The following is a 57,671-nucleotide window of genomic DNA, read 5'->3' as shown; positions in this document are numbered from 1 at the left end:
TACTTCCCACTTATTGTTCACGAAGCGATGATGATAGAACCGACCGAAACCGAAAGCAAAATGACTCTCGACAGGTTTGTGGAAATCCTGGAAAAAATTTACGAAGAAGCTCACAACAATCCAAAGCTTGTTAAGAAGGCTCCATACACAACGCCTGTTAGAAGGTTAGATGATGTCTCAGCAACGAAATTCCCAATATTCAGATATACAAGAAAGTAAGTCAAACAGTAAAACACACAGAACGTGCAAATTGGGTGGTGTTATTCAAATGCATCCTACAGAATGTATAGCACCGTCAAAAACATTGGAAATTGATGCACTGGCAAAAAAACTCTTATCTGAAGGGAAAGACGTAATTAACTTTACCGTTGGAGAGCCAGATTTTCCAACACCGAAAAATATCGTTGATAAAGCTATTGAAGCTTTACAAAAAGGGTTTACAAAATACACAGACAGTAACGGTATACCTCAACTACGGGAAGCGATATCGAAATACCTGAAAGAAAAGAAAGGCGTGTCGTATTCTCCCGATGAAATTGTTGTTAGCAATGGTGGTAAGCAGGCACTCTTCAACGCCTTTTCTGCTATACTTGAAGAAAATGATGAGGTCGTGATGTTTGCTCCATTATGGGTTAGTTACGTCCCGCAGGTGTTGCTAGCAAGAGGTAAACCTGTGATTGTCAGAACAAGATTCGAAAACGGTTTTGTCCCTACAAAGGAAGAAATTATCTCGCACATAACGGAAAGGACCAAAGCCATACTTGTGAATTCACCAAACAATCCAACGGGTGGTATATATGATAAAGAAACGCTCGAACTTATCGCTACGATAGCCAATGAGAGAAACATATTTGTTATTAGTGATGAAGTATATGATGATCTCGTTTACGAAGGAAAACACATTTCTATGTATGGGCTTGTGAAGGATGAACTACTTATATACGTCAACGCGTTCAGTAAATCCCATGCGATGACAGGTTGGCGTGTGGGGTACACGGCAACTAAGAACAAAGAGATAAAAAAGAGGATTTCCAAAATTCAGAGTCATGTTAGTTCGAATATAAATACTCCAGCACAATACGCGGCGATAGAGGCATGTAACACAGATAACGCTCCAATGATTGAGGAATTTAAAAAGCGAAGAGAGGTTATACTGAAATTTGCAAAAGATTACGGATTAAAATTTGTTGAACCAAAAGGTGCATTTTACCTTTTCTTCAAAGTCAATGGTAGCGATGAAGAATTCTGTAAGCAGCTACTTTCAGAAAAATTGGTTGCAACAGTTCCAGGTAGCGCGTTTGAGATGCCGGGGTTTGTGAGAATCAGTTTTGCTACATCAGTGGAAAAGATAGAAGAGGGTATGAGAAGATTGGGAGAATTTATTAAACAGCAAGAATAAAACAACATCAAGTAGCAAAGAACGTAAAGTAACAAAGCAAGACAGGATTAAAACGGGCTACGGTTAGCGTAGCCCATTTTTTACTTTTTGTTCACCTTTCTTAACCTGAGCCTAAGAATATTAATCTGTCAGTTCGTGCAAGAACCTGGGTTTTATGGTATAATACAAATGAAAAGAAGAACTAATCAGAAGGAGCTGGTAGAGTGCAAAAAGTCGTCAGATTGAAGAAAGAAAAAACCCTTTCTCAATACGAACTGATAAAACTTGCCAACTTGGGTGATGAAAAGGCAAAGTCAGAACTGGAAGAAAGATTAAAAGACACGGTGAAGAAGGATGAGAAAAAGAAAGATTCAAAGTAAGATAACAAAGCTAACCTGTGAAAAATTTAGTGCGAAAGTACAAGACAGTGTACTGTTTGAAAATGTGAATGTATCTCTCAACGTCGGTCAACTTGCAGTTTTGTATGGTCCTAGGGGTTCAGGTAAGTCTGCGTTCCTCAGAAGCTTTGCTATGCTGAACCAAGAGGTTTATCCAAACATTGAGTACACAGGGAATGTATATTTTGATGACCATAGCATTTTTAAAATGGATGAAAAAGAAGTTAGGCAGATAGTTACTTACTTGGATACAAACTTTCTCGAATCACTTGATTATCTGAATTTCAAAGAGCTCATAAGACTTGTTTTTGGTTCAAGTTATAAATTCAAAATAGAAGACCATGCTAGTGGGCTTGATAATTTTGGAGTGTTGAAGGCTCTTTATAAATTCGAAAAGACACCCCTTTCTTCTTTGTATGTGCTGGAAAAAATCGGACTGCTTCTTTTTGTTTCATCTCTTAGACAATCTTCAGTCCTTATACTCGATTGTTTGCTTGACCATCTTGATGACGAGCACGTAGAATCGGTTACAAGAATGCTTAAAGGACTTTCCGAATACAAGGTTATAATATTAGCAACAAGGACGCTGAAAAGGTTTATAGGTTTAGGTGATGTGCTAATTGTGATGAAAAGCGGACAGGTAAAGTTTTATGGTGATCCCAAAGAATACGTATTGGGGGTATAAATTATGGAGGTTTTGGCGGTATGTCTCAACCCAGCTTTAGACCGTGAATTTGTAATTGACAATTTTAAAATCGACAAACTGAATATTGTTCCGAATGAAAAAAATACGATGAGCCCCGGTGGAAAAGGAGTTAATGTTGCTGTTATCCTGTCTCATTACGGTGTTAGTTCTATCGCGACAGGTTTTCTCGGTGGTTACGTAGGGAATGTACTTCTTTCAGAACTCAGAAAAAAAAGCACACTTATAACCACAAGCTTTTTGAGAATAAACGATGAAACTCGAGAGAATATAGCTATCGCGGATACGATAAACCATACACTGACAGAGATAAACTCGGAAGGTCCAACTGTAAGTGAGGAAGACGTTAAAAAGTTTATAAAAAGATACGAAGTACTGGTGCAAAAGGTAAAGGTAGTTGTGATTTCAGGTAGCATTCCAAGAGGTGTTCCAAATAGTATCTACGGCGAGCTGACGAAGATAGCTAAGAAATACAATAAATTTGTTTTTTGGGAAGCGCGTGATGAGATCATAACCGATTCCATAAAAATTGCATTCCCAGATGTTCTGAAATATGACATGCGAAGGAGTGAAAAGGTACTTGGGAATATTTTGAGCACCGAGCAGGAATATATAAAGGCGGCGAAAGACTTTATTAAACAAGGAGCAAAACTGGTTATACTATCCTACAAAACGATACATGATTTTGTTGCGAATGAGGATGGTGTTTGGAAGTTCTCACCAAAGGTTCAGATAGACCACTCATATTTACTTGGTAGCGGAGACACGTTTGTTGCTGCGATGGTGTATGCGCATCTTCAAAATAAGTGTTGTCTTGATATGGCAAGGTATGGTTACGCGGCAGCTGTTGCAAAGACGAGTTATTTGGGTAAAGAACCGCCGTCAGTAGGGCAAATAGAAGAATTCTTAGCCCATATCACAACTGAGAGGGTGGAGTAACATGCAAAATCTCAAGGTCAAGGATTTCATGACCTACGATTTGACTTTCGTTTTCGAAAGTGACACCGTTGAAGAGGTTATAGAAATACTTAACAAAACGGGGCTATCAGGTGTTTGTGTTGTAGACACGGACTTGAAAGTTGTCGGATTTGTAAGCGAGGACGATATAATCAAGGCGTGTTTACCAAGCTACTTTAACTTGCTGCAGACAGCGGCATTCTTGCCAGACACGAATTTATTCATAACAAATTTGAAGAAGATAGCCAAGCATCCCATTGGTAAATACGCAACAAAGCCTGTATTCACAGTTAAACCTAATGATACTTTGCTTTACGTAGCAGACATGATAATGAGGAAAGGTTACAAGATGATTCCTGTTGTTGACGCGAACAACGTGCTGCTTGGTTATGTTACAAGGGTTTCAATTTTACAACGTGCTATTAATGCCGAAATACCTTATGAAGTTAGATAAAAGCAGTTAATTATGCAGGAGTGTGAAATGCTGATGAGAGTTTCCGTAATTACTCATGGTTGCAAGATTAATCAATACGAAAGTGAATTAATGATAGAAATGCTTGAAAATGCGGGTTATGTGGTACTTTATGGCGAAGACAGAGGAGCAGAGGTTTATATACTTAACAGTTGTGCTGTTACAAGCGAAGCAGAGAGAAAAGTTAGACAAACGGTAAGACATCTAAGAAAGCTTAATCCAGATGCTAAGATAATACTCACAGGTTGCTATGTTCAGGTCCCAAGAACGGTTGAAGAATACAAAAATTTGGGTGTTGACCTAGTACTAGGGAACCTTGAGAAAAAACGTATACTGAGCTTCATAAACGAAGTAGGGGGTTATTTCAACTCGCGTTACTGGGAAGAGGATGATATATCGTTCGAAATCGTTGAAAACTCCGTAACTGAGCGCTCCCGAGCCTTCGTAAAAGTAGAAGATGGTTGTAACAATGGATGTACATACTGCGTTATACGTTCGCTGAGAGGAACAAAGATTAGGAGCAAACCGATGGAAGTTGTCGTTAAGGAGATAGAAAAGCTTGTTAGCAAAAGACACAGGGAAATAGTGATAACAGGTTTAAACTTAGGAAAATACGGTGCAGATTTAGGTTTAAATCTTGCACAATTACTCAGAACGATTGCAAAGCTTGAAGGAGATTTCAGAATCAGGTTGAGCTCGATAAATCCTGAGGATTTGACAGACGAGTTGATAGAAGTCATTGCTCAAGAAGAGAGAATTTGTAATCATTTGCATATCCCTGCTCAAAGCGGAAGCACAAGTGTATTGCGAAGGATGGGTAGAAACTATACGGCGGATTATTTCATCTCTCGAGTTGTCAAACTCAGAGAATTTGATCCATTCTTCTCTATCACAACCGATATAATGGTTGGTTTTCCTGGAGAAACAGAAGAAGAATTCAAAGAAACTTTAGATTTTATTAAAACCGTAGAGTTCAGCAAAGTACATACCTTTAGATATTCACAAAGGCCAAATACACCTGCTGCACGTTTCGAAAACCAAATACCGGGAAATATCAAGAAAGAACGTGCAGAGATTCTTATAAAGCATGCAGATAATGTTGCATACGAGTATAGAAAGAAGCTCGTAGGTAAGACGACTGTCGTGTTGGTCGAAGGTGTCCAGAATGGAATTGCTTACGGATATGATGAATACTACTTACTTCACGAAAGTAGTTGTGGTGTTACTGGAGAATTTTCAAAAGTAAAAATATGTTCCGTTACGAATGAAGGTGTGGTGTCGAAAGTTGTTCAAAAGCACGCATCAAATGAATGAAATTCTCGAAGGATTAACACGGGGAATAGCTGTTTACGAAACTCTAAGGACTTACAACGGGAAACCGTTTGCGATTAATGAACACTACCGTAGACTCTGTAAGTCATTGGGATACTTAAGGATAGAACCACCTACTTATAAGGATTTTGAAAAGTTAATATATGACAATCTTTCGGAACGAATAAGAGTGGTATACATATACGATGGTAGATTAATCAGTTATGTCTTGCAGGAATCTACCGAGAATTTTGAGGTTGATTACGTTAAGGTCGATTTTACAACTGTTCGACGAGCGGATGCAAGTAGCATTCCTCCAGATTTGAAATCCATTGGAAGACCAGATATATACCTTGCAAGACTTACAAAAGGTGATAATTACGATGTGCTCTTACTTGGTAGTAAAGGTCAACTTTGTGAAGGAACATTCAGTAACGTCTTTTTGGTGAAGAACAACAAAATTGTAACGCCGTCATTAGATTCTGGTATTTTAGACGGAATTACACGTATGTACGTATTAAAATTTTTGAAAGAGAACGGATATAGCGTTGAGGAAAGGTACGTTGAACCATGCGAAATTTTCTACGCTGACGAAGTTTTCTTAACACACACAAGCAGAGGTATTGTCCCTGTTCATCAGGTTGGTACGTTAAAAACTCTTAGTACAAGCCTTTCTGAGAATCTTGCCAAACAATTTGAGGAGTATATAAAATGCTTACTCTGAAAAAAGCATTTGAAGATTTAGCAAAGAGCAACGAATTTTTCAGGAAGTTGCTTATTATGGCTTTGTTGGATGATGAAACCACGCAGATACTTGGCAGTGCAGTTTCAAAGCACTGCACTTTCAAAAACTTTGATTCAGGGATAGTAACGATTGCGTGTGACGATATAATGTGGGTAAACGAACTGAGGAAGATGAAACGTCAGGTCAAAAAAAGGATAGAACAGCACTTAGGTTTGACGGTCTCAGATGTAAAGATTGAAATAGAACGCAGGGGTTAAAAAGATTTTTTTAAGGATAGTGTTAACTTGTAGTGATGAAAGAGTGTAATTGTGAAAGAATGCGATTGATATTGCCATTGTGCGTTTTCCAAAGATTCTTCACTACACAAAATCCTTGAATATATTTCGCTAAGTTCTTCGTATTCTTCAGCCCTCGCTTGAGTCGGAAAAAGTCTTTCAACAATGAAAACTTAGATTCACATTGATTGTTTTTACCGAGCGGTACCACTACGTGATTGATATTTCTGAACAACAGCTTTACTGCACTTTCATATGCACCAAGTCCATCAGTAATAAGTTCAATGTTTTTAGGTTTTGAATTACCAAAGAACTTCTCGAGCAATACTTTGACTTGTCCCATATCACGATACTTTGAGACATGCCAACAAAGAATTAAGTTAGTTTCGTGATCAACTAATAGCCAAACATAGTACTTTTGTTCTTTGAACACAAGAACAGTTTCATCAGCATGAACTGAGAAAACATTTTCGATGGTAAATGTTGGGAAAAGTACAGAGAATAAAGTACACAATTTAATAACCCATTTGTATATGGTGACATGAGATACTTTGATATTAAGAGAATGAGCAAGAGAGCGATAAGACATATTGTGTTTCATATACAAAACAAAAGCCTTTAAGACGAAAAAGATAGGGAAGCGGAAATATTTAAATTTCTCAGGAATAAGGGTGACTGGTTCGGGGAGGTTAAAAGGTACTCTATCTTTGGTACGACAAGCTCTACAACGGAAGACAACGAAAGAGCGACGGACTTTGTAAATTTGCATAGATTTACCACAAGAAGTGCATTTGGGATAAGGGAAAGAGAAGTTTTTGCGTTTGTGAGAATGGGAGAGTTTGAAAAAATGATGGCAGAGTTTGCAAAGGAATTGTTGGTTACCGTATTTGTCATGACCGTTTTTGTATAAGCTGGTGGAACCGCATTTTGGACAAGAGAGCGTTGAGTTGTTCATATCGGGATACCTCCTTTGTCGAGAGTTGGTTGGGGGGTGTCCCCTCTTTATAAGGATAATGCGGTTTTTGGAAAGTTTCAATACTTTTAGTTAACATTATCTTTTTAAGCCGGAGGTGGCAAGTGTGAATAACATGGTAAACAAAGAAGAAATGACAAATCAATACACAGCACAAAACATAAAGGTTTTAAAAGGTCTTGAGCCCGTTCGCGAGAGACCCGGCATGTACATCGGGTCCACAGGAAAGACGGGTTTACACCATCTTGTGTATGAAATTGTTGATAACAGTATAGACGAAGCCATCCAGGGTTACTGTGACAAGGTAAGAGTTACAATAAAGGCTGATGGTTCTGTTGAAGTTGAAGACAACGGACGAGGAATACCTGTTGATATACATCCTGAAACAGGAACCAGTGCACTGGAAGTTGTGATGACTACACTCCATGCTGGTGGTAAATTCTCAAAAGAGAGCTACAAAGTAAGTGGAGGTTTACATGGCGTTGGTGCTTCTGTTGTGAACGCACTTTCAGAATGGATGGAAGTTGAGGTTCACAGAGATGGTAAAATCTACCGCCAACGCTACGCGCGAGGTCAAAAAGTAACGGAAGTAGAAGTTATTGGTGAAACTACGAAACGAGGAACAATAGTTCGATTCAAACCGGACAAAACCATATTCACGACCGTTGAATTTGATTCAGACACAATACTCACACGACTTAGGGATTTGGCATTCTTAAATCCAAATGTCACTATTGAATTTATTGATGAGAGAAACAATATTCAGAGAACCCTCCATTACTCCGGAGGATTGAAAGAATTTGTATCCTATTTAAATAGAGGTGAAAAAACTCTTCATGAAGTGGTTTTTATAGAAGGTAGTGTCCAGGATGTCCAGGTCCAAGTAGCTTTCCAGTATACTGATGGTGACACCGAGGAAATTATCTCATTCGTAAACAACATAAAGACTGTCGACGGTGGAACACATGTGACAGGCTTTAAAACGGCATTTACAAGGGTTGTAAACGAGCTTGGAAAGAAGAAAAATATGATAAAAGGTGAACCGTTTAGAGGCGAGGACCTGCGTGAAGGGATGACGGTGGTAATATCTGTTCTGATGATGGGAACACCGCAATTCGAAGGACAGACGAAATCGAAACTCGGTAACGAAGAGGTCCAAGAAGCCGTTGCAAAAGTTGTTAGAGACAAGTTAACAGATTACTTCGAAGTCAACGAGTCTGTGTTGAAGGTTATAATCCAAAAGGCACAGCAAACGCGTGAGGCAAGAGAGGCAGCAAAACGTGCAAGAGAAGCTGTAAAAAGGAAAAGTAGTCTTGGTGCATCGACATTACCAGGAAAGCTTGCAGACTGCATAACCAAAAACTTGGAAGAATCAGAACTTTTCATTGTTGAGGGTGACTCAGCAGGTGGAAGTGCTAAGCAGGCAAGGGATAGAAATTTCCAAGCAATCTTGCCATTGAGAGGAAAGATACTTAACGTTGAAAAAAGCAACGAACTAAAACTTCTTAAAAACGAACAGATTAGAGATATCATTACAGCTATTGGAACCGGAACTGGAGATAACTTCGACGAGTCGAAGTTGAGATATGGAAAGATAATAATAATGACCGATGCCGACGTTGATGGTGCACATATAAGAACACTGCTTTTGGCGCTCTTTTACAGGTACATGAGACCATTACTTGAGAACGGAAGAATATACGTTGCAATGCCACCACTTTACAAACTAACCGTCAGTGGAGAGAAGCCTGTTTACCTGTATTCCGATGAGGAGCTGAAAGCCAAACTTGCGAGCATAAACGGAAAACGGTATGAAATTCAAAGATACAAAGGTCTTGGGGAAATGAATCCAGAACAACTGTGGGAGACAACGATGAATCCAGAAACGAGAAAGATAATGAGAATAAGCATAGAAGATGCAGAAGAAGCGGACAATCTATTTGAAATCCTTATGGGTAAAGATGCAGAAGAACGTAGAGGATACATAATGAGACATGCAAGACAGCTGAGTTTAGTCGATTTGGATGTGTAATATGTTGCTCTGTGAAACCAAAAGAAGCGCACACATTGTGCGCTTTTTTATTTAATTGTTTAAGGATACTCGAAGTTTATTATGGAATAGTAAGTTGAGTTTAAGTACGGAACGAGAAAAACTGAAGTAAACGAGGTGACAAAGCAGTGACTTGTAAAAAGTTATTAGTAGCGATAATATTTTTCTTTTTATTCATTGTATCCACAAGTTATTCCTATTTTGTCTCATTCAAATCTTCCGTTACAACTTCCGGTGGACCAGTTACTATGCTCGAGCTTGTTGAAGCTTCGCAGACAGATGTTCCAAAAGAGGTGCTTGAAAAGATAATCGTTGCGTATGTGCCTGCTAATAGTTCGCTTTCTTTAAATAAGCGTTACCTTGTCAATTTAGTCAAAAAGCGCGTTGGTAACGTCGAGGCTCAAATAGATGATATCCCAATTGTAATTGAAGCTAAGCCACAAGAGAGCGCAAGTCAAAGTGCTTTCGGAGAGGTTTTAACTGTTGAAAATATGAGTTTAATAGTTTTAAATGAGCTTTCAAAACGATACCCTGAAGGGACGCAGTTCAGGTTGAAAAATCAAGTTGGACAAATCATCGACCATGATAATTATTCCATCTTTGTTCAAGTATCGAATAAGAGTTCTCCATACGTCAGAGTTACACTGAAGAAAGGAAGTAGAACGGTTGGATATGTTTCACTCATGTATGAAGCGATTCTTTTAAGGAAAGTTGCAGTTGCGAGTAGAAAGATAGAGAGGGGAGAGGTTATAGGGGCTACAGATGTGGTTTACAACGAAGTGAACGTACTGGCATTGAATAAAGTTCCTATTTTTGAAGAAGATTTGCCTTTGCTTGCAGATAAGGTCTTTACGAAAGGTGAAATACTCGATATGCGATACACAAAAGACGTTCCCATCGTTATAAAAGGTCAGGTGGTAAAAGCTTACAGCATCGTAGGAGGCGTCACAGTCTCTGTTCTCGCCCAAGCGTTGGAACACGGTTATGCTGGCAATGTGATATCTGTGAAGAATTTAGACAATGGAAGTATCATAAAAGGAACTGTTCAACAAGATGGAACTGTAATGGTGTTGGAGGTGAAGTAGAGATGAAGAAAGGGTTCTGGATATGCATTTCAAATAGGATTTTAGTAATATCACTTTTTGCGATATTTTTCTTAGCATCCAGTCTATACGCAACTTCTCTTTACACATCTTCGACCAACCCCCAGTTTAAAAATCTTATAGGAACATACAAACCTTCCAGGGTTGGAGATTACGTTACGATAATGGTCTACGAATCGCCGAGGATTTCAACGTCATCGCAAGTCAATTCTTTGACAAATGCCTTTCTAAACGCGATAAACACTGGAACAAAACTCGTAGGGCTTGATTTAAGCAAGTATCTACCAGCAAGTGGTTCAACTACGGATAAGCGCGACAACAAAAGCCAGGCAAATGCCGTTTTGGAGTTAACTGCTGTTGTAAAGCAAGTGGATGAACAGGGAAAGTTATTCCTCGAAGGACGCAAACAGATTAAAGTTGGGAATGACCTCAGGGAGATTATTATAACTGGTTGGGTCCATCCTGATGCAATAAAGCCTGGTAATATTGTTAATTCAACAGACCTTATTAATGCACAAATTTGGGAAAATGGCAAAATCGTTTTTCAAGATGACCCACAACAGAGCTCGTGGCTAGGATTACTCCTTTCTGCAATTGCAAACTTGTTTAGATTTTAGATTCAGTGTATCTGAGACTTGGTGGAGGCATAGGGTATGATGCGTATGGTGAGAAAGGCGATAGTTGTTATGCTTTTCTTAGTTTTAATTTCAACAATTTCGTTCTCAGCAACTGTTAGAATAAAGGATTTTGCTAAATTTCGTGGTGCCAGGGATAACCAGTTGTTTGGTATAGGGCTTGTTGTCGGTTTGAATGGGACGGGTGATAGTGGAACACTCAGTTCTTCGCTTTTGGCAAATATGATGAAGAACTTCGGAATAGCGGTCAATCCCAATGACCTGAAGAGTAGAAACGCGGCGCTTGTTATGGTTATTGCCGATATACCACCGTTTTACAAGCCTGGGATGAGGCTGGATGTTGTTGTAGCGAGTATAAACGATGCGAAGAGTTTGCGTAACGGTGTTCTTTTACAAACCCCACTTTACGGTGCCGATGGTAATATCTATGCGGTTGCGCAAGGACCAATATCTGTTGGTGGAGAGGATGCAAAAGGCTCTGCGAGCTTGCAAAAACGGTTCACAGTCGTTGGCTACATCCCAAACGGTGCACTTGTTGAAAGGGAAATACCCATGAATATAGTCGATGGAAATACCATAACGATATTGTTAGATAAACCGGACTTCACAACGGCTGCACGAACAGCCACAGCTATAAATACTACATTCAAAACAAACATTGCGAAAGCTATCGATGGGGCAAGTGTAAGGGTAACTGTTCCAAACGCTTTTGCCGACGACGTTATAGCTTTTCTAGCGTTACTTGAGGAGATTGAAGTTCCTGTAGATACTCCAGCACAGGTAGTAATAAACGAACGAACTGGAACTGTGGTGTTCGGTGGAGATGTGAAAATTGCTGATTTTGTGCTTTCGTATGGTAATTTTGTTATTGTTATATCTAACGGGCAGATTGGTGATAAGCAAGCTACGATTGGTAATCTCATAACGGCCTTAAAATCAGTTGGCGCAACACCCCAGGATATCATAGCGATTATCCAAGAGTTGCACAAAGCTGGCGTGATTTACGCGCAACTGAGAATTATGTAATTTATTGATAGTGTTAACTTGTAGTGATGAAAGAGTGTAATTGTGAAAGAATGCGATTGATATTGCCATTGTGCGTTTTCCAAAGATTCTTCACTACACAAAATCCTTGAATATATTTCGCTAAGTTCTTCGTATTCTTCAGCCCTCGCTTGAGTCGGAAAAAGTCTTTCAGTAATGAAAACTTAGATTCACACATGTTTTTACCGAGCGGTACCACTACGTGATTGATATTTCTGAACAACAGCTTTACTGCACTTTCATATGCACCAAGTCCATCAGTAATAAGTTCAATGTTTCTAGGTTTTGAATTACCAAAGAACTTCTCGAGCAATACTTTGACTTGTCCCATATCACGGTACTTTGAGACATGCCAACAAAGAATTAAGTTAGTTTCGTGATCAACTAATAGCCAAACATAGTACTTTTGTTCTTTGAACACAAGAACAGTTTCATCAGCATGAACTGAGAAAACATTTTCGATGGTAAATGTTGGGAAAAGTACAGAGAATAAAGTACACAATTTAATAACCCATTTATATATGGTGACATGAGATACTTTGATATTAAGAGAATGAGCAAGAGAGCGATAAGACATATTGTGTTTCATATACAAAACGAAAGCTTTTAAGATGAAGTAGATAGGAAAACGGAAATATTTAAATTTCTCAGGAATAAGGGTGACTGGTTCGGGGAGGTTAAAAGGTACTCTATCTTTGGTACGACAAGTTCTACAACGGAAGACGACGAAAGAGCGACGGACTTTGTAAATTTCCATAGATTTACCACAAGAAGGGCATTTGGGATAAGGGAAAGAGAAGTTTTTGCGTTTGTGAGAATGGGAGAGTTTGAAAGAATGATGGCAGAGTTTGCAAAGGAATTGTTGGTTACCGTATTTGTCATGACCGTTTTTGTATAAGCTGGTGGAACCGCATTTTGGACAAGAGAGCGTTGAGTTGTTCATATCGGGATACCTCCTTTGTCGAGAGTTGGTTGGGGGGTGTCCCCTCTTTATAAGGATAATGCGGTTTTTGGAAAGTTTCAATACTTTTAGTTAACATTATCAATTTATTCAAGAGGGGTTGAACATGGGTATAGAACTCAATAAGGTCAACAACAATGTGAATAGAATTATCAATTTGGGTAAACAAAAGCCTGAAAGTGGAAATAGTTTGAATACGAAAAAGAACCTCAGTATAGATACAAATTCGGAAGAATATCAAAAACAGCTCAGAAAAGTTTCTGAGGAGTTCGCAGCGTGGTATATATACGAAGTTTTCAAGAAGATGTACAATACAGTCCCAAAGAGTGGACTTATACAGGAGAGTTTTGGTGAAAGATGGTTTAGAGAGATGCTTTTGCAACAGTATGCGCTAAAGGCGGCAAGGACAGATTTAAAGGAACTGAGCGATATGATTTACAAAAGTCTTGGAGGGAAGGTAATCACGCAAGAAACTAAATCTGAAAACAACGTGGAGAAAAGGTTAGAAGCATTGCAATTATTGAATTCTCTGATTTCTAACAACCAGGAATCTGGAGAGTGATGGTGGAGCCAAAAGAACATATTCATCTACATTATCGATGAGCACATGTTGGCTACCTATTCGATTCAATACACTTCTGAGCATGAATGCTTTGGTTTGAAAAGAGAATCGTACTTCTTCACTTTCTCTTTGGATTGGTATCGAACCTTTGTATGCAATTGGACCGTGTTGAGAGACAACAACAATTTCCCCGTGTCTTGAGTATATTTCCACATCCGAAAACCTTCCTGCAATCAACGACCTTCTCAACAATCTTTGGAGTAAAGAAGACAATATTCTAATTTTTGGTTCAAATCTGCTACACAGGCTCCTAAGCACGTGAGGTGTTTCTTCGGGAATATCTGCACACATTGTGAACGTATCACCTGAGAAGATAACTACCTTATTCCTGATTGGGTTGAACGAAAACTGCACTTGGTTAGTCTCTTCGATTTCAAGAACTTTTATCAAATGCCTCGTGGATACGTATGGTATACGAATTGAAAAACTCACCACATCATTTTCAGAGACCATCTCAGAATTATCTGTATTCCTTTCAACGTCTAAGCGCGAGTAGGCAACAAGTCCGTAGTGCTGCGATATAACCTCGAGAGCGCTTCGAGAAAAATATAGGTCTACATAACTCCCTTCTTCGAGAAAAGATGATGCGAAATCTAACTCGGATAAAAGTTTTCTTTTCGAAAAAATAGCACCTTCTGGATGTTTTGGAACAAAGATTTTCTCTTCTCTATCTTTTTGAAACGGTGTAATCCTAAGTCTCATCATTTCATTCTGAGATTTTAAACTAAGCACACCATCTTGGAAATGCAAGATGATTTTTCCGCTGAGCTCTGATACAAAATGTTTTACAACATCAAGAGGAACTTCAAAAGGAGAGGTTATCTTGGAGTAGAATGGGACAACAGGAAAATATCCGCTGAGACAACCGTCCGATGCAATAACATACAACCTCTCATCTTCTGAGAGGAATACTAATTTTCTCATCGATGGTTCTAACGTGCCACAAACTTTGTCAGCTTTCTTGATTATGTCCTTCAATACTTCTGCCTCGACTTCAACGATATAATTCACACTTGTATCACCACTACTTAGGTTATGAACCGACGATAATTTCATTCATCTCAAATAAATTTGGAACAGGCTCAAGCATCAATCCATCGTCGATACCTTTTTTCAGTAGCTCCATCCCGGCCCTTGCTATCATGGCTGCGTTGTCCGAGCAAAATTCAAGAGGAGGTATATAAAACTCAATTTCAGAAGCGAATTCATTCAGTTTTTCCCTGAGTCTACTGTTTGCAGCAACACCACCCGCTAAGACTATTTTATCTACATTGTTGTCCTTTGCCGCTTTTGTTACTTTGTAAAGCAACACATCTATCATCGCTTCCTGGGCACTTGCGGCAAGGTCGTTGGTTGGTAGTTCGGAAATACCGCTTTTTTTGAGTTTTTCAATCTCATAGAGCACGGCAGTCTTAAGTCCAGAAAAGCTGAAATCGTAGTCCGCATCGTACATCTTTGGTCTTGGAAAGTGGAAAGCCTTAGGATTCCCTAATTTGGCGACTCTATCGATTTCGGGACCACCGGGATAACCCAAATTTAAAAGCCTTGCTATTTTATCAAAAGCTTCACCAACAGCATCATCAACACTTCTGCCTATGAGTCTTATGTTCCCTTCTCTTTCGACTTTCAGTATGAGTGTATGACCACCTGAAACCATCAGAACGATGTACGGAGGTTTCAGCTCAGAATATGCTAAATAATTTGCATAAACATGTCCAACTATGTGATTTACCCCAACAAGTTTTTTATTGTATCTCAATGCCAATCCCTTAGCGAAAGATACACCGACAAGTAAAGCACCTATGAGTCCAGGTCCTTTTGTGACGGCAATACCGTCTATTTGTGAAATATCCACCTGAGTTTCAGATAACAACTGATTAAAAAGAGCGGGGAGCTTTTTTAAATGCTCCCTCGCTGCTATTTCTGGCACAACTCCACCAAACTTTTTGTGCGTAAGTATTTGTGAATAAACAAGATTTGCTATAACTTTGTTGTCTTCAACCAAAGCAATTGATGTCTCGTCGCAGCTTGTCTCAATTCCGAGTACTATCATCTACAACACCTTCATCTTGTTTAAGCTTGAGATGCATTTGTTGAAATTTGGTTAAGCCGATTCTTTCATGTATATCTTAGGTCTTTCGCGCTTAGTGACACATTCTTCGGTCACGACAACCTTTTCAACGGCTTTCAAATCAGGAATATCGAACATGATATCTATCATAACCTCTTCAAATACACTCTTGAGAGCCCTTGCTCCTGTGCCACGTCTCAGAGCTTCTTTGGCTATGGCATACAATGCACTTTCCTCAACTTCCAGTTCGACGCCATCTATCTCAAAGAGTTTCTTGTATTGTTTAAGAACTGCGTTCTTCGGTTCTTTGAGTATCCTGACTAAGTCATCGACGGTCAAATCGTCAAGTGTACCGATTACTGGGAATCTTCCAACGAACTCTGGCATTAGACCATACTGGACCAAATCATCAGGGGTGACATGCCTCAAGATTTCACCAAGCCTCATCTGTTCTTTACTTTTCACAGGTGCGTTGAAACCAATCGCACTACCTTCTATTCTTCTTTTGATTATCTCATCCAATCCGTCGAACGCTCCACCAACAATGAAGAGGATGTTTGTTGTATCCACTTTGATAAACTCTTGGTATGGGTGTTTTCTTCCGCCCTGTGGTGGCACGTTAGCTATCGTTCCTTCAACGATTTTCAACAATCCTTTCTGGACACCTTCGCCACTTACGTCTCTTGTTATCGAAGGATTCGGAGACTTCCTTGCTATTTTGTCAATTTCATCGATATATATAATACCGTACTGCGCACGCTCAACATCAAAATTCGTGACTTCAAGTAATCTAAGAACTACGTTTTCAACATCCTCACCAACGTAACCTGCTTCTGTAAGGGGTGTGGCATCGGCTATAGCAAAAGGCACATCGAGAATTTTTGCAAGAATCCTTGCCATAAGTGTCTTACCACTACCCGTTGGACCGATAAGAATTATGTTTGACTTTTCAATCTCAACGTCTGCAGTGTCTCTACCAAAGAATACGCGTTTGTAGTGGTTATAAACCGCTACTGAAAGTATTCTCTTAACTCGCTCTTGACCGATAACGTATTTGTCAAGCTCACTTTTTATCTGTGATGGGGTTGGTAGTTCCTTTCTATCTCTTGAGCCAAAACTTGTTGGTTTTATCTTCTTATCACTCTGGAGGATATCGTGGAATAACTCGACACACTCACTGCAAATATAGACGTTCCCGGGTCCCGCGATAAGCTTTTCTACTTTGTCTGCTGCTCGTCCACAAAATGAACAAAACTTTTGTGCCATACTTTACCTCCCTGTGCTCCTGTTAGATTTTTCGGTTCGGTTTTAAAGAGTATTAACCGTTTTAATGTTCATGCTCTTTTTTATTATATACCAAAAAGTCTTTTTTACAAAGCAAATTAAGTTAAGAGTATATAAACTTTATGTTTTTTGACAAAAAGAGGGGACCTGACAATTTCATCCCCTCTTAATTTTTTATTGACAGTACGTTTTCTTTGTCAGAATATAAACATTTATTATTCTACGGTAACGCTCTTTGCCAAATTCCTGGGTTTATCTGGGTCATAACCGCGTTTGTCGGCTATGTAGTAAGCGAACAGTTGGATTACAGGTGCAAATATCAAAGGATAGAGGTCTTCATGGGCTTCTGGCACGTAAATGACATCATGTGCTATTTTCTTTATTTCTTCATCTCCTTGGGTCGCAACTGCGACTATTCTTGCATTTCTTGCTCTTGTTTCTTCGATATTACTTCGCATCTTTTCATAGAGGCTGTCTTTTGGCGCAAAGGCAAAGACTGGAAATTTCGGGTCCAAAAGAGCAATCGGGCCGTGTTTTAGCTCGCCAGCTGGATAACCGACCGCATTTATATAACTAATTTCTTTTAGTTTAAGTGCACCTTCAAGTGCTGTTGCTGTATTTATACCTCTGCCTATGTACATGAAGTGATGGTAGTTTTTATAATTATCTGCTACATCTTCTATTTCTTTGTTTGAGATTATTCCTTTAAGTGTTTTTGGTGATTCGACAATTTGTTTGACAATTTCGCTGTACTCCTGGTTCCAAAGGTCTCGCTTTTTAATTATGTACAAACCAAGCAAATAAAGTAATACAAGCTGGTTCACGTAAGTTTTCGATGCTGCAACTCCAATTTCCGGACCTGCGTTCATATACAAGGTCACATCGCTTTCTCTTGTAATTGTCGAACCTACAACATTTGAAATAGCGATAACCTTTCCTCCGGCCTTTTTTACAGCTCTAACACTCTCAAGTGTGTCGGCTGTTTCTCCGGATTGAGAAATGGCGATTGTTATAGTATCTTCAGTGATTTTAATAGGTCTGTACCTAAATTCGGAAGCCACATCTATCAGGACGTCAACATCTAAGTATTTTTCGGCAAAGTATTTGAAAACAAGCCCTGCGTGATAGCTTGTTCCACACGCAACAAGTAGTATCCTTTTTACTCTTTCCAGGTTGAATTCATCAAGTTCATGTAAGCTCGGAGTGTAGTTAGAATCTATTCTTCCGACAAGTGCACTTTCTATAGCTTCTGGAATCTCGTGTATTTCTTTTAACATGAAATGTTTAAATCCACCCTTTTCCGCTGCAGATTCATCCCAAGTGATGTGTGTATGTTTTCTAATGAGTGTGTTTCCTGAAAAGTCGGTGATTTTTATTTTATTACCTTCAATATAAACGACATCTCCATCTTCAAGGAATATAACATCGCGTGTGTATTTGATTATTGGGGTGACATCAGATGCTAAAACACAGTATTTGTCGTTGCAACCAACTACAAGTGGACTACCTTTTCTTGCCCCAACCATCACGTTGGGAATATCAGAATGGATAACAGCAATTGCAAAGGCGCCTTTTAGGATTTTTAAAGTGTCAAGGACAGCTTGGAATAAGTTACCTTTGAAGTTCTCTTCAATTAAGTGACTTATGACTTCTGTATCGGTTTCTGATTTAAATTTATGGCCTCTTTTGATAAGTTCCGTTTTTAGTTCTTGATAGTTTTCAATGATTCCATTATGAACTACTGCAATTTTTCCACTGCAATCTGTATGTGGGTGAGCGTTTGTGTCGTTGGGCGCACCGTGTGTTGCCCATCGAGTATGCGCTATACCGCTCTTTACTACTTTTTCTTCTTCAATGACATTTTTTAATGAGTCAACACGGCCAACGCTTTTTGTAACAAGCAGTTGACTGCCGTTAGTGGCTGCTATACCAGCAGAATCGTAGCCTCTGTATTCCAACTTTTTCAGACCTTCTATAAGTTCTGCCACTTTGAATTCATGACCAATGATGCCAACTATTCCACACATAAGTTTATTTCCACCTCGCTAATTGTGCTTCCAAGTTTTTAATTAACTGTTTTTCAACACCTTGAGTTGCAACTTTTAGTGCGTTTTTTATAGCAACTCTATCAGAATTACCGTGAGCTTTTACAACTATCCCATCGACTCCTAAGAAGAACGTTCCACCATAGGTTCTAGGATCCAACTTTTCTTTCAATTTTTTCAGTACTCTGGAGAAAATAAGTGCGCCTATGATACCATCTATGCTTTTCTTTGCTTCATCTTTTATTGTTTGAGAAATTAGTTTTGCAACACCCTCCATTGTTTTCATTGCAACGTTTCCTGTAAACCCGTCGGTGACTACAACATCAACGGTTCCAAGATTTATGTCGTTCCCCTCAACATTTCCGTGGAACATGGGACCTAATTTCTCTTTCAATATTTGATAAGCTAATTTATGCATATCTGTTCCCTTGTTCTCTTCCGTTCCGACGTTTAATAATCCAACTTTAGGTGAATTTTTGCCAAGTATTCTTGCGTATTCAACACCCATCGCTGCAAATTGAATCAAGTAATCTGGGCGCACTTCTGCATTTGCACCACCGTCTATCAAGACAGTAAACCCATTGAGAGAAGGAATAGGAACGGCTAACGCAGGACGGTCTATTCCTTCAATCCTCCCGACGACAAGGGTTGCACAAGCTAACAATGCTCCTGTGTTTCCTGCACTAACAAAAGCATCAACCTGGCGCTCTTTCAACATTTGAGCACCAACATACATTGAGCTTTCTTTTCTTCGTAGGGCTTCAGTGGGTTTTATGTCCATTGGTAAGTAGTCTTTGACTATTTTCAACGTGAAATAATCTGCCAGTTTATGATTTTTCAAGTCAGATATTGCATCTTCCGTTCCGATGAGCACTAAGTGAACGCTTTTCTTATAACTTTTAATCTCTTCCGCAAACATTAAAGCGCCGGCTTTTATTTCTTCCGGCGCTTTGTCTCCACCCATTACATCCAGTGCTACTCGTATCATTTTGCTACCTCAAACACCTGCTTCTTTCCGTAGTAACCACAGTTCAAGCAAACTCTGTGTGGTTGTTTTGGAGCTCCACAATTTGGACAAGTTGTTACCGCAACGCTGAAAGCTCTGTAAATCTTTGCCCTTTTGTGATGTGTTCTGCTTCTTGAACGCTTCTGTTTTGGTACAGCCATACTTATCCCTCCTGTGTATGCTTTATTTTCAGTAATTTTGCGAATCTTGGGTCTATCTGTTCTTCCTCCATAGCCTTACATGTGTGGTTTGATTCTTCGTTTAAATCCGCACCACAATATGGACATAGACCTTTACAATCTGGACTACAAACAAAAACATCAGGCGCACTACTAACTATCCCTTCTACGATACGTTCTTCAAGGTCAATTATATCACCAGTCAACAATATTTCGTTAGCCAAATCTTTCAGTTCTTCATTTTTTGAAAGTGGTTTCTTCTCAAAAGTATACACTGCTTCTATGATTCCGTCAATGTACATTTCTGAAAGTTTTAAACACCTGTCGCAAGGTCTTTCGACATATCCACGTGCATAGCCACCAAGTAATATTTTGTTGTCGGCATATGTAAGAACCATTTTTACTTTGAATCCGCCATGCAAAACCTTGTACGTTCCAGTGTGTAGTTCAACGAATTCTGGAGCGTATATCCCTTCAATAACTTTTCTGCGTTCTTTTATTAAGTCTTTCACATTGACTTTCCACATTGCAATCACCTCAGAACTTTGGTATTATAATTATAGTACCTTTTTTCGTTTTGTTAATACAAAAATCTTTACTTTAGTGTAAATTTTCGTCGATTATGTGATATAATCATTCTTTGGTGGTGAATCTATGGAGTGGTTTAGAAAATTTTTGGACTGGTTTTCCAAGATACCCCAAAAGTGGAAAGAAGCACCAAAATCTCAAAAATTAATAATTATTATGGTGGCCGTTTCTGTCATAATGGCTATCATTTTACTTGCTGTAATAAATGCTCCTAAATATGTCTTGTTACTCACCACAAAGACAGAAGAAGATGCTGGTCCTATCTTGCAGCAGCTAGAATCTTTGGGCATCCCCTATAAGGTCGAAGCTGGAAATAAGATATTGATACCTTCGAATTACAATGTTTACGAAGTGCGTATGCGATTAGCATCAGCTGGTGTGCTTGCGGGAACGTCTCGAGGGTTTGAAATTCTTGACCAAAACAATCTTGGTGCAACAAGTTTTGATAAACAAGTAAGATACCAGATAGCTCTTCAGGGAGAGCTGGAAAGAACTATCTCCACAATTCAAGGTGTAGACAGTGCAAGGGTGGTTTTAACTCTACCAAAGTACACCTATTATGTCCGTGGAGAAATGTCAGAACCAAGGGCTTCCGTAATGGTGGTTATGAAACCTGGACAGTCTTTAACGAAAGAACAAGTCAAAGGTATTGGTTCTTTGGTCCAGGGTGCCGTTGAAGGAATCAAACCTGAGAATATAAGGGTTATAGATCAAACCGGGCGCGATCTGACAAGTGTTTTGAATTTGGATACATCAACAGCTTTGGCTTCGACAAAGATGGAACTTAAGGTGAGCTTGGAAAATTACTATAAGCAAAAAATAAAGGTTCCCCTCGAGAATGTCTTTGGACCAGGACGTGTAGAAGTTATACCGGACATTAAGTTGAACTGGGAAAAGATAGAAAAGCAAATAACAACCTACACAGCACCGAACAAAAAGGAAGGACTGGTGAGGAGCAAAGAAACCGAGCAAGAATATTCGACTAGTCAACCAACTACTGGAGGTCCTGTGGGAACGGAATCAAATATTCCACCAACCACTTATGAATCAACATCCCCTACAACTCAAGGGTATTATCAAAAAAGCCATGAAATAGTCAACTACGAACTGAACCAAATTGTTGAGAATATTGTGAAAAACTCCGAGGGCGAGATAGAGAACATAACACTGTCTGTTATAATCGATTCTTCCTCTACCGTTCTTGAGAGGACATCAAAAGACCAAGTTGAAAAACTTATCAGTTCGATAATTCAAAAAAGCATAGACGCAAATACTCCAGAAGGCTCAGTAACTTACGCTGTTGCGTTCCTACCATTCAGTAGAGAATTTGAACAAGAATTCTACAAGCAGGTGCAAGCAACTACGGAACTGCAAAAGTTACGAACCAGATTGGTTCTTTTGTTGCTGGCGTCTGTGCTGATATTCTTTGCAACCTACCTTGGATTAATACAGTTCAAGAAAGTGAAAGCGAGAAAGTTAATGGAACAAAGATACAGGGCTTTACAGGAAGAGGCTCAAAGAACACTGGAAGCAATTACAGAAGAGGAAATGCCAGCTGGTGCGGAGGAAGAAGCGCTTTTGGAACAACTCAAATCTTATTTGCAACAAGTTGCGGATACCTCCCCTGAAGATGTGGCTACAGTTTTAAAAGTTTGGATATCTGAGAAAGGATGAGATTATGGCTGGAAAGCTGACAGGAAGGCGTAAAGCAGCCATATTGTTGGTCACTATGGGTCCTGAGAAGGCGGCAAGAGTATTGAAAAACCTTGAAGAATCAGAGGTAGAGATGCTGACAATAGAGATTGCGAATCTTGGTAAGGTTACAAACGAAGAACGCAAGGCAGTCCTTGAAGAATTCCAGAATTTGACGAAGGCAAGAGAAATGATAATATCCGGAGGTATCGAATATGCCAAGGAAATGCTTATAAAAGCTTTCGGACCAGAAAAGGCAATGCAGATTATTGAAAGACTTGTTTCGAACCTATCTGTGAAGCCATTTGAGTTTATGCGTAATGCAGATGTTGTGCAAATTGTTAACTTCCTGCAATCTGAGCATCCACAGACTATTGCATTGGTTCTCAGCTTTCTTGAACCTCGCATCGCTGCACAAGTTTTAGGTGCTCTCCCTGAGAATTTACAAATAGAGGTTATCAAGCGAATATCTCTTTTGGAACGCGCGTCTCCTGACGTTGTCAAAGAAGTTGAAAAGTTGCTTGAAAAGAAATTTGCAGGTGTCGCGACTCAAACACTTAGTGCTGTTGGCGGATTGGACACAGCAGCTGAGATTATGAATAACCTTGATAGGTCAACCGAAAAGAACATTATGGAAAGACTCACATATGAATCACCAGAACTTGCCGAAGAAATCAGAAGAAGGATGTTTGTCTTTGAAGATATTCTTAAACTCGACGACAGGTCTGTACAACTTGTTCTCAGGGAGGTTAACACTCAAGACCTTGCTGTAGCTCTTAAAGGTGCATCAGAAGAACTAAAACAAAAGATATTCAACAATATGTCGAAACGCGCCCAGCAGTTACTAAAAGATGAAATTGAGTTCATGGGACCTGTTCGCGTAAAAGACGTTGAGGAAGCTCAGCAAAAGATAATTAATATTATAAGAAGACTTGAAGAAGCGGGAGAAATTGTAATCGCAAGAGGCGGAGGAGAAGAGTTAATTACATAAAAGAAATGCTGCAACAGTAGTAGTGGAAAGATTAAAATGAACTAAAATGAAAAGGAGAACCGAGTCGTGGCATGGGATGACAACGTGTATTGCGCTGTTGATATAGAAACGACGGGAATAGACCCGTCTGGTGGAGACCGTATTATCGAAATTGCAATTGTGCCAATATACAAGGGAAAAATAGTTAAAGATTGGATTTACACATCTTTGGTCAATCCAAAAGTCGGTATACAAACTTACGCACAGAGTGTACACAAAATTTCAATAAAGGACATACAAAGTGCTCCTGGGTTAGAGGATATACTGGCCGTTGTTAGAAAGTATTCCAGAGATACTGTGCTAGTCTTCCATAACGCACGTTTTGATTTGACTTTTCTTGATTATGCTGCAAAAGAAGTCGGACAGTTACCATTAGATGTATATTACATAGATACCCTGGAGATTTCAAAAACGGTCTACGGCAGGGGGAAAAAGCTGGAGACATTGGCAATGGAAATGGGGATTGCACACAAGGTTACACACAGAGCATATGATGATGCACTAGTGACCGCAAATGTGTTTATAAAGTTTTTTGATATGTTTGGCTGGGAGAGAATCCACGAGTTTTTGAGGCGGTGGATGGGGAGGGAATACTAATGGTCAAAAATTACGTTTTAGACACTAATGTTTTGATACATGACCCGGAAGCTATATATTCTTTTGAGGATAACAACGTTTTTATCCCTCTGCCTGTCATAGAAGAGTTAGATAAGCTCAAAAAGGAACAAGGCCGAGTTGGGAAAAGCGCTAGAACGGCTATTAGGGTCTTGGAGGAACTACGCAAGAAAGGTAACCTTCACGATGGAGTTAAGTTAGAAAGCGGTGGCAGAATAATAATACCGGTGCTTAGTGAGAGTGATTTTGATAGACACCAGGTGAAATTTTTATTTGAAAAGTATGTGGACAATTGGATATTGAGCTACGCAATGTTTTTAAAAACCACAAGAACAGAACCCACGATAATAGTATCAAAAGACATAAGCTTACGTTTAAAGGCATTAGCTCTCGGTTTACAGGCGGAAGACTATCTAACGGACAAAAGTGATTTATCTCTTTTGCCCGTAGGTTATGTTTCTGTTGATTCTTTGAAAGAACTGAATGTAGAAAAACTTTATGTTAACGAGTACGTTGAAAGCAAAGAAGGTTTCTTCAGGTTCAGTGGTCAAGATTTTGTGCAGATAAACCTTAAATCAAAAGTGTTTGGTGTCAGTCCAAGAAACAAAGAACAGCTCTTTGCTTTAGACGCACTATTAGATGATGATATAAAGCTAGTTTCGTTGATTGGTATAGCAGGAACAGGAAAAACATTCCTTACGCTTGCAGCCGCACTGCAAAAAACGCTTGTGGAGGGTTTGTACGAGCGAATAATAGTCGCAAGGCCATTGATACCGATGGGTGGTAAGGACATAGGGTATCTTCCAGGTGCTCTTGAAGAGAAGATTTCTCCTTGGATGAGTGGTGTTATGGACAACCTCGAGTATTTATGTAGATTGAACAATGTTAGTTTAAAAGAAATTATGAAAAAAGAAATTGTTGAGCTCGAGGCGCTAACGTACATAAGAGGAAGGTCTATTCCAAACCAGTTTATAATCATCGACGAGGCTCAAAACTTAACTCCTTTGGAGGTTAAGACTATACTCACAAGAGCGGGGGAAGGGACAAAAGTGGTTCTAACCGGTGACCCGTACCAGATAGACACACCTTATCTTGACGAAAGTAGTAATGGATTGGTTTACGCTGCTTCAAGATTTCTAGGAAAACCTATCGCAGCCCATATCTTTTTGAAAAAAGGTGAGAGGTCGGAATTAGCAAGCTTAGCCGCTGAACTTTTGTAAGTCTGAACAAAACATTTCGTTGGGAGGAATACAAAGTGGTCGTCGAGGTCAACAACATTTCTCTTTTTGAGTATTACGAAGGATTTTCAGAATTTCAAGAACAGATATTTCAATGCAAACTGAAATTCTTGGTCCAGCTTGCGAAAATGTATCCGAACTCGAAATTTGTGTTTTACAATGCTCTTGGTCGCTTTGGACTTTTGGAAGAAGTATATAAAATCCTTGAAAATATCTTCGAAAACTTTGACATTGACTTGGAAAATAAGCTCCTCGATTTCAACAGCTCTCCTATTAACAATCTCCCTCATGTTCGTATTGATGGAAGAGTAACTGCTGTTGATTCTGTTGAAACAATAGGTTTGGTTAAAGTGGAAAGCGAAAATGCTCTTAAATGTGACTACACTACATGCCTATATTTGCTCGAAAACCTTACGGAAAAAGATTTAGAAGATAAGTTTAGAGGATTTAAAGTAGAAATCCTTCCTAAGAGTTTCTTTGAATCCGAATTGGTTAATTCTCTCAAAACTGCTAATCAACGTTACATTGTGCTGAAACTTATCCGGGGTGAAGAAATATGCTTATAAAAAAAGCACAAATAGACGGATTCGGAAAATTTGTTAATACTTCATTCAAATTCGGACCAGGGTTGAACATCGTCTTTGGACCTAACGAGAGTGGTAAAACCACTCTAGCAAAATTTTTGTTATACACGCTGGGAAAACCCAGCAACGAAGCGCTCAAATACAGGCCATGGGGGCATAACATCTTTGGTGGGTATTTAGAAACGTCCGATGGGAAGTATGTGTTTGGTGAAGATAACTCAGAAGTACCAAAGTACGATATCAACTTGCTTGAAAGTGTAGCGTTTATAATGGAAGATGACGAGCTTGAAGCTGTAAAAGTTGATAGAGGCATTTTGGAGAGCACACTTAAGAAAAAGACCGAGAAAACATCTGAAGGACGTATCCTAAGAGAGGCAATAAAAAGAATTCAGACGCTGGACTTGAACAAATGTTTGGTAGCGCTCTCGGAAGAGATTCGTAAAACGGAGGAAATGATATCGGGTGTTGAGGAAAAGATAAATAAGAAGAATACATTGTTTGTGAAGATGAAGAATGTGGAGAAGCGAATAAAAGACTTGGAAGAACAGATTAATGCTTCAGAAAACAATTTGGAAAAACTTAGAACTGCAAAGAAATCAGAACTTGAGACAAAGATATCACAGCTTAAAAGGAACATAGAGGCTATAGAAACAGAACTAACGAAGTATCTATGGATTGAATCGTTAGATACTGCTGTCGTCGAAGAAGCTCAGAATCTTATTTACAAATTAAATTCCATAAAGGCTCGTTTGAAAGCTTTGGAAACAGAGCAAGAAAAATTGAAGGAAGTACTTCAGAAGAAAGACAGAAGCATTGAGGAAAAGCTCAAACAACTTGGAGTGTCTTCCGTTGATGATTTAGAAAGCGTTGGCTTACGCTTGAAACATCTTTCGTTGCTTACCAAGATGTACAATGAAAGAGTCAGAAACGTGGTTGATGAGGACCCGCTTTGGAAACTGTTTCTTGAAAATGAGAACATTTTAGAACGAGCAGAAGAAGAGGAACAAAGATACAAAGAAGCTATAAACGAAATAGAATCTACTAAACTGAGCCTGCAAAACGAAATAGAGAGAAATGAGCAGACGGCTAAATATTCGAAAGATTTGTCAATAGTTTCAGCAAGTGCGGGTATTGTTTTGTTTGTTCTTGGACTTCTTTTTAAAGGAATATCACTCTTCATGTATACTCCTGCCGTAGTGTTCTTGGCATTAGCCGTCTTCCTTATGTTCAATTGGAAGAGAAAGATGGCTTTCGTAGAGGTACTTCAAGAACGCTTAGTTGAAGTGTCAATGAAACAGCCACAGCAACCGTCCGTTTGGAAAGTGCTTGCAAATTACGGTATAACCAACATTAAGCAACTGAGGAAAAAATATACAGAGTTTTTAGAATGGAAGGCACAGAATGTAGAGAGACAAAGGATGCTCAATGAACTCAAAGATATCGAGCAGGAAGTTATCAAAGAACTTTTGAAGTTTGGTGTCACAGGTGCAGCACAGATGATAGTTTCCGCTGTTGAAAATTTGCAAAGAACATTTGGCGAAGTTCAAGAGTTACTTTACGAAAAGGAATCGCTCGAGAGAAGACTGTCCCAGCTTCGTGGGGAATATTTGTCTGTTCAAAGAGAATATAAGACTGTAGCCGAAAATTTGGACGAGATTTTAGGTAAATTTGGCATAACCAAGGAACAGGTTGAAACTTTTAAATCTCACTTTGAGCACTACCAAGAATTAAAGAATGCTAAAAAAACGTTAAGTGTCGAATTGCAAAAAGCTGTTGAAGAGAGAGAAAATGAGGACCTTGATCCTTCCATAAGTCAGACAAAAGCCGCACTTCGTGAACTTTATTTAGCTAAAGATACCCTCTTGAATGAGTTCAAAGAGATGAAAAACCTTTATGAAGGTATCGAAATTGACTTCAAGCAACTCCAAGCGTTAATTGAAAAATTGGACGAGTCTAAGTTGAAGGCGAAAATAATATCGAATTTGATTAACGAAATACCGGAGATAAATAAGTTCCTTAACGAAAGGCTTACAAATTTCATCGAAAGTTACCATAAAATATTCAGTGATGAATTTGCCAGACTGTTTGTAAAAGTTTCAGGTGTTGAGAAGAATTTTGTAGTATTACCAGATTTGACTGTGAGACTAATTGTTGAAGGGGATATGAAGGACCCCAACGAATTTTTAAGCGGTTCTACGAAGGACTTACTGATATTTTGTATTAAAAATGCTCTTTATAAGACGTTCTATGATGGGAGTTTACCATTGGTCATAGATAACACTTTGATACGTTTGGATGACGACAGACTGAAAAGAGTGTGTGAATACTTAAATGAAGAATCGGAATTGAGGCAGATAATATTGATGACGAGCGATAGAAGGGTGCTCGAATTTTTCAGCGATAAAAAGAACGTCATACTCTTGGAGGGATGATGAATGTACAAACGAGTTCTTCTCAAGTTAAGTGGCGAGGTACTCAGTGGAGAAGCGCAGAAAGGTTTTAACGAAGAGCATGTTAATTACCTTATCAGAGAAATAAAGAAAGTTTCTGAATACGGAGTGAAACTGGGAATTGTGATTGGTGCAGGCAATCTTTTTAGAGGAAGGGATTTCGAAGGTGTAAGACCAACGATATCAGATCAGATTGGAATGTTAGGTACGGTTATTAATGCATTGTATTTGAAAGATAGATTTGAAAACGCAGGTATCAGAACTGTGGTGGTTTCTCAAATTGTCACCTTACCAAGTGTAAAGTTGATAAACTACGATGATATTGATCTTTACTTTGATGCGGGGTATATTGTTATTTTTGCTGGTGGAACAAGTAACCCATTCTTTACGACGGACACTGGAGCTGCACTCAGGGCGGTTGAGATGAAAGCGGAATTGCTGATAAAGGGGACAAAAGTTTCGGGAATTTACGACAAGGACCCGAAGATATATAACGATGCAGTAAAATATAATGTAATAACCTACGATGAGGCTATCGAGAAAGATTTAAAAATCATGGACACGGAAGCATTTTCTATTTGTAAACGGTATCAAATGAAAATCCTTGTTATGAACTTTTTCGAGGATAACAACTTACTTAGGGCTATTCGTGGTGAAAATGTAGGGACTCTCGTTGTCCCGAGTAAGTAGATAATTAAGCGATGAGATTACAGAAGATGGAGGTTAAAGTAAGTGAGCAATCAGTCCAATGAACATGTCAGAGCTTGGTATCCGGGTCACGTTCAAAAAGCTAAAAGACAAATCAGAGAAAATCTGAAAAAGATAGATATCGTTGTTATTGTGCTTGATGCACGTGCACCTGTTGCAACCACGAGTTTTGAGATGAAAATCTTCAAAGATAAACAGCGAGTCTTTTTGCTTAATAAAACAGACTTAGCGGATTCTGAATATAATAAGAAATGGGCTTGTGAGATAGCGAAGTTGTATCCGACACTTCTTGTTAACAAGGATACGAAAAGAAAAGAACTACTGACCTTTCTAAAATCTGTCCCCACAAAGTATGCAAATCCAAGGATAGCAGTTGTCGGTGTTCCGAATGTTGGAAAATCAACAATAATAAATAAGATACTTGGCAGGCACAAAGCAAAAACAGGAGCTCAGCCTGGTATTACTCGTGGTGTCCAATGGGTCAATGTCGAAGGACTTACTGTTTTGGATTCACCCGGGATACTGTTTTCAGAGATATTTTCAAAAGATATAGCAGCCAAACTATTGCTTATAGGTTCTTTACCTATTGAAAACGTCGATGATGAAATCTTTGACTACGCTTTTAAAATTTATGCTTCTGCGGCAGGGGTCCAAAAAGATATCGTTCAATTCTTGGAGGAATACGGACGTTCTCGAGGGCTATTGAAAAAAGGCGGGCAAGTTGATTATGAAAAAGCAAAGACACTCTTTTTCAAGGAAGTTTCAGAGGGTAAGCATGGTAAGTTAACTTACGATACTGATTTTGAGAAGTTTTGGGAGGTGCTGAAAAATGGTTGATGTGAGGATTGTTAACTCAGTTTTGGCAGCGGCACAGGGTACATACGAGGCAGTCTTGCAGATGCAAGCACAATTTGGTAAACCTCAAGCTGTAAAAGATATAACCCCAAAGTACAATATAGTTACAGTAATTGGTTTTCTCGGCGACATTGAAGGAAACTTTGTTTATTCATTTAACGAAGAAACTGCTCTAAAAATTGTCTCGAAAATGATGGGAATGGAATACAACACTCTTGATGAGCTGTCATTAAGTGCTATAGGCGAATTAGGAAACATGACTTCCGGGAGTATCGCTATGAATCTTGAAAAGCTTGGATACAAAATAGATATCACACCTCCAACGGTGATTACTGGTAGGGACATGAAGATTACTGCCGAAGGTTTGATAATAAAACTTCCAGTTAGTTTATTCATTACTGAGGATGTAGAGCTCCACATAGCTATTAGGGGCGGAAAATAAATGATGGGTGGAAGAATTAGGTTCAGTAGGTTAAAGAGATAATCAGAAACGGACCTAAAATCTTTAGGTCAATGGTTTGTTGAGGTGATTTTTATGGTGGTTGTTACCGGTGTTTTAAAAGAAGAGATAATTGGAGTTTTTCGAGAAATGCTACCACTACTCGAAAATGGTGAACTTGTGAAGAGAAATTTTTCAAGGGGGATTGTTGGAGGTAACGAAGTAGTCACAATATATGGTTTTGTCGGTAAAGTTGAGAGTGCTATGATAGCGCAAGCTATAATTGATAGATTTAGGCCCAGCTACATAATTCATTGTGGTTCTGCCGGAGCAATTCATCCGGAGCTAAGAATAGGAGATTTAATTTGTGGTACCGTTTTTTATGAACACGATTTTCAATCCCCCAACACATTTGGGATAGAAAGTTCTTCAAAACTTTTGGAAAAGATTGCGGATGTTTACGACAAGATACATTTCGGTCCCATCGTAAGCGGGGACCTTATAGTTAGTGATAGGGAGCTTAAAAGAAGGCTATTTGAAAAATACGGGGCATTTGCTGTTGATATGGATAGCGCTGCAATAGCAAAAGTGTGTTACCAAAACGGTGTGGAATTCTGCGCTCTAAAGGTTATTGTTGACACAAGTGAGGAACACGCGCAAATTGAATACGAACAAAATTTTAGGAAATTTTCAAGTTTACCATCAACAATAGTTTCCGAACTTCTTGATAAACATCTATTGTAAGCGTAGAGAGGGGCAAATGAAAAGTATGGAAAACGCATCCCGAAAAGACAGCTTACCAAATGTCTTGGTAAAGAACTCATGGATAGTAAACGAAGATAACTATTTCTCGAGAATTGATAAATTTTTGAGGAATGTCCTGAAAAATGTGCCTTTAAGTGCAATATACAAACTCATAAGAACAGGAAAAGTTTATCTAAATGAGAGAAGGGTTAAAGAACCTTCTGTGAAGATAGAGATAGGGGATAGAGTGGAAATCAGAAACGAAGATTTGTCCAAATATACACGTGAATATAAAGAAATCAAGCCAGTAAAAATGAACTTAGATATCATATTCGAAGACGAGAACATTATAGCCATCAACAAACCAGCCGGTGTTTCTGTACATCCTGGAAAGAATGTTCACAAACCTTCGTTGATAGAAGGTTTAAAACATTATGGAACGACGAAAGGTTTTGAACCTTTTCTGGTGCATAGATTGGATAAAGAAACATCAGGTGTCATGATTGTTGCAAAAAGTAGGCAAGTAGCAAGGGAAATCAGTGAAATGATTTCGTCTCGTGATGTGGAGAAGAATTACGTGGCTTTAGTATTTGGTTCCCCAAAATCTACAACAATAGATATACCAATTGACGACCAAGAAGCAGTTACGCATATAAGACCGGTCCGTAAATTTACCACTAAGCTCGAAGGAAAAGATATCAGTCTAACGCTGCTTGATGTTAACATCGAAACTGGTAGGAAGCATCAAATACGAAAGCATCTTTCGATGAAAGGGTTCCCGATAGTCTGTGACAACGATTATGGTGATTTTAGATTGAACAGAGCCTTTTCAAAAAAATACGGCTTGAAAAGGCACTTTTTACATTGCAAGGAGATGGCTTTCGATTTTCATGGGAAACATTATAGATTTGAAGCACCCCTGAGCCAAGACTTGAAAGTCGTTTTAAAACTTCTGGAAGCGGAAGGTGATTAGTTTTGAAACTTCCACTATTTGCAAAAAATGAGACTTATATTAATATAATTCTCACAGTTTTTGCTCTTGTTCTATCGGTGTTTATATTCCTTAGGATACCAAATGATAAAAATAACTTAACCGTTTCTGTGTTTTTTGATGACGACCCTTCAATATTGTTTTACACCGGAAGCGAAAAAATCAATGATAAAGTAAAAATTATCATACCGCTGGAAGGAATGAAAGAAAAACCCGAAGAATTTTACAAAAAGGTAGAGTCAAGGTATGTAGGGATTATGGAGTTTTATGGAGATGCAGACTTTGTCAGAAATTTCTACAAAACAACAGGCTACAAAAAGATTGTGAAAGTTCATTACGTAAAGCCAAAAGAACTGTCCAGATATGACTCTTATTCGCTTTTCAAACGACTCTGGCGAGCCGTTATGGAAAGAAGCGTTGATGTCATAGTTTTACCAAAATCACAAATCACAGAAGAGGCTTTAGAATCTTTTGGTAATTTTTTCCAGGTGCAGTCAGAAATCCCGATGCCTGATAACACAAATTGGAATTCAAAAATCTCAGGAATACTTCTGGGTGTATTTGTTGCTCTCCAAGCACCTTTTACAATTCTTGGATTCGCACTTTTCAAACAATACTGGCTGTTTGTTTCTATCATCAGCATTTTTGGAACATTAGCGGCTTACTTTTCATCCAATAACAGGTTTACAAAGGTAGCAAGCGTTTTTATGCTGGGGTTACTCACTAACTTTTCGCTATATTCATACGAGTATTTGAACGATTTAGAAGTCTATAGGGGGGTTAAAGTCTCCCTTGTTCTGTTACCTTTAGTGGTTGGATTACTTACATTTAGAGAACTTTATCAAAAAAGTTCGATTAAACGATGGCATATTGTTACCACGGGTATCATTGGTGGAGTTGCTATAGTGTATATGCTTATGCGTAGCGGTAATTACGGCTATGTCCTTGATATTGAGGAAAAGATACGTCTTACTCTCGAGAACATATTTATAATAAGACCAAGAATAAAAGAACTCATCTTTTTACCGATGTTTTTTGTCGCCGGCGATATCGAGAATGAATTTATTAGTGGTATATTGACATTCTTTGGGACGTTCGGGTTTATATCTATTTTCAATTCGTTTTGTCACATAAAAGCTCCAATTTATATCGTGTTTTATAGAGAAATTACAACTCTCCTTGTCGCGTTGGTCATTTATCTTATCTTTTCTGTGATAAGAAACCTTTGGCTCGTGTGGACGAATAAGAAATGAAGAAAACAGGTAAAAACTCATCAATTATAGAAAAAGAGCGGCTTAAAAGCCGCTCTTTTCAGTTGTGGTGGGTGTGGTAGGAATTGAACCTACGACCCCTTCCTCGTGAGGGAAGTGCTCTTCCACTGAGCTACACACCCATTTTTATTTCTAAAATGCGCATGATAGATTTTATCATATCTTTGTATTTTTTCAAGTCGTGGGTTGAACCAAAGAATTTTGAGATAAAATGTTTTATCCTACATTTGCCAACGCAATCTTTTCTTCGGTTGTCAACAAATTATCAACTTCAAGGGTTAACACCATCTCGTTTTCCAGCTTTATAACACCCGATATGAATTTTGCACTAGCCATACCCGCTACGTGTGCAGGAGGTTCATCGATCATATCCTCGGTAACCGTTAACACTTCTCTGACATCGTCTACAAGTAATCCTACTTTCTTACCATTTTCGAGTTTAACAACAATAATCTTTGACTTCTCTTTGTTTGTAAAGTCACTCATCAAGAACTTTTTTCTCAAATTAATAATAGGAACGATTTCACCCATGAGGTTAATAATTCCTTCTACAAAATCCGCAATGTTTGGTATTTTGGTCGTCTTTTCGTACTCTTTAACACGCTCAACCTTCATGATATTAATTGCAAAAACTTCTTCGCCTAGGTAAAAAGTAAGGAACTTGAGTTCCATAGGTTCACCCCCAAGTTTTTCTTGACTACTATTTCATTATATCACAATCTACGAAGAAAAATAGCATCAGAATTTAATTAAAGAAAATACGACAGAAAGAGCAAGTAATATTCCTGCATAAAAAAGCCATCTAAACCCTAAAGAATTGCTTTCTTTTGATTTCTTTTCGTTTGAGTTTCTAAAAGCCCTTAATCCGATTTCGAAAAAAACAATAGCTACAACAAGGCTAACAACAAACCCTAAAAAAAGCACGTTTGAAAGAATATACGATATCTTCATTTTCACATCCGTCCTTTGGTATTGATAACATATTCTCCGAAAAATCAGTAAGTTAGATTTATCCTTGGTTTGTTAACATCAATCTGACTAGCGGTGCTTCCTGCCAATTTCATAGCTTCTCTCCAAGTTGAGAGTAAATCCTCGAGCAACGATTTCACATCATCAAGCATCTTTTTATCTTTTTTGATGTTTGCCTCAACTAGTGTTCTGTACATGTAATTGTAAAGAGCTCTAAGATTCTTGGCTATTTCTCCACCTTTTTCCATATCGAGTGCCAAATTTAGTTCCATTACTATATCTTGAGCCCTAACAATCTTTGCATTCGCATTGTTGTAGTCTTTTTCGTCTATGTAGTTCTTTGCCTCATCTATGACACTTATTGCCTTTTGCAAGAGCAGTTCTATAAGCTTGGCAGGACTCGCAGTTAAAACCATCTGTTCAATATAGTCCATTCAGAATACCTCCCTTTAATATTTCGCGAATTAACTAATGGATGAATCAATTTACCTTTGCTATTGCTTCCAATACCTTTGTGAAATACTCAATATAGTAGTCTAAGACTATTGGTATTTTATTTTCCACAACATCGGAGATTTCAAATACATCTCTTTTATCAAGCGCTTCCAACATTTCTCTGAGAATGTTTGATACTTCGTTTCTTTCTATTGTAAGAGCCAGTTCGCTTTCGTTTAATTTCGTTATCTGATTTGTCGAACTTCTTAAGTTTTCAACCGCTGCTAAACCTTCTGATAAGTCCTTTATTGCCTTCCATCCAGCTTCATTCCCCGTAATTATGCTATTCGCTACTTGTGGCAAGAGTTCCTTAACATGTCGGATATAACCTAATACATCCTGTAATGTCTCTTTTAAAAAAGAAACCGCATCTTGTGTCTCAATTTCTATTAGTAATTCTTCATCTAACTTTGCGCTTTTGAGTTCCTCTACGTAGGCAACAGGAATTTCTTTACCGTTAATCTTTAAGCTTTTCAAAACTTTCCCTTCAGTGACGATAGTTTTTAGTAAAGCGCTGAAGTTCTCAAAATCTTGTGCGTTGAAAAGCTTTTCTTCACCGTTTACGACAACTTTTACCATCACTTTTCACCTCTTAACTTGAAATAGGCTCTTAAGACTCCAGCCACTGTTTTTGCATCCGTTATCTCCCCATTTATACATTTCTTCACGACCTCTTCCAAATCCTCAATTCGAACTTCAAGAATTTCGTCTTCGTCTGGATTCGAATGTCCGGGAACTAGGTCTTGTGCCAGGTAAAGATGAATGATTTCGTTTGAAAAACCCGGTGTCGTGTAGATATACCCCAAGTACGTGTACCTTCTTGCTGTGTATCCAGTCTCCTCTGCCAGCTCGCGCTTAGCGCATTCTAATACATCTTCACCTGGTTTGTCAAATTTTCCAGCGGGAATTTCCAAGAGCTTTTGCTTTATCGGATACCGATATTGCTCAACAAGAATAACTTTTCCATCGCTTGTTACAGGAACCACCGCGACCGCACCGGGATGAAGAACATGTTCGCGAATACTCATCGCACCGTTTTCTAAAACTACTTCATCTCTCAGTACTGTAAGCAACATGCCGTTGAAAATCACCTCTGTTGTTATCGTCCTTTCCATAGCTGTCTTTACCTCCCATACTTTATTTGTTTTTATTTAGGAATGTCTCCCAAATCCACGGAAATTAGATTCTCGCCATCGGTTGTTATCAATTTTCCAAGCGTTTTCGAAAGTGCAACGGAGAGTATCGACTGCCGGAATTTCGAATAAACACCAATATTTTTTGGTTCATCTCCAGTCAAGTCCCATACTTTAATCAGATTGTCAGTCCCAGCTGTGAAAAGTTTTTGGTCAAAATGTATGACTTTAAATATAGTCGAGTTATGACATCTGAATTCACCAATTTTCTTTAGTTCCTTATCGAGAATATACACCCTGCCATCCCAACCAGCAGTGTATATCCTGACTTTAGATGATGCCAAATTGCCCACGTAGTTACTGTCAATAGACCATAAGGTTTGTTCGGAGATTTTAACCTTCTTCGTTTGACCTTTGTAAATCCTAACAACGAAACCTTCCAGTGTTGTTAAATATATCTCCTCTTCCGACAGAGCAAAAATATCGGTGAAAGAAAGTTTTGGGAATTCGTAAGTTTTCAGCTTTTGAAAGGTCTTCAAATCCCACAAGATGACTTTTCCATCCCACCCACCACTTACAAGTATATCACCAACTACTAATATACTCCACACATAACCACTATGACCTATAAGCATATTGACCAGCTTTCCGGTTTTGAAATCCCATATCTTAATAGTTCTATCGTTCGAAGCAGATATTACATAGTTTTTGTAGCTTGCAACACTCTTCACTGAATCAATGTGGTCATCAAGGACCATCGTTAACTGAAATGTGTTTTGCTTAACATTGTAAGTCCACAATGTCACCTTTCCGTCTTCATGACCGCAAGCAACCACACCATTTGCGTAAATCGTTGAAATTGCACCTAATTGACCTGAAAATCTTCGAACTACATTCCCATTTTCAATTTGAAGAACAACACCGTTTGATAAGCTTGCAAAGAAACTGTGACGAGTTCCCGGTAAATTTGCAAGGTCGACTACAAAGGCTTCAAATTCTAAAGCTTCATTGCCAATTTTTAATTTCGAACCACCTAAGTACATCTGTGAATCCCCAACCAACCCAGTGTATAACGGAAATACATCACTTTTTTGAAAGTTCCAAGACTTACCATCAAATAAAGCATACGTCCCATCAAAATAGAAGACGACAATACGATTGCTAATTTTGGCGATCTTTACAACCGCGCTGGGGTAAAACTTTATCAATTTCGCTTGGTAATTCTTTTTGTCGAGCATGTAAACATTACCGATGTTGGTGCCAAAGTAAAGGATTTCTCCATCATCGTGTATTGACGTGCTCCATTCTTCTGAAATTTTCGAAATCGTCCTCAGTGTCCATTTGCCTTTGATGTTTTCCAAAGTTAAGATCTTTCCACGGCTGCCAAGGTAGATTACGTTCTTTCCTGATGAATCAGGAGTACAGCTTATAATCGCATCTTCGTTGCTAAAGGAGGCTTCGACTTTGCCATTTCTTAATACAAGCAATTTCCCAAGCGCATCTCCAACGATAACTGATTCATTCAGTGCGAGGATACATCTCAAACTACCGTCATTCTTGTAGTTCCACCTCATCAAACCGCTGAATACGTTGTAGCTTTCAATAGTTCCATCTTCTCTACCAACAACGAGTGTATCTTTGTTTGCGTGAATTTTCGCAGATGACAAAAAATGCTTGGGAGCTTTTTTTATATATTTTCCGTCAGTTGAGTACTTGAGTATTTCTCCTTCCCTGTTCGAAGCAAATATCATGTTGTCAGTTATCTGCAATGCTGTGATCTCCGAAACGGAAATGTCCAAATCTTTCACTGTTTTAAGAATATTTCTCTCATCGCTGATAACTATAACCTTACCTCCGACCGATACGTACAAAAATTTCCCATCATCAACTATCGATTGAACAGCGGATTGAAAAGATAAAACCTTCTCAGCTCTTATTGTGTTCTTTTCTATGCGAAATCTATACATCGAACCATCAGAAAGCCCAGAATACAAAACATTTTTAAACGCGTGAAGTGATAGCACCTGTGAACCAAATTCGAAGGACTGCTTAAGATTGAAGTCTTCGAGTGAAGAAAAAGCGATTCTTCCATTCTCATCACCTGAGATGAGGTAGTTACCGAAGACGACAATTTTTCTAATCCATCCGTCGTGGATTTTAAGAGATTTGAACAATTTGAAATCCTTCCAGATGATTATTGTATTGTCAGAACCAGCGGAGATAAGCATGGTGTTATAAAAATTGAGAGAAAAGACCGATCCAGCGTGCCCTTTCAGAGTGTGGAGTAGCTTCATCGTATGTTTGTCGTAAACCTTGATCATGTTATCAGGCTTATAGCCTCCTACAGCAACGTATTTGTCGTTAACGGCAACGCACCTTGCCCAACTACCGTGAGTTGTGATACTCTGTAGTGGCAGGAGCTCTTTGTTCCACACTTTTAGTGTTCCATCTGCACCAACTGAATAAAGCTTGTCGTTATCGATTTTCAAATCCCAAACCGCAGAGCTGTGACCGTAAAGAGTAAAGTCTAATGTAAAAACTACATTCTGGAACATTTCAAAGAATAAGACACTGAATAATCCGATATAGAAGAGAATAGCTTTCAAACTTTCACTTCCTTTGTGACTAATATATGAGTCACCACGCAACGTTGAAATGTGATTTGCGCAAACTATTCTTTATCACTATTATACTCCCATCTGTGGCGAAAACTTATTTATTATGTCGGTTTGAACTTTTCAAAAAATCGTGGTTTAATATCATTAGAAATGTACAAATAATAGCTTGACGCGAGGTTGTGGAGGATATGAAAAGCACGGAAAAGAAGGAAAATCGAAGAACATGGTCAAAGGTGAGTCCGGCGTTTTATGTTATAATCATTCTTTCCATTTTTCTGAGCGCTTTTGTTTACAACAAATACGTGTGGTTACTTGATATTTTATCAGGTTGGCTGATTTTTGATTATTTGGCCCTAAAATTCCATTCCAAAGCCCTGAAAACCAACGTTACTGGAAGAACGCGTGTGTTTATCAATGAACGATTTGATGTAGTGATAACAATCTCTTCCGAAAGTAAAAAGGCACTGACCGTAGAAGTTGTTCCGCCAGCAGTTGTTAAGAAAGCTCCTGTGCGTCTTGTCATAAATTCTAATGAACGCGTTTCACTTGCATTTGACACGTTCTTTGGAACACGTGGAACGAAAGATTTGGGCTATTACACGATAAAAATCGAGAGTTTCACACGGCTATTTCAGATTATGATCACAGAACCGATGCCTTTCAAAGTCAAGGTCTTTCCAAGACTTGAACACGCTGAAGCTGAAGTGGAAAGGATTTTGGAAATGCTCCCTGTTGTGAAGAGTAAACACAAGCTTGTTGAAGATATCTCGTACATCAGAAACGTGCGAGAGTACGAGCGCGAGCCGCTAAACAGGATCCACTGGAAGCAAAGTGCCAAGATGGGAGAATTGATGGTTAAAGAATACGAATACGCAGGGACTACAAGAAATTTCATCCTGCTCGATTTAAATCTTCCTGCTGGCATATATTCAAAAGCGGCTTGGGAGTTCATACACAAAAAGTACCAAGAAGAAGCAATAAAAGCGACTGCAGGACTACTTAAGTACTTCTCTGACAGGCACGAAAAAACTAATTTGCTGATATCTCATGCAAAGGGGACGTACGACCTTTCATTTGCAGATTACGTACTTTACTTCGATTACTTGGCGGAAGTCGAAGGAACACTCGAAAATGAACAGTACACTTCTGAACTCTTAGAGCACGTCATAGATGTTGTTCAACCAACGGATACGGTCTTGTTAATAGGTATGTTCTTAACAAAGTCTGAGGTTGACCGCCTGCTGAGATTAAGGACAAGGTGCGGAAGAGTTATCGTTTTGATTATGCCATATGGATACAGAGAGGCAACGAGTAAGAAGTTCAAGTCGTATTTTGACGTTCCGATTGAAATAAGGGAATTGTACCAGTACGCGAAGGTCTTGCGGGAAGAAAATGTTATCGTTCAAGTGTGGCATGAAAATACGAGCTTTATGGAAGGCTTATTGAAACTCACGGACAGTGCACAGATTTAGTTCAGAACTTAACTGAGGTGAAATGATGGGAAAGTACAAGAAGATGAATGAAACACTAAGAAATATATTAATTTTGGCCTCGATAATCCTTTCGTTAACTATGCCAAGTGCTGAACTGTTTGGGGACTTGCATTTTTGGGTCCTCACCATGTTGCTTGCTATTTACGCTCTATTGAAATCTAAAATAATCTCTCGAATTTTTCTTGCTCTTTCAGCACTGTACGCACTTTCTTTTTTTAAAACAGATTCCATAAAATATCTATTCGTGATAGTTCTTTTGGCTTTAAGCATTAAAGAGCGGATTCAAAACAGATGGTTGACGACAGCACTTTATTTTTCAGCGCTGGCATTTTTTAACCATTATCTGTCTTTCATCTTCGTCATTTCCTTCGTGCTACTTAATTTTGCAGACCTTCCGCAATTCAAGAACATTTTCGAGGACAAATTGCGTGCGAAAAAGGTGAGTCTCATTATAGTTATATTCGTTGTATTCCTTTTACTACCACTCCCTGATGTGAGATTTGACATAGTCAAGGTAGTGCAATCGAGAGAAGGTGCTGTATCTGAGAATTCTGCCCAGCAAAAAGAAGAGTACACCATAAGAGTTCCAGTTAACGGTAGTAAGAATCTTTCCAATCAAGTATCTGAAACTGCTGAGGGCAACAATCCAAGTTTCGTTGAGAAAATAGAAAATTTAGCAAGAGAGAGATTATTCAAGTTGTTAGAAACTTTGTCGATGGTAGCTATAACGATAGGTTTGCTCTATGTTTTAACTATCACAATGAAGGCTCCGAAAGACCAAAGAAGGTCGATAATTTCCAGTTTTTGGGTTACTGTGGTTGTTTTGCTCTTTTTCATGTTTGTGCTTGCCCCCACGATTTTTGATATCATCGGCAATCTAAAGTCACAAGGCACATTGGAATCTGAATCTATGGCTGGTAATTCGTCTTACCAACAAGGTCATGCAACGAGTGTAGTTATCCCAGAAGAAGTAAGAACATCAGCAACCTCACCTAAAACCAATTTTGATCACGCTCTTTTCATTTTCCAGATTTTGGCAACTGTTTCAGGCCTTTTTGCCGTATTACTTCTTGGAAAGCTGTACTACGATTTCCTAATTCAAAAAACTACCGAGGAAGAACAAACCGAGAATACGCTTGTAAATCAACCAGTAGTCTATCAAACCCATCTTTCGTACGACGAAATTCTCACTCTTTCTGGGGCCGAGTTTGTGCACCATGCATACCATTTTGTTAGGCAAAATCTCTTCAAAGGTCTCGACCATTTAACGCCTTATGAACTTTTGGATAAGTTTGATATTCCAGAACTCAGGGATTTAACTGTCAAGTACGTCGATGTGGAGTATGCGTTTAAGATAGAGGTAACGCAAAAAGATATAGAGAACATAAAGTCGGACTTCATCAAGCTTGTTGAACACGCAGATAAATTGTTTCAACGAATACTTTCAAAGCAAGACAAATGATTTATTTTTCCACAACAACCGGTACTTTTTCAAGAATGTCGTTTAGAATGTCTTCTTTTGCTTCTCTTAGAATCTTCGATTCCGTGTTTTGAATAATTCTATGAATCAAAACATATGGGGCTACTTTCTTCACATCATCTGGAAGCACGAAGTCCCTTCCGTTGATATACGCCCACGCCATGCTGACATGCATTAATGCAAGGCTTCCTCTCGGACTCGAACCATACTTAAGCGATTCATGACGCCTTGTTGCATCGACGATATTTACGATGTATTCCTTGACTTCTTGACTTATCTTGACTTCTCTAACTCTAAGTTTCTCGTTCGAAAATTCTTCTGATGTTCCAACCGCTTTCAATTCATCAATGGGATGCCTCACTTTTTGAGATTCAAGGATTTCCATCTCGCTTTCTTTGTCAGGATACCCAAGACTTATTCTTATTGTAAATCTATCTAGCTGGGCTTCCGGAAGCGGAAAAGTTCCTTCGTATTCTATTGGATTTTGTGTCGCTATTACGAAGAAGTTGTTTGACAATTTATGTGTTACACCATCCACCGTGACCTGCCTTTCCGCCATAGCCTCTAATAGTGCCGATTGCGTTCTTGGTGTAGCACGGTTGATTTCATCAGCTAAAAGAATATCGGTAAATACAGGGCCTTCTCTAAAAACAAACGTTTCCGTCTTCCTGTCGTAAATTGACAAACCTGTCAAATCCGTGGGAAGTAAATCTGGTGTGAATTGTACGCGCTTAAAGTTAAGGCCAAGAGATATTGCAAGTGACCGGGCAAGTATGGTTTTACCAACACCGGGAACGTCTTCCAACAGAACGTGACCGCCCGCATACATGGCAGCGAGCACGATTTTTATCTGCTCACTTTTGCCCTTGATAACTTTCTCAACGTTTTCGATAACTCTTTCGTGCAACTTCTTTTGAGTTTTCTCCATTATTTTCTTCCCCTATCCCTGATGAAGTTTTCTATAGACCTATCCCAAGTGCGCTCTCCTTCTTTGGTGAAAAAGCAACCCGGGATTTCTCCGAGGCTTCTGTGGTATGCCACGCACTCGCAACACTTTCCTCGTTTATCACACGAAAGGTATGTGCAGGTACAATTTTTGAGGTTCTTTTCCAAAGATGGACATCCTGCTGGCATCGAAATTCCCCCCGTTTGCTGTTTTTCCAATTTATTTACCAAGTCTACAATAAATTATAACTCACACCACTCAGAAATTCCAGACCTTCTTGATGTTCAAATCTTTATCAAGTAGGATTAGCTTTGCGGGGTGTCCTTTTTTTATCCTGCCACCGTTCAAATTCAGGTCTTTGCAGGCGTTGTATGAACTGACCATGGCTAATTCTTTTAGCGAACAATCCGTGAACTTCACAAAGTTCTTTATAGCCTCAGAAAATCTCAAAGTGCTTCCAGCCAACGTTCCGTCGTGGAGTTTAGCTATACCGTTCTCAACTCTTACATGCAGGTCTCCAAGCATGTAACTGCCATCCTTTAGTCCGGCTGCACTTATGCTATCTGTTACAAGTATTATTCGCTGTGCACCTTTGATTTTGTAAACCAATCTCACAAAATCTGGTGAACAATGAATGCCGTCTGCTATAATCTCTAGTGTGAAATCCAACAACAATCCTGCACCTGTCACACCGAGTTCTCTGTGATGTAGCGGGCTGAGTGCATTTGGAAAGTGTGTGATCCTTTTGAAACCATTCTCAAACGCCGATTTGACCTGCTCAAAAGTCGCATCGGAATGCCCCAACGATATTCTGATGCCTTTCACTTCACAGCTTCTGGCAAATTCCATAAAGGTGTCGTATTCCGGAGCAACGGTTATCATTCCAATGTAGGATAAAGGAAGATATCTTTCAAGTTCATGAACATCCCTTGGTGGCGGTTGAATATACGCTTCGTTGTGTGCGCCTTTTCTTTTACTGGCTATGAACGGGCCTTCTATGTGCAGTTTCAAGTCCGAAGGAAGGTTAATTTCACTCAATTTGGTTAAAGGGCATGTAACTGTTGTTGGTTGAAAATACCAAACTCCTTCCAGAGCTTCGAATTCTTTGAACTTTTTGAAATCTTCTTGTGAAGCCGTCATCGTGTCGATACCTTTTATCCCATGTATATGTGGATCAACAAACGCTGGCATGAGGATATTATCATAAGTTGATTTATTTGATTTCTTAACGTCTAAAATTACGTCTTCAAACTCCACACTGCCTACGTATTCACCGTCCAACGGATCTACTATCAGCACGTTTTCAATTATCATATGTTCACTCCTTTTCATCGAATTTTTGATTTATTCATAAGTCTTCAAGTGAGACAAACTTTGTGAGTCCGTGAGGTTTGTCAGGGTTCAGACCTTTGTGTATGGCCCGTTTGTATCCTAGAATTTGGCTGTATAAATTTAGAACCTGTACTTCAAAAAGCGATTCGTCCGTGCATGAGGTTATAATTTCAGCACTCGCCCCACGGTTGATGATGTCATTAGCTAAATCTTCTTCAAGTGGACTTGGATTTCGGAATTCGGAGAAAATCACAACGTGGGATTTTTCGGAAAGTAGTGCGATCGGACCGTGACGATACTCGAGTGTTTCGTGAAATTCGGTGTGATCAAGCGATAGCTCTTGGACCTTCAAAGCACTCTCTCTGGCCATATAGTAACGTTCTCGATAACCCAAGAACACAAAATGGCTCTTGTTAGAAACTATCTGCTCGGAGGTCTTTTCATCGAATTTCTTAAGATATTCTTCAGGGTTGACGTCAATTTGCTTAATAGCGTTCAAAAAGAGCCTAAGTATTGCCGAAAAACTTGCGGTCATGATTACGGATTCTTCATGAGCGAAATCCAGTTCGTACGTTGAGTCACAAGCAGCAGCTAACGGCGTGTTCTTATCGCATGTGACTCCAAGCGTTCGAATCCTTCCCTTCAGCATTTCAGCAACCTTTACTGTCTCGGTTGTAAAACCTGTTCGGGAAATCAAAATGGCATGGTCAAAATTACTAACTAACTCTTCGACCATTTCTTTGATCAATACCTCACCGGCTGTTATGGCTTTTGCAGTGAAACCGTACCTGGTCATAACTTCCGATACTATTAGTCCGGCGTTATACGAACTACCACAGCCTATGAATATGTATCTTTTTCCACTTTCAAACTGTGGGGGTGTTAACTCATCGACGATTTCAAAGAGCTTGCCTACTTTCGTTATTTCATCGTAAGTCTTGAAACTCGACATGCTTAAATCCCTCCGAAGTTTCAAATTTAAACTGGAAGTGCTAACTTACCAAGAACCGAAGGTTTGATAGCTCCGGTGACCGTACTATAGTGTGCAAGTCCCCTCAAGAAGAGTTCGCCAAGTAGTGCAATAGCGATTGCTTCTCTAAAGTTGATCAGCGTTTCATCTGGAACGATGATTTCGAAACCTAAGTCTCTTAAATCATTTGTTAGCGTCCTATTGTAAGCACCTCCTCCAACAACAACCAATCTTTTTACTTGAAGTGCATGTAATCTAATGTTTTTTTCGATGCTTTGTGCGGTAAACCTTACAAGTGTTCTTAGTAAGTCCAAGTAATCAATTTTCCCTGCTTTGGCAAGTGCGTTATTTAAGAATTCGTCGTTGTAAACTTCACGACCCGTTGTTTTCGGGGGCTTCTTTTCCGCGTAAACTCTGTCTTGTTCCATAAAGATTTTGAGTAAATTCTCGTCAAGGTTACCTTGACCTGATATTTCACCGTTCACATCGTACTTCACATTAAAATATTTTTGACAGACCAAGTCCACCAGACAATTCCCCGGTCCGGTATCGAAAGCTATTAGGTTTCCATCACTGTTAAGCGTTGTTATGTTAGAAATCCCACCAACGTTGAGGACCGCAGTCTGTTCGTCTCTTATTAAAAACAAAGAATCGAAATAAGCGCTTATGGGCGCACCTTGGCCACCAAGTGCCACGTCTTTCTTTCTAAAATCAAATACCACAGGTTTACCCAGCTCTACGGCAAGCACGTCGGCTTCGCCTAACTGAAGAGTCGCACCTTCCGAAGGTAAGTGGTACACAGTCTGACCGTGGTATGCGATAAAATCAAAGTTCAAATTTAAGTCTTTCACCATACGTGCATGAAGTCTAGCCAACTCAAAATTGATGCGGGTAACGTACTCAACATCCGCCAATCTTTTGTCGTATGATTCCAAAATTCTCTTTTGAAATTCTTTTTCGTACGAAACGGTGACCGCCTTCTTGATTTGAAACGTTAAGTTATTATCCTCGTACTTAAAAGTAACGTTGGCGATATCCAGTCCATCAGCAGATGTTCCGGACATCAGACCCAAAATTGTGTGTTCTGGTTTTTCTAAATCTTGCAAGAATTTACTCCAATCCCACAATTTGACCAATTTTTCCAACCATTCACCCCCAGCAATCTCACAACAAATTTGCAAAGATAACGTTATGTACAAGCATCCTTATTCTTTGTATACGCTGGTCCCAGCGATCGTAAAAACATTTGTTTGTTAACAAGATTACATGAAGACCTTCTGGAGTTATCCAGAGGCTGGTACCTGTGAAGCCAGTATGCCCAAACATTCGCTCGTTGCCAAAATCCCCTGAGCTTCCTCCTTTAACTGGGGCCATCCATCCCAAGTGTCTTTTGGTATTCGGATCGGATGGATCTTGGACAAGTGTTTCAGTGAAAAGTTTTAAAACGTTTTTTGTAACATACTCACCTTTGAGGAGTCGAAGAACGTATGTGTGTATGTCCCTTGCGGTTGAAAATAAACCAGCATTTCCACTAACACCGCCTATGTAATAAGCCAACTCATCGTCGGGTTCGCCCCTTAACCTTTTTCCGTCTCTCACACTTGTGGGGGCACATCTCTCTACTTCCCGAGGTCTGAACAAAGTATTCGGTAGGTTGAGCAAACTTAGTACATAGGTATCAAAACTTTGACTGGTTATCTGTTCAACGATGGCCATCAATGTAATAAAGTTCAAGCATGAGTACTGCATCTTACCGCGACAAGTTGGCTGTATGCGTATCACTTCATTCTTTAATTGCTCTCCTCTTAATATTCTCCACAGGTCACTGTAAGGCTGAATACCTGAAGTGTGCGTTAGTAATTCAAATATCGTGACCTTTTCCTTTTCCTCAGGCACATCGAGAAAAAGTCCCACACTATCGCTTAATGTAAGGCGACCTTCTTCGAGAAGTTTCATGACAGCGGTCGTCGTTGCTATGACTTTTGTAATGCTTGCCAAATCGTACAAGGTTGAAAGTTCCACTGGAGTTTCTTCATCTAACGTGCCGTAAGCCTTTTCGTAAATGACACCGTTAAGATCTCCTACTAACAGAACTGCACCTGGAAACACTTTCTCGTCAATACCTGAGTATATAATCTCGTCAACCCTCTTCCAAAAATTCGTTTTACTCATTTCTAACACTCCTTCTGACTATAACTGTTTTCAAGTTCTATCCTTGTGGAAAATGACAAGCCACTTTGTGTTCGACTCCTGTTAGTTGAGGTTTTTCTTTTTTGCATACGTCTTGAGCGTATGGACAACGTGGATGGAACGGACAACCGGAAGGTGGATTTATTGGACTTGGTGGCTCTCCCTCGAGTGTCAATTTATGAAATTTCCGAGCTTTTGGATTCCAGTCTGGAATAGCTTGCATCAAAGAGATGGTGTAGGGATGAAGAGGTCTTGAAAATACTTCGTCTGAGTTTCCCTCTTCAACCACATTCCCAAGGTACATAATGTAAATCCGATCACTCAAATATCTTACAACGTCTAAGTTATGTGAGATGAACAGGTAGCTCATATGATACTCGGACCTCAGGCTGGCAAGTAAATTGATTATCTGGTTTTGAACCGATACATCCAGCGCGGAGGTCGGTTCATCGCAAACTATCAGTCTTGGTTTTAAAGCAATAGCACGTGCGATGGCTATTCTCTGTCTTTGACCGCCTGAGAATTCGTGAGGATATCGACTCAACATATCCGGGTTTAAACCTACTTTTTGCATAAGTTCTTTTACGTACTCTTGCTCTTCTTTCCTGTTTTCAAAAATGCGATGTGCTCGCAGTGGTTCTGCGATGACTTCATATATGCTCATTCTCGGATCAAGTGAATCAAACGGATTTTGGTATATCATCTGAATGTCTCTTCTGAAAGCGGAACTCACATCTCCAAGTTTGCGTGTAACATCGTATTCTTTTTCGTCTTTGAAGAACAGAATCTTCCCCTCAGTAGGTTCATGGATTTTAACGATCAGCTTTGCTAAAGTTGTCTTACCACACCCTGATTCACCCACAACTCCAATCACTGTATCTTTTTGAATTGACAGAGAAACATTTTCAAGAGCTTTTACCCAACCCTTTATTTGTAAAAAAACGCCCGCTCTTATTGGGAAATACTTCTTGAGATTCACCAAATCAATTATTTTGTTTTGAGGACTATCAAAATTCATTTGTTTTCACCTCGCGAAGCTCTGCAAGCTTTAAGCTCTGTTTTCTTCAGCATAAAGATGACAACTAACAACATGAGAACCCAGCTCGAAAGTACCAGGTTCTTGTTTTCTGCAAATATCCATTGCATATTTGCATCTTGGGTGGAATGGACAACCTTCGGGTATCTGCGTTGAAGACGGAACAAATCCGGGGATGTAAGGTAATTCCCTACCTCTTATGGCAGATTTGATTTTTGACTCAAGCAACCCTTTTGTGTAAGGATGTAACGGAGATTCAAATATGTCGTAGACGCTTCCTTGCTCCACAACCCTACCAGCATACATGACAATCACTCGGTCTGCGATCTCCGCAACAATTCCAAGGTCGTGCGTAATAAATATCGTGGACATTTTCATCTCTTGTTTCAGTTCGTTCATCAGTTTTAGTACCTGCGCCTGTATGGTTACATCTAAAGCTGTGGTTGGCTCGTCTGCAATTAGGATCTCCGGGTTTGTTATAAGCGCCAAGGCTATCATTATTCTTTGAAGCATTCCTCCGCTCATTTGATGAGGATATTCATTGTAACGACGTTCTGCATCAGGGATATGTACCCTCCTCAGCATTGAAATAATAAGCTCTTTTGAGTCCTTCTTCTTTATACCAAGATGTTTTTCGACTACTTCAGCGATTTGATATCCAATCGTGTAAAGAGGATCGAAAGACGACATAGGTTCTTGGAAAACCATTGTTATATTTTTACCCCGTATACTGCTGATTAACATCGTCTCGGTGATTGGTTTAGATCTAAATTTGATTTCTCCGGAAATTATCGCAGGCGGAGATTTTAGTAAACCCATTATCGCCTGAGCGGTAACGCTTTTCCCACAACCAGATTCTCCAACTAGGGCCAGCGTTTCTTGCTTTTTGAGCGTGAAAGATATTCCATTGACCGCTCTCACAATAACCTCAGGGGTTCGAAAATGAACTTTTAAGTTTTCAACTTCAAGCACATTTTCCAGCATTTCCGCTTTTTGGTTGATAGTCTCCATGCTGAACACCTCTTACACCTTTTCGACGGTTCTGTAGGGATCAATAGCATCCCTTAAACCGTCACCCATGAAGTTGAATGCGAGTACGGAAATCATTATGAAAGCTCCTGGAATGATTAACCAGGGGTGAATCGCTATTTCTGACAGTGATTGTGCATCCTTTAAAAGAAGACCCCAGCTCGTCATTGGTTCTTTAATTCCAAGCCCGAGGAAGCTTATGGTACTTTCACCAAGTATCATTCCTGGAATTGACAGGGTTGCGACAACTATCAAATAACTGGATAAGTTAGGTATTATGTGCTTTGTTATAATCTTAAAGTCTTTAACACCGCATACCTTTGCAGCTACTACGAACTCCTTTTCTTTTAAACTAAGTGTCATCCCGCGAACTACTCTCGCAACACCCATCCATCCTATAAACGACAAAACGATTATTATTCCGAAATAAACCCATGTACTAGGCCAATTTGGTGGCAATATAACAGAAAGTGCGAGCCACAGTGGAATTCGTGGGAAGGACCGTAATACCTCAATTATCCTTTGTATGATAATATCGACCCATCCGCCGTAGTACCCAGAAATTGCACCAATTATTGCACCGATAACCAAACTGATAAAAGTTCCAAGTAAACACGCAGTGAGAGAAACCTTCGAACCTATAAGTGTGCGGGAAAAAAGGTCACGTCCGAATCTGTCTGCGCCAAAGAGAAGGAGCATCGCTTCCTGGGGATCTGCTTCCAAACCAAAGAGATGTATGTTGCTTTTTATACCAAAAAAGCTGTATTCTTCCCCTCTTACAAAGAGTTTAATCCTATACATCTGAGTCTTGTCTTCCTCAAATTTCAGGAGGAACGTCACAGGATCGCGTTCTTTTTTTACTCCATAAACGAATGGACCTACAAACTTGCCTTCGTGATAAAAATGTATCTTTGAGGGAGGAGCGTAGGAAAATTTCGAGTGTGTTGTTTGGTAGCTATATGGTGCTATGAAATCGCTGAATATCATTACCACATAAAGTATCACCACCACCCAAAAACCAAAGACGCCAAGTTTATGTTTTTTAAATTGTCTTATGATCCTCTTCGAAATCATTACTTCCACCCCTCGTATAATAAGTTCGGTAAAAATTAAAATTGGTCTTTGAAAATTGAATGCATATTTTTTAACACCTCTGGTAAAATAGTTTCAGGTTGCCCCTCCTTGAGACTTTGTTCTCTTAAATAAGATTGCCTAACTAGAGTACAGCTTTTTACTTGCCGGAAAATGTTTTGCCTCGTTTTCTTATGTACCGCGAGGTTGTAAGGCTGTACTCAATCCGGAGGTGATTCCTTTGGCTATTTTAGCTATTGATGTCTCAAAGAACTATCTTTCTTTCTTTTCTGATTTCATCGGTAGTGGGACTGTTGAGAACTCTCCTCAAGGTATTGTTGAACTTTTTAACAAAGCTTTTGCTTCTTCTTCCGATTTTTCTCTTGTCCTTGAATCAACTGGTGTTTTTTCTTTTAATGTCGCTAACTTCTTCTTTCAAAACAACGTACCTGTCTTTTGGGTTAAAACTGATAACATTAAGCTCTATCGCAAAATTCTCAATCGTCCTAAAACTGACAAAATCGATGCTGAACTTATTTTCTCTATCGCTTCTAAATTTCCTGAGTCTTTAGTCCCTTTTGTCAATAACTCATATATCATCTCTGAGCTTCGTAATCTCACCAGACTTTATTTAAAGTTCAACGAAGATATCGCTCGATTGAAACTTAGGCTCTATTCGTATGTTTCTCTTTATTTCCCTAAACTTGACTTTAAACTAAATAAGACTTTCGAATGCCTGCTTAAAGATTATACAATCGAAGAAATCGCAAACATGCCAATTGAAGAGTTATTTGAATATATTGCGAAAATTTCCAGACACAATGTCTCTTCACAAGTCTTAGCAGAAAAACTCCAAACTCTTGCTAAAGATGCCTTGAGGTTGTCTGTTAATCCTTCAAACACTCTGAGAATATCTATTGTTTCCACTATCGATTTGATACAGCACTATGAAAAACAAATCGAACTAGTAAAGAAAGAAATAAGTAAATTACTTAAAGTAATTTCGAACACACTAACAACAGTCAAAGGGATAGGAGAAATAACTGCAGCTGGAATTATAGCCGAAATAGGAGACATCAATCGTTTCGAAAAAGCCTCAGCGTTAGCATCATACGCAGGGCTTGTATGGACAATCAATCAAAGTGGAAATTACAAATCAGAAAACAACCAACTAACGAAAAAAGGGAACAAGTATCTAAGAACATACCTAGTAATGGCAGCGAACGGAGTAAAGACATACGATCCTGTATACAAAGAATATTATCGCAAAAAGTACGCAGAAGCAACAACACACAAACACATGAGAGCGCTAATATTAACTGCAAGGAAATTAGTAAATTTAGTGTATTATTTACTAAAGAACAACGTACCGTATGTACCGATGAAATAGGTAAAAAGAACGAAATCAAGTATGTGAAGAATGAAAGTGAAATATTAAGTTATTGAAAGTCAAAGTGTTGACTAGGTTTTTTATTTTTCTATTTTTTCTCCTCTTGACTTATTACCGGAAATCTTACGCTATCCTTATTCTTGGATCCAGGAGCGCCAAAGCTATATCAGCCAACAAATTGCCTATCTGTGTTATGAACGCTATAAACATCAGAAACGACATAACCAAGTATTGGTCGTGATTCAAAAGCGCGTTGTAAAAAAATGGACCTATTGTTGGAAGGTTTAAGACGATTGAGGCTATGATAGTGCCACTAAAAACATTTGGCAGCTCCATACCCGCAATACTTACCAATGGATTAAGTGCGTTCTTAACTGCGTGTCTTTTTATCACAGCTTCGTCCAAACCTCTTGCCCTTAGTGCTGTTATGAAAGGTGAACCGATGGTGTCCAGCAAGTTCGCTCTCATGATGCGGTATAACCCACCTACACCACTCACACCTATCACTATCAGCGGTATCCAAAGATGCTTTAACAAGTCTATAAATTTGGCAAGCGACCAGGGTGCTCCGATAAATTCAGGAGAAAATAGGCCCCCTATGTACGTATATCCTGCATTTAAAGCGAAGTACATCAAAATCAAGGCTAAAAAGAATTCCGGTATTGATATACCTATGAAGGCTATGACAGCGAATGTGTAATCCCAGAAGCTGTAAGGACGAAATGCTGAAAAGATACCAAGGGGTATAGCGATAAGCCATTGAAGAAGAATGGTCATTAGCGATATTCCTACAGTCCAACCCATTCTCTCCCAAATTAACTCAAAGACAGGTCGCTGATAGGAAAAACTATAACCAAAATCGAGCTTTGTAACGATGTTCCTGACCCACAAAAAGTACCTGTAATACGCTGGTTTATCAAGCCCGAGTTCACGCTTTAAAGCTTCGATCTGTTCAGGTGAAATTCTTGGGTTATCGAGATACTGTGAAAGGAAATCTCCAGGTTGGAGCTCGGTGATCGTGAAACATATTATCGACACTATAACCATCATTGGTATCATTATCAATATCCTTCGTACGATAAAGCTAACCAGGTTCTCCATCTTGTTCCCCCCGTGTGGAATTTTAAAAAGCGAGGGGAGCAAAGCTCCCACTCGCTTGTGATGATTTTTGTCAAGGAGTAATCATTTTCTGAAGGTTGTCCAGACAGTGAAAGTAGGTAGTCCTTCGGGTGACTGAACAACGTTTCCAAGAGATTTATGAGCACCAAAGAAGTTCATCTGTCTCGCGACGAATATGACCGGCAAGTATTTGTAGTATAATTCCTGCCATTCATCGTAGAGCGCCTTTCGCTTCTTCGGATTCATTTCTATCTGGGCTTTTTCAAAGATTTCCCAAATCCGCTTCTCCCAATCAAACATCTCCGAGAAAACAGGTGATGGAGGATTTGTGTTTCTGTTCATTGTAGAATAGTGCCAGTAGTACAGTTGCTGGCCAGGTTGCCATATAGCCTTTCTTAACTGCGGATCTGGTTGATTTCCGAAAGCCCTGATACCGCATTCAAAGTTACCAGCTCCAAACATCTGCCCAACGACCGAGGAATCAAGTATCTGGAGATTTGTTTTCACACCTATTTTCTTCAGTTCTTCGCTAAATATGTACGCGATTTGTTGATAATCCTTTGGTTGATTCTGCACCAAAATTGTGAATTCGAAAGTTGTGCCATCTGGAAAGTCTCTAAGGCCATCTTTGTTCTTGTCGACAAGTCCAAGTGAGTCAAGAATGCTGGCTGCTTTTTTCAAATCAAACGGTCTCATGAGCTGTTCCACTTTTGGGTTGTAGAACGCCTTGTTAGTTGGCAGCATGAGACCACCGCCTGGAATAGCAAGCCCGTTGTAAACTTCCTCAATTATTCTGTTCCTGTTCAGAGCATATTCCATAGCCTCTCTGAATTCAAGCTTCCTAAATATCTCTCTCAGTTTGGGGTTTGCTGTGTCAAAATTGAACGAGATATGTACAGGGCTTGGTGTAGAACCGACTGGTTTAGAAGCGAATGTCACATAAGGAGCATTCCCTGCAACCTCAATTTGCTTGAGTCTTGGGTAGTCTGCGGCAGATATGGCCATGTAGTCAATTTCGCCGGCTATAAACTTAGCAAGCCTAATTTCTGGGTCTTTAATGATTAAGTACTCGAGCTTGTCGAAGTACGGTAGCTGGTTACCATATGGATCCTTCTTCCAGAAATACGGATTCCTTTCCAAAACAATTTTTTGGTCCACAATTACCTGCGACAACTTGTAAGGACCGTTTACAACGATTTCAGACGGCGAAACGTTAGTTAGCCAGAGTTTGTTCACAGAAGCTAAATCGTTCTTATCAATCAGAGGTTCGAGTTTATGCTTTGGATAGATGTAAACAGCTGTCAAAACTGTTAAAAACGCACCGTATGGTGATGGGAGTTCAGCTCTGACAACCTTGTTGTTTATCTTTGTCCATGTGATTGGCTTGTTTACACCTTTTTCGTCGGGGATCGTAAATCTGTCAACTGAGTTACCACGCGCATATTTGTTCATCACAAAATACTGCATGGTGAATATGAGATCGTCTGCTGTGATTGGTTTTCCGTCAGACCATAACGCATCCCTTAAGTAGAACCAAACCTGCTTACCATCACTGGAGACTGTCCAAGACTTGGCAAGCCCGGGTCTAATCTCGTTTGTTATTGGGTGGTACTCGACAAGTGGCGACATAAGAGGTCCCATTATAACAGTGTACGCTGAGCTATCCAGCGAACCATACAGAAGGAAGGACTCTGGTGTTGAAGCTAAAGCCAATCTAAGTGTTCCTCCGGTCTTCGGTTGTGAGGAACTGCATAGCATCTTGTCTTCGGTGAAGAATTCTGTGGCAAGTAATACAACCGATAGAACTACCAAAAACCATACAAGCAACTTTCTCATACTCTACTCACCCCCTTGGAAGTGTCCACCAAAATTATAGAACTTTGTTTGTTTTTTGCAAAATCAGAAAAAATGAGAAAGCTGTAGAATAGATCACTTAAGGAATATTATTTGCCAATATTTGCTGTAATATCATAAAAACAACATATTGTACATATGCTTCTTTGTTATATCATTTATATAGCTTCTTAAATAAGTCCTTTCGAATGGGTGATGTCATGAAGAAAAGAGTTTTAAACGGTATCGATGTATTAGACATTGAAAAACTCAAAGCATCCAATATAGCGCTCGTAATTAACTACTCATCAGTAAATCAAAAAGGGGAACATTTGCTTGACATACTGATGCGCTCTGCAATAAAAGTTGTTAGAATTTTTACTCCAGAGCACGGATTGTTCTTAAATGCTGATGGGCAAAAGATAGAGGATTTCATACATCCTCGCTACAGGATCCCGGTCACAAGTATTTACGGTTCCAGGTTCACCTTGGACTGTGATTTGTTACACGATGTAGATGTGGTTATTTACGACATTCAAGACGTAGGTTTACGATACTACACTTTCATCTATGCGCTGGCTGAGGTTGTTAAGGCGTGTGCAAAGTGTAGAAAGAAATTAGTAGTGCTCGATAGATTTAATCCGCTTGGCAGGAGGTTTTTCGGTCCAAGGATTCCACAAACACTTAATTCTATTGTAGGCGCTTATGAGCTGCCAGTTAGATATGGTCTTTCAACAGGTGAATTGGCACTGTACTATAAAAAGTTCTTTGGACTTGACGTGGAAATCGATATTATCAAATGTGTCGGCTGGAGCGGAGAAGACTTTTCAAAAATTGATACTTTTTGGAATGTTCCGTCCCCAAACTTACCAACTTTTTCTTCACTTATTTGTTATGCTGGGTTGTGTCTTTTTGAGGCTACCAACCTCAGTGTTGGTAGGGGTACAACTAAACCTTTTGAATTCATCGGTGCTCCTTGGTTGGACGAAGATGAAATGTACACTTATCTTAAGGGTAAGTTTCCGAATATGCTCTTTAGAAAAAGGCAATTCATTCCGCAGTTCCGAGAGTATGCGTATCAAGTTTGTAACGGTTTGGAATTTGTTCCCAGTCCGGAAGATAATTTTTTCGAAGTAGCAGTTGCTATTCTTGAATACTTGCAAGGCTACGAACAATTTGAGGTGAACAATAAGAGGATAGACATGCTTGCTGGTGTCGAGAATTTTATGGAAAGCAAGGATCAGTTACTGAATTTTAATTTGAATGACTATTTTGAATTCATATCTGATGTGCTCCTCTACAAAAACGAAGATTAGTACAAGGAAAAGAACAAATTAATCTCGTGAGTAGTGGGTGGAAAACTATGTTGGAAGCAGACGCAGGCAAGGTTTTTATGATAGGAATATACGGAAAAGAGCTAACCAAAGAAACAAAAAAGCTCCTGAATGAAATTAGACCTGGATTTGTTATTCTTTTTTCAAGAAATATCTCAACGCCGGAACAAGTAAAGAAATTAACGGAGGATATTTCAAATTTTCTCGGTTACCGTCCTGTTTTTGCCGTAGACCAGGAAGGTGGTAGTGTTCTCAGACTCAAGGACGGTTTTTCAACGTTGCCAAGTGCCATGGCTTGTGCTGCAACCGGTGATCCTCAATTAGTTGAGCGTGCAGTAAATGCAATGTCCTTAGAATTAAAGGCGGTAGGTATCGATTTTAACTTGGCACCGGTTGTCGATATCAACACCGATCCGTTCAATCCTGTGATAGGTACGAGGTCTTTCGGGGACGATGCCAGTACTGTAATAGCTTTTGCCTCAGCATTCTTAGAAGGTTCAAGAAATGCAAATGTCGTGACCTGCTTAAAACACTTTCCAGGGCTTGGTAGTGTTTCTGTCGACCCTCATTACGATTTACCAGTTCTCGACAAGTCGTACGATGAACTTTTCAGCTTCGACTTATTACCTTTTAAAAGATTAAACGCTGATGCACTAATGCCGTCGCACGTTTACGTACGTTCGATCCAAAGTGACGCACTTCCTGCATCGTTGTCAAAAGAGGTTGTACAAGGAATTGCCAGAAAGGTGCTAAACTTTCAGGGCCTTATAGTGTCTGACGATTTGTTGATGGGTGGTGTGAGCAAATTCTCTGTTGAAGATAGGGTAAAGTTGGCATTTGATGCTGGAAACGATGTGTTGGCCATCTGCCATGAACCAGAGTTACAGCTGCGTGCGTTTAAAGGTTTCAAAGAAATTGTAAATCGTGACCAGACATTAAGGACAAAATTATCTAAAACACTTGAAAAGGTTATAAGAGTTATAGAGTCTGTCCAGAATATAAACCGTCCATCAATTGAGATTGTAAATTGCGAGGAACATCAAAGTTTAATGAAAACAGTTGCAGAAAGGTCGGTTACATTCGTTCGACAAGAGAATTTGGAGATTCCTTTGAATGAGGTAGATGCTATACTTACAATGGTCAACCCACCGTTCTCGCCTGTCAGCGATAATCCGGATGACAATGTACCGAAGATTGTTCTGGAACTGGCAAAACACTTTACTGTAAGGTATTCGTGGTTCTCTGAGAAAAATTTGCCAAGTTTAGAGGAGATGAAAGGAAAACATATTTTGTTATTCACTTACGATGCCTATCGAAGCGACGTTCTAAAACACTTTATTATGGAACTGGAGAAATATGCCAACGTTCTTTTGGTTGCTCTGAGAAATCCTTACGATGCACTGCTTGTTAGAAATTCGATAGCTACGTACGGAAACCTTGTGGTACAGCAAGAAGCTCTTCTGAAAGTTTTAACTGGTAAAGTAAAAGCTACAGGAATTCTACCTTTTAAAGAAAGAGAGGTGCTTTTATGATAAATTTTTCAAAAAAGTCATCCTTTGAAGAACTGGAAACAGAGAAACCAAATCCTTTGACAGAGAACATAGACCAACTTGACACACTCAGCATATTGAGGATAATAAACGATGAGGACAGGAAGGTTGCATTGGCTGTTTCGGAGGTTCTTGATAAAATTGCGAAAGTCGTCGACTTTTGCGTTGAAGCGATAAAGGATAAGGGAAGAGTAATATACGCGGGTGCGGGAACAAGCGGTCGGATAGGCTACCTCGACGCAGTTGAAGTGGTTCCCACCTTCGGA

At 39.3% G+C, this 57,671-nt stretch carries 58 protein-coding genes and 1 tRNA gene (2 of these 59 cut by a window edge); 32 read left to right on the top strand and 27 right to left on the bottom strand.

Going from position 1 to position 57,671, the window contains the following annotated elements; genetic code table 11:
• The 9 genes from gcvPB to JM64_RS08290 all read left to right on the top strand — a co-directional run.
• A protein-coding gene (gene gcvPB / locus JM64_RS08325) for an aminomethyl-transferring glycine dehydrogenase subunit GcvPB (RefSeq protein ID WP_064012226.1) crosses the window boundary here: on the top strand, positions 1-219 show its end. It extends 1,218 nt beyond the left edge of the window; 219 of the gene's 1,437 nt are visible here — the last part of the coding sequence; its start codon lies beyond the left edge, outside the window; its stop codon occupies positions 217-219.
• A gap of 49 nt (positions 220-268) precedes the next feature.
• Positions 269-1,399 carry an aspartate aminotransferase gene (aspC, locus tag JM64_RS08320; protein WP_064012606.1) on the top strand — a complete coding sequence of 377 codons (1,131 nt, stop codon included), beginning with the start codon at positions 269-271 and terminating at the stop codon, positions 1,397-1,399.
• Between the two features lie 203 nt (positions 1,400-1,602).
• The gene (locus tag JM64_RS10105) at positions 1,603-1,758 is read left to right on the top strand and encodes a hypothetical protein (RefSeq protein ID WP_197473438.1); all 156 of its coding nucleotides are present in this window, start codon (positions 1,603-1,605) and stop codon (positions 1,756-1,758) included.
• Positions 1,733-2,461 (top strand): ATP-binding cassette domain-containing protein, encoded by a 729-nt coding sequence (locus JM64_RS08315; protein WP_064012225.1) that lies wholly within the window; start codon positions 1,733-1,735, stop codon positions 2,459-2,461. Before JM64_RS10105 ends, JM64_RS08315 begins: the two co-directional genes overlap by 26 nt.
• 3 nt (positions 2,462-2,464) lie before the next feature.
• Positions 2,465-3,418 (top strand): 1-phosphofructokinase family hexose kinase, encoded by a 954-nt coding sequence (locus JM64_RS08310; RefSeq protein WP_064012224.1) that lies wholly within the window; start codon positions 2,465-2,467, stop codon positions 3,416-3,418.
• Between the two features lies 1 nt (position 3,419).
• Positions 3,420-3,890, top strand: a complete 471-nt coding sequence (locus JM64_RS08305) for a CBS domain-containing protein (protein WP_064012223.1) — start codon at positions 3,420-3,422, stop codon at positions 3,888-3,890.
• Between the two features lie 30 nt (positions 3,891-3,920).
• A complete protein-coding gene (mtaB, locus tag JM64_RS08300; RefSeq protein ID WP_197473470.1) occupies positions 3,921-5,222 on the top strand; it encodes a tRNA (N(6)-L-threonylcarbamoyladenosine(37)-C(2))-methylthiotransferase MtaB in 1,302 nt (433 codons plus the stop codon).
• Positions 5,194-5,943: an aminotransferase class IV gene (locus tag JM64_RS08295; protein WP_231882356.1), complete on the top strand. Its 750-nt coding sequence runs from the start codon at positions 5,194-5,196 to the stop codon at positions 5,941-5,943. The genes mtaB and JM64_RS08295 overlap by 29 nt, the downstream gene beginning before the upstream one ends.
• Positions 5,931-6,221, top strand: a complete 291-nt coding sequence (locus JM64_RS08290; protein ID WP_064012220.1) for a DUF721 domain-containing protein — start codon at positions 5,931-5,933, stop codon at positions 6,219-6,221. Before JM64_RS08295 ends, JM64_RS08290 begins: the two co-directional genes overlap by 13 nt.
• A gap of 22 nt (positions 6,222-6,243) precedes the next feature.
• Here JM64_RS08290 and JM64_RS10100 read toward each other — a convergent pair whose 3' ends face one another.
• On the bottom strand, positions 6,244-7,194 hold the full coding sequence (locus JM64_RS10100; RefSeq protein ID WP_064012219.1) for a DDE-type integrase/transposase/recombinase: 951 nt from the start codon (positions 7,192-7,194) through the stop codon (positions 6,244-6,246).
• A 133-nt stretch (positions 7,195-7,327) separates the two neighbouring features.
• On the opposite strand from JM64_RS10100, the gene gyrB reads away from it, so the two are divergent.
• From gyrB to JM64_RS08265, 4 genes are all read left to right on the top strand, one after another.
• A complete protein-coding gene (gene gyrB, locus JM64_RS08280) occupies positions 7,328-9,244 on the top strand; it encodes a DNA topoisomerase (ATP-hydrolyzing) subunit B (protein ID WP_269446868.1) in 1,917 nt (638 codons plus the stop codon).
• Positions 9,245-9,390: 146 nt separating this feature from the next.
• The gene (flgA, locus tag JM64_RS08275) at positions 9,391-10,347 is read left to right on the top strand and encodes a flagellar basal body P-ring formation chaperone FlgA (protein WP_231882351.1); all 957 of its coding nucleotides are present in this window, start codon (positions 9,391-9,393) and stop codon (positions 10,345-10,347) included.
• A gap of 2 nt (positions 10,348-10,349) precedes the next feature.
• On the top strand, positions 10,350-10,982 hold the full coding sequence (locus tag JM64_RS08270) for a flagellar basal body L-ring protein FlgH (RefSeq protein ID WP_014451606.1): 633 nt from the start codon (positions 10,350-10,352) through the stop codon (positions 10,980-10,982).
• A 48-nt stretch (positions 10,983-11,030) separates the two neighbouring features.
• Positions 11,031-12,026 (top strand): flagellar basal body P-ring protein FlgI, encoded by a 996-nt coding sequence (locus JM64_RS08265; protein WP_064012603.1) that lies wholly within the window; start codon positions 11,031-11,033, stop codon positions 12,024-12,026.
• Between the two features lie 13 nt (positions 12,027-12,039).
• Here JM64_RS08265 and JM64_RS10095 read toward each other — a convergent pair whose 3' ends face one another.
• On the bottom strand, positions 12,040-12,987 hold the full coding sequence (locus tag JM64_RS10095) for a DDE-type integrase/transposase/recombinase (protein ID WP_064012218.1): 948 nt from the start codon (positions 12,985-12,987) through the stop codon (positions 12,040-12,042).
• 124 nt (positions 12,988-13,111) lie between these two features.
• Between JM64_RS10095 and JM64_RS08255 the strand changes: the two genes are divergently transcribed.
• Entirely contained in the window at positions 13,112-13,567 is a 456-nt protein-coding gene (locus JM64_RS08255) for a rod-binding protein (protein ID WP_064012217.1), read from the top strand.
• Here the strand turns inward: JM64_RS08255 and JM64_RS08250 are convergent.
• From JM64_RS08250 to JM64_RS08220, 7 genes are all read right to left on the bottom strand, one after another.
• The gene (locus JM64_RS08250; protein WP_064012216.1) at positions 13,523-14,638 is read right to left on the bottom strand and encodes a hypothetical protein; all 1,116 of its coding nucleotides are present in this window, start codon (positions 14,636-14,638) and stop codon (positions 13,523-13,525) included. The two genes, JM64_RS08255 and JM64_RS08250, sit on opposite strands and share 45 nt — an antisense overlap.
• A 22-nt stretch (positions 14,639-14,660) precedes the next feature.
• Entirely contained in the window at positions 14,661-15,680 is a 1,020-nt protein-coding gene (gene tsaD / locus JM64_RS08245) for a tRNA (adenosine(37)-N6)-threonylcarbamoyltransferase complex transferase subunit TsaD (protein ID WP_064012215.1), read from the bottom strand.
• Positions 15,681-15,731: 51 nt separating this feature from the next.
• The gene (clpX, locus tag JM64_RS08240; protein WP_014451601.1) at positions 15,732-16,964 is read right to left on the bottom strand and encodes an ATP-dependent Clp protease ATP-binding subunit ClpX; all 1,233 of its coding nucleotides are present in this window, start codon (positions 16,962-16,964) and stop codon (positions 15,732-15,734) included.
• 233 nt (positions 16,965-17,197) lie between these two features.
• Positions 17,198-19,009 (bottom strand): glutamine--fructose-6-phosphate transaminase (isomerizing), encoded by a 1,812-nt coding sequence (glmS, locus tag JM64_RS08235; protein ID WP_064012214.1) that lies wholly within the window; start codon positions 19,007-19,009, stop codon positions 17,198-17,200.
• A 4-nt stretch (positions 19,010-19,013) separates the two neighbouring features.
• Positions 19,014-20,015: a phosphate acyltransferase PlsX gene (plsX, locus tag JM64_RS08230; RefSeq protein ID WP_064012213.1), complete on the bottom strand. Its 1,002-nt coding sequence runs from the start codon at positions 20,013-20,015 to the stop codon at positions 19,014-19,016.
• A complete protein-coding gene (gene rpmF, locus JM64_RS08225) occupies positions 20,012-20,194 on the bottom strand; it encodes a 50S ribosomal protein L32 (RefSeq protein WP_014451598.1) in 183 nt (60 codons plus the stop codon). Before rpmF ends, plsX begins: the two co-directional genes overlap by 4 nt.
• Before the next feature lie 2 nt (positions 20,195-20,196).
• Positions 20,197-20,739 (bottom strand): YceD family protein, encoded by a 543-nt coding sequence (locus tag JM64_RS08220; protein ID WP_064012212.1) that lies wholly within the window; start codon positions 20,737-20,739, stop codon positions 20,197-20,199.
• 127 nt (positions 20,740-20,866) lie between these two features.
• Between JM64_RS08220 and fliF the strand changes: the two genes are divergently transcribed.
• The 12 genes from fliF to JM64_RS08160 all read left to right on the top strand — a co-directional run bounded on the left by fliF (position 20,867) and on the right by JM64_RS08160 (position 33,399).
• The gene (gene fliF, locus JM64_RS08215; protein ID WP_064012211.1) at positions 20,867-22,474 is read left to right on the top strand and encodes a flagellar basal-body MS-ring/collar protein FliF; all 1,608 of its coding nucleotides are present in this window, start codon (positions 20,867-20,869) and stop codon (positions 22,472-22,474) included.
• Positions 22,475-22,478: 4 nt separating this feature from the next.
• Positions 22,479-23,483: a flagellar motor switch protein FliG gene (gene fliG / locus JM64_RS08210; RefSeq protein WP_064012210.1), complete on the top strand. Its 1,005-nt coding sequence runs from the start codon at positions 22,479-22,481 to the stop codon at positions 23,481-23,483.
• Between the two features lie 66 nt (positions 23,484-23,549).
• The gene (locus JM64_RS08205; RefSeq protein ID WP_064012209.1) at positions 23,550-24,119 is read left to right on the top strand and encodes a 3'-5' exonuclease; all 570 of its coding nucleotides are present in this window, start codon (positions 23,550-23,552) and stop codon (positions 24,117-24,119) included.
• Positions 24,119-25,357, top strand: coding sequence for a PhoH family protein (locus JM64_RS08200; RefSeq protein ID WP_064012208.1), 1,239 nt, complete (start codon positions 24,119-24,121; stop codon positions 25,355-25,357). Before JM64_RS08205 ends, JM64_RS08200 begins: the two co-directional genes overlap by 1 nt.
• A gap of 35 nt (positions 25,358-25,392) precedes the next feature.
• Positions 25,393-25,941 carry a hypothetical protein gene (locus JM64_RS08195; protein WP_064012207.1) on the top strand — a complete coding sequence of 183 codons (549 nt, stop codon included), beginning with the start codon at positions 25,393-25,395 and terminating at the stop codon, positions 25,939-25,941.
• Positions 25,932-28,391, top strand: coding sequence for an ATP-binding protein (locus tag JM64_RS08190; RefSeq protein WP_064012206.1), 2,460 nt, complete (start codon positions 25,932-25,934; stop codon positions 28,389-28,391). The genes JM64_RS08195 and JM64_RS08190 overlap by 10 nt, the downstream gene beginning before the upstream one ends.
• A 3-nt stretch (positions 28,392-28,394) precedes the next feature.
• On the top strand, positions 28,395-29,099 hold the full coding sequence (pyrH, locus tag JM64_RS08185) for a UMP kinase (RefSeq protein WP_064012205.1): 705 nt from the start codon (positions 28,395-28,397) through the stop codon (positions 29,097-29,099).
• Between the two features lie 42 nt (positions 29,100-29,141).
• Positions 29,142-29,954 carry a GTPase gene (locus JM64_RS08180; protein WP_064012204.1) on the top strand — a complete coding sequence of 271 codons (813 nt, stop codon included), beginning with the start codon at positions 29,142-29,144 and terminating at the stop codon, positions 29,952-29,954.
• The gene (locus JM64_RS08175; protein ID WP_064012203.1) at positions 29,947-30,414 is read left to right on the top strand and encodes a chemotaxis protein CheX; all 468 of its coding nucleotides are present in this window, start codon (positions 29,947-29,949) and stop codon (positions 30,412-30,414) included. Before JM64_RS08180 ends, JM64_RS08175 begins: the two co-directional genes overlap by 8 nt.
• A 93-nt stretch (positions 30,415-30,507) precedes the next feature.
• Positions 30,508-31,155, top strand: a complete 648-nt coding sequence (mtnN, locus tag JM64_RS08170; RefSeq protein ID WP_064012202.1) for a 5'-methylthioadenosine/S-adenosylhomocysteine nucleosidase — start codon at positions 30,508-30,510, stop codon at positions 31,153-31,155.
• Between the two features lie 25 nt (positions 31,156-31,180).
• Entirely contained in the window at positions 31,181-32,128 is a 948-nt protein-coding gene (locus JM64_RS08165) for an RluA family pseudouridine synthase (RefSeq protein WP_156487954.1), read from the top strand.
• 2 nt (positions 32,129-32,130) lie between these two features.
• A complete protein-coding gene (locus tag JM64_RS08160; RefSeq protein WP_064012201.1) occupies positions 32,131-33,399 on the top strand; it encodes a DUF5693 family protein in 1,269 nt (422 codons plus the stop codon).
• 65 nt (positions 33,400-33,464) lie between these two features.
• Here the strand turns inward: JM64_RS08160 and JM64_RS08155 are convergent.
• The 7 genes from JM64_RS08155 to JM64_RS08125 all read right to left on the bottom strand — a co-directional run bounded on the left by JM64_RS08155 (position 33,465) and on the right by JM64_RS08125 (position 38,620).
• Positions 33,465-33,539: transfer RNA gene (locus JM64_RS08155), tRNA-Val, on the bottom strand.
• Positions 33,540-33,633: 94 nt separating this feature from the next.
• The gene (locus tag JM64_RS08150; RefSeq protein WP_064012200.1) at positions 33,634-34,089 is read right to left on the bottom strand and encodes a chemotaxis protein CheW; all 456 of its coding nucleotides are present in this window, start codon (positions 34,087-34,089) and stop codon (positions 33,634-33,636) included.
• Positions 34,090-34,155: 66 nt separating this feature from the next.
• Positions 34,156-34,368 (bottom strand): hypothetical protein, encoded by a 213-nt coding sequence (locus JM64_RS08145; RefSeq protein ID WP_064012199.1) that lies wholly within the window; start codon positions 34,366-34,368, stop codon positions 34,156-34,158.
• A 44-nt stretch (positions 34,369-34,412) separates the two neighbouring features.
• Complete coding sequence (gene fliS / locus JM64_RS08140; protein WP_014451582.1) at positions 34,413-34,820, bottom strand: flagellar export chaperone FliS; 408 nt, start codon at positions 34,818-34,820, stop codon at positions 34,413-34,415.
• Positions 34,821-34,866: 46 nt separating this feature from the next.
• Positions 34,867-35,460, bottom strand: coding sequence for a hypothetical protein (locus JM64_RS08135; RefSeq protein ID WP_064012198.1), 594 nt, complete (start codon positions 35,458-35,460; stop codon positions 34,867-34,869).
• On the bottom strand, positions 35,460-35,996 hold the full coding sequence (locus JM64_RS08130; RefSeq protein WP_064012197.1) for an NUDIX domain-containing protein: 537 nt from the start codon (positions 35,994-35,996) through the stop codon (positions 35,460-35,462). Before JM64_RS08130 ends, JM64_RS08135 begins: the two co-directional genes overlap by 1 nt.
• Before the next feature lie 32 nt (positions 35,997-36,028).
• A complete protein-coding gene (locus JM64_RS08125) occupies positions 36,029-38,620 on the bottom strand; it encodes a PQQ-binding-like beta-propeller repeat protein (protein WP_064012196.1) in 2,592 nt (863 codons plus the stop codon).
• Positions 38,621-38,820: 200 nt separating this feature from the next.
• Here JM64_RS08125 and JM64_RS08120 point away from each other — a divergent pair, with 200 nt between their 5' ends.
• Both JM64_RS08120 and JM64_RS08115 read left to right on the top strand, forming a co-directional pair.
• Positions 38,821-40,104 carry a DUF58 domain-containing protein gene (locus JM64_RS08120; protein ID WP_064012195.1) on the top strand — a complete coding sequence of 428 codons (1,284 nt, stop codon included), beginning with the start codon at positions 38,821-38,823 and terminating at the stop codon, positions 40,102-40,104.
• Between the two features lie 25 nt (positions 40,105-40,129).
• The gene (locus tag JM64_RS08115) at positions 40,130-41,587 is read left to right on the top strand and encodes a hypothetical protein (RefSeq protein WP_064012194.1); all 1,458 of its coding nucleotides are present in this window, start codon (positions 40,130-40,132) and stop codon (positions 41,585-41,587) included.
• 1 nt (position 41,588) lies between these two features.
• On the opposite strand, the gene JM64_RS08110 is transcribed toward JM64_RS08115, so the two are convergent.
• The 9 genes from JM64_RS08110 to JM64_RS08070 form a co-directional block, all read right to left on the bottom strand.
• Entirely contained in the window at positions 41,589-42,533 is a 945-nt protein-coding gene (locus JM64_RS08110) for an AAA family ATPase (protein WP_145974449.1), read from the bottom strand.
• Positions 42,533-42,739, bottom strand: a complete 207-nt coding sequence (locus JM64_RS10185; RefSeq protein WP_014451575.1) for a DUF6485 family protein — start codon at positions 42,737-42,739, stop codon at positions 42,533-42,535. The genes JM64_RS08110 and JM64_RS10185 overlap by 1 nt, the downstream gene beginning before the upstream one ends.
• Before the next feature lie 70 nt (positions 42,740-42,809).
• Entirely contained in the window at positions 42,810-43,865 is a 1,056-nt protein-coding gene (gene nagA, locus JM64_RS08100) for an N-acetylglucosamine-6-phosphate deacetylase (protein ID WP_064012193.1), read from the bottom strand.
• A 34-nt stretch (positions 43,866-43,899) separates the two neighbouring features.
• Positions 43,900-44,835, bottom strand: a complete 936-nt coding sequence (locus tag JM64_RS08095) for an SIS domain-containing protein (protein WP_033191761.1) — start codon at positions 44,833-44,835, stop codon at positions 43,900-43,902.
• A gap of 26 nt (positions 44,836-44,861) precedes the next feature.
• On the bottom strand, positions 44,862-45,998 hold the full coding sequence (locus JM64_RS08090; protein ID WP_231882349.1) for an anhydro-N-acetylmuramic acid kinase: 1,137 nt from the start codon (positions 45,996-45,998) through the stop codon (positions 44,862-44,864).
• A 19-nt stretch (positions 45,999-46,017) separates the two neighbouring features.
• Positions 46,018-47,025 carry a serine hydrolase domain-containing protein gene (locus JM64_RS08085; protein WP_064012192.1) on the bottom strand — a complete coding sequence of 336 codons (1,008 nt, stop codon included), beginning with the start codon at positions 47,023-47,025 and terminating at the stop codon, positions 46,018-46,020.
• 37 nt (positions 47,026-47,062) lie between these two features.
• Positions 47,063-48,061, bottom strand: coding sequence for an ABC transporter ATP-binding protein (locus JM64_RS08080; RefSeq protein ID WP_064012191.1), 999 nt, complete (start codon positions 48,059-48,061; stop codon positions 47,063-47,065).
• Between the two features lie 30 nt (positions 48,062-48,091).
• Positions 48,092-49,090, bottom strand: coding sequence for an ABC transporter ATP-binding protein (locus tag JM64_RS08075; RefSeq protein ID WP_082868367.1), 999 nt, complete (start codon positions 49,088-49,090; stop codon positions 48,092-48,094).
• A gap of 12 nt (positions 49,091-49,102) precedes the next feature.
• Positions 49,103-50,182, bottom strand: a complete 1,080-nt coding sequence (locus JM64_RS08070) for an ABC transporter permease (protein ID WP_064012190.1) — start codon at positions 50,180-50,182, stop codon at positions 49,103-49,105.
• 238 nt (positions 50,183-50,420) lie between these two features.
• Here JM64_RS08070 and JM64_RS08065 point away from each other — a divergent pair, with 238 nt between their 5' ends.
• Positions 50,421-51,569 carry an IS110 family RNA-guided transposase gene (locus tag JM64_RS08065; protein WP_011994508.1) on the top strand — a complete coding sequence of 383 codons (1,149 nt, stop codon included), beginning with the start codon at positions 50,421-50,423 and terminating at the stop codon, positions 51,567-51,569.
• A gap of 123 nt (positions 51,570-51,692) precedes the next feature.
• Here the strand turns inward: JM64_RS08065 and JM64_RS08060 are convergent, their stop codons facing one another.
• Together JM64_RS08060 and JM64_RS08055 are read right to left on the bottom strand one after the other, a co-directional pair.
• A complete protein-coding gene (locus JM64_RS08060; protein WP_231882343.1) occupies positions 51,693-52,670 on the bottom strand; it encodes an ABC transporter permease in 978 nt (325 codons plus the stop codon).
• 81 nt (positions 52,671-52,751) lie between these two features.
• Positions 52,752-54,524 carry an ABC transporter substrate-binding protein gene (locus JM64_RS08055; RefSeq protein ID WP_064012189.1) on the bottom strand — a complete coding sequence of 591 codons (1,773 nt, stop codon included), beginning with the start codon at positions 54,522-54,524 and terminating at the stop codon, positions 52,752-52,754.
• A gap of 218 nt (positions 54,525-54,742) precedes the next feature.
• Here JM64_RS08055 and JM64_RS08050 point away from each other — a divergent pair, with 218 nt between their 5' ends.
• The 3 genes in view from JM64_RS08050 to murQ are tightly spaced (at most 47 nt apart) and all read left to right on the top strand, a layout consistent with a single transcriptional unit that may run on beyond the window.
• Positions 54,743-55,837, top strand: a complete 1,095-nt coding sequence (locus JM64_RS08050; RefSeq protein ID WP_064012188.1) for an exo-beta-N-acetylmuramidase NamZ family protein — start codon at positions 54,743-54,745, stop codon at positions 55,835-55,837.
• 47 nt (positions 55,838-55,884) lie between these two features.
• On the top strand, positions 55,885-57,387 hold the full coding sequence (nagZ, locus tag JM64_RS08045; RefSeq protein WP_064012187.1) for a beta-N-acetylhexosaminidase: 1,503 nt from the start codon (positions 55,885-55,887) through the stop codon (positions 57,385-57,387).
• Positions 57,384-57,671 carry the 5' portion of an N-acetylmuramic acid 6-phosphate etherase gene (gene murQ / locus JM64_RS08040; protein WP_064012186.1) on the top strand. The gene runs 678 nt beyond the window's last position, so the window shows 288 of its 966 coding nt (coding positions 1-288); its start codon is at positions 57,384-57,386; its stop codon lies off the right edge, out of view. The genes nagZ and murQ overlap by 4 nt, the downstream gene beginning before the upstream one ends.

It is taken from the genome of Fervidobacterium pennivorans (assembly GCF_001644665.1).
Classification (GTDB): Bacteria; Thermotogota; Thermotogae; order Thermotogales; family Fervidobacteriaceae; genus Fervidobacterium; species Fervidobacterium ngatamarikiense.
This window is presented reverse-complemented; position numbering and strand designations above follow the sequence as displayed.

What these genes read in the sequence shown, in the direction of transcription:
- JM64_RS08310 (WP_064012224.1), top strand. Translation starts at nt 2,465, where the DNA reads ATGGAGGTTTTGGCGGTATGTCTCAACCCAGCTTTAGACCGTGAATTT.
- fliF (WP_064012211.1), top strand. Translation starts at nt 20,867, where the DNA reads ATGGAGTGGTTTAGAAAATTTTTGGACTGGTTTTCCAAGATACCCCAA.
- JM64_RS08070 (WP_064012190.1), bottom strand. Translation starts at nt 50,182, where the DNA reads ATGATTTCGAAGAGGATCATAAGACAATTTAAAAAACATAAACTTGGC.
- tsaD (WP_064012215.1), bottom strand. Translation starts at nt 15,680, where the DNA reads ATGATAGTACTCGGAATTGAGACAAGCTGCGACGAGACATCAATTGCT.
- JM64_RS08095 (WP_033191761.1), bottom strand. Translation starts at nt 44,835, where the DNA reads ATGTCGAGTTTCAAGACTTACGATGAAATAACGAAAGTAGGCAAGCTC.
- JM64_RS10185 (WP_014451575.1), bottom strand. Translation starts at nt 42,739, where the DNA reads ATGCCAGCAGGATGTCCATCTTTGGAAAAGAACCTCAAAAATTGTACC.
- plsX (WP_064012213.1), bottom strand. Translation starts at nt 20,015, where the DNA reads ATGATACGAGTAGCACTGGATGTAATGGGTGGAGACAAAGCGCCGGAA.
- JM64_RS08165 (WP_156487954.1), top strand. Translation starts at nt 31,181, where the DNA reads ATGGAAAACGCATCCCGAAAAGACAGCTTACCAAATGTCTTGGTAAAG.
- JM64_RS08060 (WP_231882343.1), bottom strand. Translation starts at nt 52,670, where the DNA reads ATGGAGAACCTGGTTAGCTTTATCGTACGAAGGATATTGATAATGATA.
- nagZ (WP_064012187.1), top strand. Translation starts at nt 55,885, where the DNA reads ATGTTGGAAGCAGACGCAGGCAAGGTTTTTATGATAGGAATATACGGA.
- JM64_RS08290 (WP_064012220.1), top strand. Translation starts at nt 5,931, where the DNA reads ATGCTTACTCTGAAAAAAGCATTTGAAGATTTAGCAAAGAGCAACGAA.
- rpmF (WP_014451598.1), bottom strand. Translation starts at nt 20,194, where the DNA reads ATGGCTGTACCAAAACAGAAGCGTTCAAGAAGCAGAACACATCACAAA.
- JM64_RS08220 (WP_064012212.1), bottom strand. Translation starts at nt 20,739, where the DNA reads ATGTGGAAAGTCAATGTGAAAGACTTAATAAAAGAACGCAGAAAAGTT.
- JM64_RS10095 (WP_064012218.1), bottom strand. Translation starts at nt 12,987, where the DNA reads ATGAACAACTCAACGCTCTCTTGTCCAAAATGCGGTTCCACCAGCTTA.
- JM64_RS08120 (WP_064012195.1), top strand. Translation starts at nt 38,821, where the DNA reads ATGAAAAGCACGGAAAAGAAGGAAAATCGAAGAACATGGTCAAAGGTG.
- JM64_RS08050 (WP_064012188.1), top strand. Translation starts at nt 54,743, where the DNA reads ATGAAGAAAAGAGTTTTAAACGGTATCGATGTATTAGACATTGAAAAA.
- JM64_RS08110 (WP_145974449.1), bottom strand. Translation starts at nt 42,533, where the DNA reads ATGGAGAAAACTCAAAAGAAGTTGCACGAAAGAGTTATCGAAAACGTT.
- JM64_RS08085 (WP_064012192.1), bottom strand. Translation starts at nt 47,025, where the DNA reads ATGAGTAAAACGAATTTTTGGAAGAGGGTTGACGAGATTATATACTCA.
- clpX (WP_014451601.1), bottom strand. Translation starts at nt 16,964, where the DNA reads ATGGCACAAAAGTTTTGTTCATTTTGTGGACGAGCAGCAGACAAAGTA.
- JM64_RS10100 (WP_064012219.1), bottom strand. Translation starts at nt 7,194, where the DNA reads ATGAACAACTCAACGCTCTCTTGTCCAAAATGCGGTTCCACCAGCTTA.
- JM64_RS08175 (WP_064012203.1), top strand. Translation starts at nt 29,947, where the DNA reads ATGGTTGATGTGAGGATTGTTAACTCAGTTTTGGCAGCGGCACAGGGT.
- JM64_RS08305 (WP_064012223.1), top strand. Translation starts at nt 3,420, where the DNA reads ATGCAAAATCTCAAGGTCAAGGATTTCATGACCTACGATTTGACTTTC.
- fliS (WP_014451582.1), bottom strand. Translation starts at nt 34,820, where the DNA reads ATGGACTATATTGAACAGATGGTTTTAACTGCGAGTCCTGCCAAGCTT.
- JM64_RS08115 (WP_064012194.1), top strand. Translation starts at nt 40,130, where the DNA reads ATGGGAAAGTACAAGAAGATGAATGAAACACTAAGAAATATATTAATT.
- pyrH (WP_064012205.1), top strand. Translation starts at nt 28,395, where the DNA reads ATGTACAAACGAGTTCTTCTCAAGTTAAGTGGCGAGGTACTCAGTGGA.
- JM64_RS08200 (WP_064012208.1), top strand. Translation starts at nt 24,119, where the DNA reads ATGGTCAAAAATTACGTTTTAGACACTAATGTTTTGATACATGACCCG.
- JM64_RS08150 (WP_064012200.1), bottom strand. Translation starts at nt 34,089, where the DNA reads ATGGAACTCAAGTTCCTTACTTTTTACCTAGGCGAAGAAGTTTTTGCA.
- JM64_RS08270 (WP_014451606.1), top strand. Translation starts at nt 10,350, where the DNA reads ATGAAGAAAGGGTTCTGGATATGCATTTCAAATAGGATTTTAGTAATA.
- JM64_RS08190 (WP_064012206.1), top strand. Translation starts at nt 25,932, where the DNA reads ATGCTTATAAAAAAAGCACAAATAGACGGATTCGGAAAATTTGTTAAT.
- JM64_RS08315 (WP_064012225.1), top strand. Translation starts at nt 1,733, where the DNA reads ATGAGAAAAAGAAAGATTCAAAGTAAGATAACAAAGCTAACCTGTGAA.
- JM64_RS08075 (WP_082868367.1), bottom strand. Translation starts at nt 49,090, where the DNA reads ATGGAGACTATCAACCAAAAAGCGGAAATGCTGGAAAATGTGCTTGAA.
- JM64_RS08135 (WP_064012198.1), bottom strand. Translation starts at nt 35,460, where the DNA reads ATGGTAAAAGTTGTCGTAAACGGTGAAGAAAAGCTTTTCAACGCACAA.
- mtnN (WP_064012202.1), top strand. Translation starts at nt 30,508, where the DNA reads ATGGTGGTTGTTACCGGTGTTTTAAAAGAAGAGATAATTGGAGTTTTT.
- JM64_RS08255 (WP_064012217.1), top strand. Translation starts at nt 13,112, where the DNA reads ATGGGTATAGAACTCAATAAGGTCAACAACAATGTGAATAGAATTATC.
- aspC (WP_064012606.1), top strand. Translation starts at nt 269, where the DNA reads ATGCATCCTACAGAATGTATAGCACCGTCAAAAACATTGGAAATTGAT.
- JM64_RS08145 (WP_064012199.1), bottom strand. Translation starts at nt 34,368, where the DNA reads ATGAAGATATCGTATATTCTTTCAAACGTGCTTTTTTTAGGGTTTGTT.
- JM64_RS08130 (WP_064012197.1), bottom strand. Translation starts at nt 35,996, where the DNA reads ATGGAAAGGACGATAACAACAGAGGTGATTTTCAACGGCATGTTGCTT.
- JM64_RS08080 (WP_064012191.1), bottom strand. Translation starts at nt 48,061, where the DNA reads ATGAATTTTGATAGTCCTCAAAACAAAATAATTGATTTGGTGAATCTC.
- glmS (WP_064012214.1), bottom strand. Translation starts at nt 19,009, where the DNA reads ATGTGTGGAATAGTTGGCATCATTGGTCATGAATTCAAAGTGGCAGAA.
- JM64_RS08055 (WP_064012189.1), bottom strand. Translation starts at nt 54,524, where the DNA reads ATGAGAAAGTTGCTTGTATGGTTTTTGGTAGTTCTATCGGTTGTATTA.
- fliG (WP_064012210.1), top strand. Translation starts at nt 22,479, where the DNA reads ATGGCTGGAAAGCTGACAGGAAGGCGTAAAGCAGCCATATTGTTGGTC.
- gyrB (WP_269446868.1), top strand. Translation starts at nt 7,328, where the DNA reads ATGGTAAACAAAGAAGAAATGACAAATCAATACACAGCACAAAACATA.
- nagA (WP_064012193.1), bottom strand. Translation starts at nt 43,865, where the DNA reads ATGATAATTGAAAACGTGCTGATAGTAGATCCGTTGGACGGTGAATAC.